This is a genomic window from Imperialibacter sp., from assembly GCF_040222385.1.
GTDB lineage: Bacteria > Bacteroidota > Bacteroidia > Cytophagales > Cyclobacteriaceae > Imperialibacter.
This window is the reverse complement of the sequence record NZ_JAVKDF010000020.1, coordinates 1-57,671: the sequence shown is the minus strand read 5'-3', so window position 1 is coordinate 57,671 and position 57,671 is coordinate 1. Positions and strand designations below refer to the sequence as shown.

Below are 57,671 nucleotides of genomic sequence, written 5' to 3'. Positions count from 1 at the left end.
CGGACTTCCGGTAGTTAGCACTTTGCATGGTGGAATCAAGGACGCCGTGGTTGAAGGCGAGACAGGCTATTTGGTGGCAGAGCATGATATTGAGGGAATGGCCAGACAAATGCTGAGGCTCGCACAAGATTCAGATTTGGCCGCTGAGATGGGGAGAAAGGCCCGTCTGCGCATAGAACAGGACTACAATATTCACACTCAGGCTGATAAGCTCTTCCATCTCCTACAGACTGTGGCCCGGCATCCAAATTAGTTTCTATCTATTCTGCTTCCACTGCCTTCAGGAAATATTTTAGCGAAAGTCCGGGCAACGTGAGGAGTTAGTAGCGTGAGGTTGGTAAATTTGAAGCCTTTGTTACATTTTTACCCCATTAACATTGAGCTCATGAAGGCTTCGGTCATCTTCAGTACGTACAACTCAACGGCATGGCTCGAAAAGGTGTTGTGGGGCTTTAGCAAGCAAACAACCAAAGACTTCGAGATACTCATTGCCGATGATGGTTCGGGAAAAGAAACCAAAGAGTTGATCGAAAGGCTGAGACCAGAAATGGGTGTCCCGGTCAAACATATATGGCAAGAAGACGATGGCTTTCAGAAGTCACGGATCCTCAACAAGGCTATTGTGGCGGCTGAAGCCGACTATCTTATTTTCACTGATGGAGACTGCATTCCCAGAAACGATTTTGTTGAGATCCATTTGAAAAGGAGAAAGCCAGGTCATTTTTTGAGCGGAGGCTATTTTTTGCTTCCTATGCAAACAAGTCTTGCTATTGGGAAAGAAGATATCTTGAGCCAACGGTGCTTTAAAGTAAGCTGGCTTAAAGCACACGGCTTGAAGGGGAGTATCAAAACGCTGAAGCTGTCGGCAAGAGGAGTTTTTCGATACTTGCTGAATGGGCTTACAAGAACCAAACCTACCTGGAATGGCCATAATTCGTCTGGCTGGAAGAATGACATTCTGGAAGCTAATGGGTTCGACGAAAGGATGCAGTACGGCGGCCAGGATCGGGAGCTTGGAGAAAGGCTTGTAAACATGGGGATAAGTGGTGTTCAAATAAGGTACAGTGCTATTGTTGTCCACCTTGATCATAAAAGAGGCTACAGAACTCAGGAGTCGGTGCTCAAGAACAGAGCGATACGAAAAAACACCAGGGAATCGGGCAAGAAGAGGACTGAATTTGGGATAGAAAAAAGCGATCAGTCGGTATGCAATCGTCCCTGATTATTTCGGTGTATAAAAACACAGCGGACCTGAAAGTAGTGCTCGACTGTCTTTCCTTTCAAACTGATCAGGGTTTTGAAATAATTGTTTCTGAGGACGGAGAGAGCCCGGAAATGAAGGAATTTGTAGCCAACTACCCTTTTAATAATGACTATCAGCATTTGACTCAGCCAGATGTTGGGTGGAGAAAAAATCAGGCGTTGAATAACGCAATAAGGAAGGCCAAGTTTGACTACCTGATATTTATTGACGGCGACTGTGTGCTCCACCATAAGTTTGTTGAGAATCACCACAGGTATGCGTCGAAGGAAAGGATACTTGCCGGCAAACGGGTGAAGCTGGGGCCTGAGTATTCAGCTATTCTTCGTCAGAATACTGCTCATCTGCCTGGCTTCGAAAAGCAAGTGCAGAGCGAACTTTCGAAGGCGAAAAAGGATGGAGCAAAGTTTACCGAGGAGGCTTATTACATCAACCCGGATGGCCTGTTGGGCTTCGTGCCCAAACTTAGAAAAATGCATCAGCTTAAAGGGTGTAATATGTCTTTTTACAGAGAAGCCATAGTGAAGATCAATGGCTTTGACGAAGACTATATTTTGCCTGCCATCGGGGAAGACATTGATTTGACGTGGCGGTTTTTGGGTATGGGCTTCAAACTGTATTCGTTGCGGAACCTGGCAGTACAATATCATTTGTATCATAAAGAGAATTGGACGGATCAGTCGGAAAATGAAGGGCTGATGAAAGACAAGCAGGAACAAAAACAATTTGTTTGTCGAAACGGGATTGAAAAATGAGATAGCTACAGAACTGGTGAGGGACTGTTAGCAGAATGAAGGCTCTCTTTTGTATAGATTCTAACTTTAGATTTATGTTACTAGAAAGTTGTCGGATATGTAATTCCAGGGATAATCATGACAGATATTTCCCGAAGGAAATGATGCAAGGACTTAAGGAGGAGTTCGCCTATTTTCAATGTAAGTCATGTCATTGTCTTCAGATCGAAACTATCCCAGCTAATTTATCCAAATACTATCAGGGAGGGTATTACAGTTTTTCGCCGCACAAAACAGGTCAATACAGGGGAGTGAAGGGTTGGGTAAACAGGAGATCGGTTACACATTCGATATTTAAAGATAGCTTCGCAAACCTTTTAGTTTCTTATCTATCTCCCCATGGAAAGTATAGAATCTTTGACAAATTAGGAGTTGGTAGAGAAAGTAAGATTCTTGATGTGGGCTGTGGGAATGGAAGGAAATTTCTATATCCATTGGCTGAGATAGGCTTTCAAAATCTTCTTGGCTGTGATCCCTTTCTGGAAAAATCGATAGCCTATGAAAACGGTTTGAACATATTAAAAAGCGACATATTTAACGTTGTGGGAAAATGGGATATTATCACATTTCATCACTCTTTTGAACATGTAACCAACCCACACGAGACTTTTGAAAAAGTAAGAGAGCTCCTTGCACCAAATGGTATTTGCATTATCAGAGTTCCGACTGTTTCTAGCTATGCTTGGGAAAAGTATAAGGCTAACTGGGTGCAGCTAGATGCTCCTCGGCACATTTTTATCCACTCGACACAATCTATTGCGCAGCTGGCCACCGGCATTGGCCTCGAGCTTTTTAATACGGTTTTTGATTCAACTCATTTCCAGTTTGTAGGCAGTGAGAAGTATTTGAGGGGAATCCCATTGCGAACCAATGAGAAGAGATCTCTTTTTGCGTATATGAGATACAAGAGAAAAAAGCTCTATTGGGTAAAGTTGGCAAAGAAACTAAATAAAGAGGGGAGAGGTGATCAAGCCGTGTTTTATTTTAGAAAGAAGGCTGCTTGAGGGTGAATTACTTCCACTCCACCTCCATCACCAGTTCGTGATCAACCACTACCGAGGTGAACTTTGAATTTTCAAACTGCTTCACCTGAAGGCTGTTTGCCTCTGAGCTAAAGAACTCCTGTTTTATCACGTTGAACCTGTCCTTTTTATGATAAAGTACTATGCTCTTTTTGCCTTCGCTCTCTAGCGTAATTGACTTCTTCTTATTGGCTGATATTGGAGCGACGAACTGAGGTTCGGTCATCGCCGTCAGGCCCTGGGTAATTTTCGAGAACAGCCAGTTTGCACTGGGCACACCAAAGCCAATATAATTGTTTGGAGCCCCGGCGAGGTGGCCAGATTGTAAAATAAGTGCTTTGAGGGCAGTATTTGTCAGAGCCGGAGACTTCTCCCACAAGCAGGCAGCCAGGCCGGTGATCACTGGTGCAGAAAACGACGTGCCGGATGAGGCAAAGCAGCTTATGTCGGGTTTTAAAAACTGGGTAAAGTCAGTACCCGTTGAGCTGAAGGGCATTTTCCTCCAAAACTTTAGGTCAGTCGAGCCAACCGACAGTACACCTGGGGCATCTGCTGGCACGTCTATCACCTTCCAGTCGTTGCCGCCGTCGTTTCCGGCCGCCACCACAATGAGCATTCCTTTTTCTTCGGTGGCCTTTTGGCAGGCAAGGCTTGCCAATGCGGTTTTTCCGTCCATCATTGCAGGATTGTAGTTTTCTGACGGATTGTCGTAGTCGGTGCTATAGCCCAAGGAGATATTGACCAGCTTTACTTCCAGGCTGTCCATCCACTCCAGGGCTGCGATGAGAAAGTCTTCTTCTTGCCGCTGCTCCCGGGCGCCATGGTCTGTTCGGGCCAGGTAGTAGTCAGCACCTGTGGCCAGGCCAAATTGAATTTGCTTTTGCGCATGGTATCCGCCCGTCAGCTCCCACACCTCAGTGCCATGCTGATCATCCAAACTTCGGGAGCCACTGAACGGAATGGTATCTGACGGCTGTAGGTAGTTGCGAAATGCTTTCAGCCTGCCGTCTGCAATAATCGATGCCAGAGATGCAGTCTCGTCGGCACCCAAAAACCCCCCATCGATGATGCCTATTTTAACACCTTTTCCAGTCAGTCCATCTTCGATAATCGCTTTGGCTCCAATTTGTTCCAGGGCAAAGCCCAGCGCAGGCTCGTCAAATGAACTTCGCAGCAGTTTCAGCGGAGTCACGATTCTGCTGCTGTCTACGCCGTCCACCACGTGATCAAAAGCTCCATGGGCCGACCATGCGTGAAACCATTTGCTCCAGGTCACCGGTTCCAGTTGGTGGTTTTCAAGTATTTTTCGGCTTTCAGTTTTCGAAATATCTTCGCTAAAGAAATACCAATACTTGTCTTGCGCACGAACAGGCAGGAATTCGAGCAGAAAAAGGCAGATGAACGAGACTTTTAACAGGCCGTACCGTCTTCTGAAATGTTTCCGATATGCTATCTTTGAGTCAGACATTGTCCAATTATGAATTAAATCTAACTAATCGAATGAGATATCGCCCGGCAGGTAAGGAGCTTTTTACTTACAACAGAGAAAAGCTACAGAAAAGATTGAAGCCCAACAGTGTGGCTATTGTAAGAGCCAACGATATTATGCCAACCAATGCTGATGGTACCATGGGCTTCAGGCAAAACGCCGACCTTTTCTATCTTACAGGAATCGATCAGGAGGACACCATCGTGCTGCTGGCACCAGATTTCCCGGATGAGAGCCTCAGAGAGGTGCTCTTTCTGCGGGAGACGAGCGAAGAGATAGCGATTTGGGAGGGGCACAAGTTTACAAAAGAGGAAGGCCGTGAGATAAGTGGCATCAGAACCGTGAAATGGTCGCACGAATTTCATAAAGTGTTATACACCATTCTGGCGGAGAGCACCAACATCTACCTGGAATCGAATGAGCATGTAAGAGCAGCTTCGGAAGTAACCACCAGCAATCAGCGGTTTGTAAAATGGTGTATGGAGCAATATCCCTTGTACAACTACGAAAGGCTTGCTCCAATACTATATGATCTGCGATGCATAAAATCAGAGAAGGAGATCGAAATCATCAAACACGCCTGTGATATCACCGCTAACACCTTTCGAAAAATGCTGGGACTGATCAAACCAGGTGTGTGGGAATACGAGGTGGAGGCGGAATATATATATGAGTTTGTTTTGCACCGTTCCAGAGGCTTTGCCTACACCCCAATTATAGGAGGGGGAGCCAATTCATGCGTGTTGCACTACATCGAAAACAACCAGCAACTTAAGTCAGGTGATGTGCTGTTGATGGACGTTGGCGCTGAATACGGCAACTATAATGCTGATCTTACCCGCACTGTGCCTGTAAGTGGTAAGTTTACTAAACGGCAAAGGGCGGTGTATGATGCGGTGCTGCGTGTCAAGAACGAGGCCATTGATATGTTGACGCCCGGTGGCGTGATACCTGAGTTCCATAAGGAGGTTGGGAAAATTATGGAGGGCGAACTTTTGGGGCTTGGTCTGCTCGACAAGACAGATATTAAGAACCAGAACCCTGAGTGGCCTGCTTATAAGAAATACTTTATGCATGGTACAAGCCACCATCTGGGTATCGATGTACATGATGTAGCCAGTATTTACAAGGTATTTGAACCGGGAATGGTTTTCACAGTTGAGCCGGGGATTTATATCCGTGAAGAAGGGCTTGGAATCAGAATTGAAGACAATATTGTGATCACCGGAGAGGGCCATATCAACTTGCTGGCGGGTGCGCCCTGCCATGCAGAGGAGATCGAGGATTTGATGAACAGGTCGTGAAAAATGCTTTCAACGCAGAAGGAGCTCCCGAACCGGTGGGGCTTTATCCGCATGCCCGCAGGGTGGGAAACCTACTTTTTCTTTCCGGTGTGGGGCCCAGGAAAAAGGGAGCGAAGGATATTCCGGGCGTCGAATTGGACGAGGCCGGACATATAGTCTCCTACGACATTGAAGCGCAGTGCCGTTCTGTTTTTAACAATGTTAAACTAATTCTTGAATCATCGGGCAGCAAATGGGAAAACCTGGTGGATGTGACTGTATTTCTCACCAACATGAAAGACGACTTTGCTGCCTACAACCGCCTTTACGCAGAATATTTCAAAGACAACCAGCCCTGCCGAACCACGGTGGAAGTAACTGCTTTGCCCACGCCTATTGCAATTGAGCTAAAGTGCATAGCCACTGTTGAATGAAAAAAGCCAGCACAATGGCTGGCCTTTTGTCGAGGTGAGAAGATTCGAACTTCCGACCCCCACGTCCCTAACGTGGTGCGCTAACCGGGCTGCGCTACACCTCGATTCCCCAAAGGGATTGCAATATTAGTAAAACACCTGTACATTCTAAAAGTCGACTCTCATTAAATTCGATAAAGCGTCACGTTTTTTCTCCAGCTTTTGCATGATGTCTTGCGGTGAGCCGACGCTTCTGTTGTTTTGACTGTAAGAAGTATAGTTTTTTTAGCAGGCAACCTTTTCAACTAGTTACCATGTACTGTTTATAAAGACCTCAACCACCGTCATTGAAAGATTCTGATCATAGCGAGCTGAAGCGAATTATTAAAGGCTGCATGAATGGAAGAAGGGCTCAGCAAAAAGAGCTCTATCAGTCATTCTACAGCTACGCTATGAATATTTGTGTACTCTACGCAGAAAGCAGGGAAGATGCGGTGGAAATTATGAATGACGGCTTTATGAAAATATTTAAGTACATCGGCAAGTTTGACCTTTCCAGGCCGTTCGTTCCCTGGCTGCGGAGGATCATGATCAATGCAGCCATCGACCGAACACGGAAGAATCTTCGATTTAATGAGATGATGGACCTCGAAGAAGCGGAGTCGGCGGAAAGCGCTGACACGGTAATATCAGGTATTTCGCATGAAGAGATACTTGGGATATTGAAAAATCTCTCACCAGCGTATCGGACGGTGTTTAATTTATATGCCATTGAGGGCTACAAGCATGAGGAAATAGCCAGGCAGCTGGGGATATCTGTTGGAACGTCAAAATCTAACTATGCTAAAGCCAGAAAGAGACTTCAGGAACAATTGAAAAACTTCTTTGAATCGGAAAATGTCTGATAAGGAGCAAAATATCGAAAACTTTTTCAAGAAGAGACTTGGCCAAAAGGACTTTCCTTTCAGGGAAGAAGATTGGCTGCTGATGGAGGCCCGACTCGATGCATCTGCTGTTTCTACCGGAGGAGGAGGGAGTTCTTTTGTAGGGATGAAGGCTGTTGCGGCAGTAATAGTGCTTACCGTCATCGCTTTCTTATCAGGGTGGTTTCTTAAAGAGTATTTTGATAACCGGGAGAGCAAAAATGGGGAGATCGGAAGAGTGATCCAACCAAAAAATAGTGACGCATCAACTCTTCAAATGGATAGCCAGGCAACAGAGGAAAGCGAAAGCAAGCCGAAAATTTTAAACGAGAATCAGCCAACGGAAACCGACTCCAAATTACCCGGCAGAGAGGAGCTGTCAGATAGAAACGGAGAAGTTTCAACATCAAACACAGCGGGCATTGCTAGGGAAGGTGGGACGGAGCAAAGAGAGCCCTCGCCTCAGCAAGGAAGGGCAAATGCGGCAGCCAAAGTCAGCTTTGACGCCGACGAATCAAAAGCATCAATTGGAAACAAAGAGGTGCCCCAAACACAGCAATCAGCTGGTCACCCGGGTGCGGGAAACGTAGATGACTTTTCAGACGCAGGTTTCAAAGATGAACGGCCTCCAGAGGTAATCACCCACCTGAGCAGCAAGCCATTGGCACATTCCCCGCTGGTCGGTTACAACGCAGCCCTTAACCTGGCACCGCTGTATGCGCCCAATCCACCAGAGACAATTCCTGACAAAGGTTTTTACCGGTTTGCGGTTGGGCTGGCCGCCTCTCCTGATGCAAGTAGTATCGGGTTTCATCCCAACTTGAAGGAAATGGGAGCAGGATTTGGCTTTTTAACTGAGTACCGTTTTGCTCGAAGGTGGAAGCTGTCAGGCGGTGTTTATAAGTTCGACAAGGTATATGCCGCCGGTGCAGGCGACTACAACCCACCGTTTGGGTCGGGCTGGCCCGGTGGGGTAGAACCGATCCGCACAGATGCTTCTTGTAGTGTGCTGGACGTACCCATAACTGTCAGCTTGCAGGTAGTTAATATTGGCAGAACCCGGATTTGGGTTAGCACAGGCATGTCATCTTACTGGATGTTGTCAGAAAACTATAGCTACGTCTACGAGGACGGCGTGGAGGGGCGCTACAAAGGTTGGTCCGGCGAAAATTGGAGCAACCATCCCCTCAGCGTGGTTTCAGCTTCATTCAGCATCGAGACCTATCTGACCAGGCATTTTTCAGTGCAGCTAGAGCCTTTTGTAAAAGCCCCGCTGGGTGGAGTTGGTTACGGTGATGTGCGTTTGTTTACCACAGGAACCCTGGTCACAGCCAAATATCATTTTTTAAAAAAAACCATAAACTAAGACTATGAGAAGAAATTTACTTTTACTAACAGGACTCGCCGTATTTCTTTCCTCTTGCGGCGGAGGCGACGAAGAGGCCACCCCAGACTGCACTGTCAGCGACCTGGCAGTGTCTATAGAAGGCTCGTCAAACGATGTTTGCGGGCAAGGAATAGGTGAAATAGAAGCAGCGGCAACTGATGGAGCCGGGAGCTATGAATTTTCTATCGACGGGCAATCATTTCAAAGTAGTGGGCTTTTCACGGGGTTGGAAGAAGGTGACTACACAGTAACCGTGAAGGACGCCAATGACTGTATGAAGACTGTGTCTGCAAGTCTCTCTGACGAAGGCGGCCTTACCATTGAAGCCACTTCGACTTCCTCAACCTGCGGATCCTCGACTGGAGCAATTGCCGTTGAAGCCACGGGTGACGGTGGAAGCTTCCAATACAGGCTGGATGATGGTGCCTTCGGCAGCGCAAGTGAGTTCACCGGGGTTTCAAGCGGGCTTCATACTGTGACTGTTAAGGATGAAGCAGGTTGCGAAGAGGACAAAGAGGTTTTGGTGCTGTCGGGTGTGAGTTTCAAAGATCAGGTCTCTTCAATTATCTCCACCAATTGCGCCGTCGCCACATGCCATAATGGAACCGCCGGCATACCAAACTTCACTTCATTTGGAGCTATTCAGGAAAATGCTGCCACTATAAAGGTGAAAACGGGCAACAAAACAATGCCAAAGGTGGGTTCATTAACTGATTTGGAAATTCAAACAATAGCTTGCTGGGTCGACGACGGTGCCAAAGACAATTAAAATGGTGTTTTGCATTTTGATTTGCGACTGAAGCGTGTGTATTACTAAAAAAGGGGCCATTTGGCCCCCTTTTTTCTTCCATACTTTTCAGTGGCAGCGCTATTTTAATATATAGTACACATTTGTCAGCCATTTGCTGGTGTCTGCCTCGGTAGTTGGATCAGTTACATACTCTTCAATCACCATGATGTCTTCAGTCATTTCAAGCCCTTTCGCTGTGAAGTAGTCGTCCATTGCGTAGTGTGCCTCGCCACTACCCTCATATGCACCGTAGTAGGCAATTTTGTAGCCACTGCCACCAGCCGGAAATGCTTCAAATCCGTCGAGAGAGTATTCACCCTCAACAGGAATGGCGGCTGCCATTACAGTTTGCTCATTGGCTTCGTCCCAAACAAAGTAGATGCTGCTGGGAGCTCCTGCCATCGGTGCTTTTTTCTTCGTCAACTCGCCGTAGGCAGCACCAAAGCTGCTGGCCATGAATGTCTGCATGTCGGCCCATTTCACAGTATCTTTTATGCCTATATAGGTTCTGGAAGACATCTCAATTGGTTCAATTTTGAAGCTCCTAAACGTATCGGACGAGGCTACTTTTTCACTCAATACTTTTAACTCAGCCAGCCCGCTTTCAAAGTCAGGGCCCATCATTCCATCCATCATGGGATTCATCAGGTTCATAGGCCTTGGCGATTCGCTGTCCATTGCCCATGTTACCTTTGTTCCATCCGAAGTAGTCTCAAAGGTTAGCGAAACTTTTGCCCGGCTTTCAAAAGGCTTTAAGAAGATCAGATCTTCTTCAATCTTGTTTTCGGAAACTGAGGTAATTTCCATAGACCCTTCACCCACCTGATCATTTCCAACCCAGGAATATCTGGAGCCTACCTCGCCGTCAGTCCCCTCAATAGTGTAGGTCATGTTGGGATCCAGTTTGTTCCATGGGCTCCATTTCACAAAGTTCTCAAATTTTCCAGCGTGTTGCATTATCAGCTTCTGAGGTGCGTTAATGGTGGTGCTCCTTTCGACATGGTATTCTGTGGGAATCATAAACACCGCCGCAGCGCCTAATAATACAATCGCCAAAACTATGTATAGGATGACCTTAAGTGCTTTCATAGTATGGTAAGTTTGGTAAACATCTAAATTAAGAATTTTCCAAACTTAAAGTCCTGGAATATAGGCAATTAATTTTGTTACGAATCTAGCCGTGCATTAACGAATTAAAAAAGTTTCCGTTTTACCATCTTCTTTGCAGAGGTAAAAGGCGTTGTAGAGGTCGTAGTGGATGTCATCGTAGATAGAAGGGATCACATCAACGCCTTTTTCATTGATAAGGCCCTTCTGCCCCCTTTTTTCGACAACAAAAAGGCCGTTGGGTAGTAGCTCCAGCTGATTGAAACGAGGGAGCATGATGTAGCCTGACTTACGGTGGTAAAAGCCGTATTGATTTCCTTGCCTTAAAATATAGGTGTTCTTATCAACGGACTTGATCTCGTCAAAGTCCAGGCCAACCACTTCAGCACCGCTCCTGTCAATGATACCAGACTTGCCATTTCTCGACACAACCGAGATGCCATTCGAAAAAGGAGTAACTGAGTCGTAAACGGGCTGAATAACCAGTCGCTCTATTTTGTCAACAAATCCCCAGTGCCCACGGAGTTTTATCGCCGCCATTCCTTCCTGGAAAAAAGCCGCACTGTCGTACCTGTTCGCAATTCTAAGTTTATTATCGAGGTCAACAAAGCCGAATTTCTCGTCTTTCACAATGCCAAAAAATGCTTCACTCAGCCCGGACACTCCCTGATATTTACTTGTGCCGTCGCTAATCTTATTGCCGTCTTTGCCATAAGACCACCAGTAATCCCCTTGCCTTAGAAATACAACCGAATCCATATCGGGAATCATTACTTCGTCGAATTCAGACGCTGTCACTTTTTGTCCTTTTGAGGTCAGCAGACCAAAGCTTCCGGATTCAGTTTCTTCGATCAGCCACGACTTTTTAGCAGATATCGAATGATGGCTTGTGTATAGCCATCCACGCCCAGGCGTTATGAGGTCGGTCGACCCACCATTTTTGGTTAGAATTACGGCTTCATTAATCACCTCACAATAGTCGTGCTTAGGTTCGACCACCCAATCGCCGTTGATGTCTATAACGCCCCATTTTCCTACATACTCAACTGCGGACAGGCCTTCGATGAAACTATGAGCCCGTTCAAATTTGTGGTCGATAACCATTCCGCCATTAAAGTCAAGAAACCCCCAGTAGGCATCCCGCCTGGCCATGATCAATTTGGATCCTTCCGGCTTTACCTGGTCGTAAGAATGCCTTGTAACTTTCCGGCCATAAGTGTTATATACATCCCACAGCTCTTTGTTGTTTTTTACTACCTGCGTGTAAAAATACTTTCCATCGAAATAGAGGGAATCGTAATACTGTTCAAGAAAGGGTTCGCCCGACTTGTTGTACACCCTGAATTTGTTTTGCTCTTTGCTTACGACAAAATTCTCATCTGTGCGCACAACACTCCAGTTACTTTTGTTGCTCAGTTGTTCCCCCGAAATATTGATGATGGCTTCGCCCTGGTAAGTCTGAACCCTGTACAAACTGGGCCCGATAGTTTCGATATCGTCGAAAGAGAATGTTTTCAGTCTTTTGTTCTTTCCATCGGTCAGGTGCCACGACGGGTAGGTGGTCAGGCGCAGCACCGAGTCGTTTTCAGGAACAATTTCTTTGTAAAACGGTTCAAGTATCATGCTGCCATCATTGCGCATGGCACCCAGCTTGCCCTCCTTGGAAATTATAAGGAGGTTGGAGTTGACACGGAACATGCTATCAAGGTTTTCTACCGGCAACTTCAAGCCGCCCACAGTCCATACCGATAGCTTGTCTCTTGCATCGACAGCCTGGTAAATGCCATTGCCAACGTACTGGATGGATTTGAATTGGAAGGGGATTAAGGTTGCCTCAACTCCTGAAATAAGGCCGTAGGAAGTCTTTTGATTTTCATAGCGTGACGCAATGTAGTTGTCGCCGGATGGGACAATGTCGTAGTATTGGAAGCCTACCAGGGCCGTGCCTTTGGTGTCAAGGACGCCGAAGTAAAGAAAATGTTCGAAGCTGTCGGTTCGGGACGCTCTCAGGAAACCGTTACTCATGGGGGAGAGGTCACGGTAAACAGCTTTGGTAATCTGCTGATCATTTAGCGAGCTTAACCCCCAAAAGCCATTCGATTTATAGCCGATAGTGGAGGACAGTGGGTCGACACTCCCATTGCTCCATCCAATGTCTTCATATTTGGCGGGGATGAGGATTTTGCCCTGGTCGTCCTTTAAGCCTTTCCGGTTATTTAGCTCGAAGACTTCTAATACCCGTTCACTGGCTTTTTTGCCATGCGAGAGAATTGGTGCTAAAAAAATAAGTACCAATGAGAACAGGAACCTAACTACAGAAAGCTTCATACGCCGCTAAATTAAGCAAACAGTTAGGAAAAGCGGCAAGAAATTAAACGATCGGGTATTTTGTGCTTACGAATTGGTCGTTTCCGACTGCTTTTCGAGGTCAAACAGGTCGTTCAACACGTCGATAAGCGTTTCAGCCTCACCTCTTTTGCAGGCGGCTTTTAGCTGAAGCACAGGCAGCTTAATGATTTTCTGCATCATGCTCCTCGTTACCTTCTCCACTAATTTGCTATCATCCATGCTTGCTCCCTTGAGATACCTGGCAACTTCCTCCTGTCTGATCTGCTCAAGGGCGTTCTTCAGCTTGTTGATAGTGGGCGACACCTCCATTTCCTTCGACCAGTCGAGCAGTTCAGCCATTGATCCGGAAATGATGGCCTTTACCTGTGGTATTGCAGCCAGCCTTTTTTCCAGTGCCTCACTTGTTTTGCTATGGATGTCATCAATGTTGTAGAGCAGGGTTCCGTGCACTTCTTCTACTTCTTTTTCAATGCTTCTCGGTACCGAAAGGTCAAGCATGTATTTGAAGGAAAGCGATTCACCGTTTTGAAGGTGCTCTTTTCTGATCAGCGGCTCTTTATTAGCTACAGACGAAATAACAACATCAGCCTCCTTCATGGCTGCATAAACTGTGTCGAACGGTATGGCCTGAAAGCCACACTCAAGGGCTATTGCTTCAGCTTTCTCAAATGTTCTGTTGGCAATGAAAACCTCTTTGCTCTTGATGTACTCAAGATTGCGGCAAACATCTTCTCCTATTTCACCCAGTCCGACGATCAAAATTTTTGGTGTAGGGATGGCGGCAGTGAGCTCCCCAATCAACTCAACGGCGGCATAACTCACCGAGGCTGCGCCGTCTCTGAAAGAGGTTTCCTGAACTACCTTTTTATTGGTGAAGAAAATCGTGTGCATTAGTCGGTGCAAAAATGGGCCCGCCATGTCCTCATCAGCCGACCACTGATATGATCGCTTGACCTGATTGGCTATTTGCAAATCGCCAACTACCTGTGCTTCCAATCCCATGCTCACATCGAAAAGGTGCTGAAGGGCGTCTTTATGGTTGCTGATAACAACGAAAAAATCTTTGTAGTCGCCGATATCACTGATTGATCTTTCAAGGGCAATCAGTTTGATGATGTCTTCGGAAAGGTCTGCTTCTGAAGAATAGTATACTTCGGTTCGGTTGCAGGTGGAAAGCACTAGCGCCTCAGTGATGGGCGTAAATTCTTTGAAATACTTCAGCAAGCGCTTGCAGGCCTCCTCATCGAAGGACACAAGCTCTCTGATATTGAGCGGGGCGCTTTTGTACGATAGACTTACTGCTTTGAAAAGCTTATGCATTTTCCACTTTAATTCGGGTTCAAAAATAGCTCCGTATTGATTTTAAAGGAAATGACATTTGTCAGATAACTCAATTTAGAATGAGTTTAAATTAGAGATAAATGCTCGCTACTGATAAATGAACAGTTTTTTGCCTTGAAATTGTTTACTGGAAGCCAAAAATATCTAACTTAATATTCAATAAATGCTTCTTACGGTCTATGAGCCAAATAAATAAATGGCTAAGAGAGAATTTTGGCTACAGTAAAAAGGAAATTAATGGTAGCATCATTCTTCTCTTTATCATTAGTGTAGTATTCCTTGGAGTCTACGCACTTGACTACTACAGGTATGCTAGTAACGAGTATTCGTCTGAAAAAGATTTGGAACTTTTAGACAAATGGGCAGCCGAGCTCCAATGGGCTGAAGACGTCGGGGAGAATAAGGAAAGCGCCTGGCAAATGTTGGCCCTTAGCAATTTGGGAAAATTTGATCCCAACCAGATTTCGGAGGCACAATTGAGAGAAATGAACATACCAGCCTATCTGGCATCCAATTGGAGTAAGTATACAAGCCGGGGAGGTAGGTTTTACGATAAGGATGACCTGCTCAAGCTTTATGGAATGGATTCTTCTATTTTTGAGCAGCTTGCCCCGTACTTATCAATAGCTAATACAAAGCCCAATTCGGACAATACCAGGCCAATAGCTGAAGGAAAGTCAAAAGTCGTCAAGGAAACAGTTAGGTTAATCGATATCAATCTGGCAACAGCAGAGGAGTTGCAAGCGGTACGGGGCATAGGCCCAGCTTATTCTGCCAGGATCATCAAATACAGGAATGCTCTTGGTGGGTTTCACGAACGTGGGCAGCTGGCGGAAGTGTATGGGCTCAAGCAGGAAACGGTATCTGCCTTGTGGGAGAAGTTTGATCTCAACCCTGCTAATTGCTGCATAAAACTGTCGGTCAACACCATCCATTTAGATTCGTTAAAACTGCAACCCTATATTAACTACAACCAGGCAAGAGCTTTGGTAGCCTACCGGGATCAGCATGGAAAGTTTGCTAGCTGGAACGATGTAGCAGAAATAAAAATCATCCCGGATTCAACCATCCAAAAGTTAAAGCCGTATTTTGAATTCTAGTGAATAATGAACAATTAGGTTTATCGTTTACCTGATAGTTATCGAAAGGCCGCAAGCCGTCTTATGCGAAAAATTCTGCAATCCTACCTTCGTAAGCTTACCAATCTCACTGCCAACAATAGGTCGCTGCTTTTGTTGCGCCTGGCTTCCGAACAGTTTCTCGATTTGCATGATTTCGATTTCACCCTTGGGCAGCCTTCGTTTCATATCATCAGCGACCTGATTGCACAAAAAGCTAAGATTCCGCTGTGTCAGATCATGGACAGCAGGGACTACAATAACAACAACCTGAGCGTTGGCCTTAAAAAGCTGCACAGGCTTGATCAGTTTGTTTTTCAGGAGAGGGGCGGAAAGGATTTGTACGTGGGCTGGCCATTTGTACATGGCAAATTCAGCGATGGCACGCTGGTAAGGTGCCCTCTGCTTTTTTTTCCTGTGTCTCTCGAAATGGATCAGAAAAATTGGGTGATGGTGCCCCGAAAGGATGTCAACGTCACTCTCAATAAGACCTTTCTGCTGGGCTACGCCTACTATAACAAGATTTCCCTCGACGAAGACCTGATAGAGCGGGTTTTTGACGATTTTGACAAGGACAGTCGGGTCTTTCGCACGGCACTTTACGAACTTCTGCGAGACAGCAAAGTAGAAGTCAATTTCAATCCCGAAAATTTTACTGATCAGCTAACAGGGTTCACCCCTTTTCTCAAAGACAAGTTTGAGCTCGGGCACGACACAGGGAAACTGAAGTTGATGACTGAAGCAGTGCTGGGCATCTTCCCTCAAAATGGGTCCTATATGGTGCCCGACTATCTCAAACTTATTGAGGAAAACACGTTGGAAAGCCTGGAAGACTTCTTCGTTGGTAAAACCAACCTGGAAGATGTGGTGGACAAAGTAGAGTACTCCTATGTCAGCAAAATAAAGGAAGAACAGACTTTTACGCCATTTTCCATTGATGCCTTTCAGGAAAATGCTTTAAAAACGGTAAAGAATGGCCATTCACTTGTAATTCAGGGGCCGCCTGGCACAGGCAAGTCACAGCTTATCTGCAACCTCGTTTCGGACTTTATTGCACGTGGCAAAAAAGTGCTGGTGGTTTGCCAGAAGAGGGCAGCGCTTGACGTGGTGCATCAGCGATTGAGCGAGAAAGACCTGGGAGCATTTGTAGCGCTCGTGCACGATTTCAAAAATGACAGAAAGGAAATTTACGGGCAGCTAGCCTCCCAAATTGAACGACTTGATGAGTATAAGCTTAAAAACAACTCTCTGGACGCTATTCAGCTGGAACGAGAGTTTACCCAGGTAAGCAGAAAAATAGATCAGATTTCGGAAGAGCTCAATGAGTTTAAGCAAGCTTTGTTTGATGATAAAGAGTCAGGCAAATCTGTGAAAGAACTTTATCTCTCATCTGACCTCAAAGGGAAAACCATAACCCTCAAGCAGGAATATAAATATTTCACCTACGAGAAATTGGAGGCCTTCCAGCGCAAAATTGGCTATTATGTTAAGTATTCTTCAGTCTTCCGTACGGAGGAGCACCCCTGGATAGACCGGGTGTCTTTTAGCCATTTTGGGGTGGCGGAGCTTGGGCGGGTAAAGGAGTTGGTAGCTGAAATTCTCAAGTTCAATCAAGCCTTAGCCACAAGGTCTAAAGAGGCCCTGGGTGAGGCATTGAGCTTCGATGAGTGCCAGGACATGCTGGAGCGCCGGGGGCAGGTAAAAGAGATGTTTTCTCTCATCAATGACAAGACTGTGTACGAAACTTTTGTGCACATGTCGGCTTACCCCGATAGCGAAACAGACGCTCTTTGGCTGGCCAATAACGAGCGGATATTGATGGAGTGCTACAAGGGGCTGGGCCCTGAATTGTCAACCCCGGGCAACGAGTTAGGCAGGCTACAGGAAGCCCTTGAAAGGGGAAGAAAGGCGAGAAAGGGACTTTTTAGCTGGTTCAGGTGGAAATTCTTTTCTAAGGACAAAGTGTTTATTTCCCGGGTGCTTGTAGCCAATAACCTGGAGAGCAATAAAAAGGGGTTTGAAGAGCTGATGATCATGGTAGACAGCCGCCTGAACCTGGAACACAACCTCACCAAGTTAAGAACCAGTGAATGGATATTGAATCCGCCGAATGCCATGTCGAAGATAGATCTGCAAAACTGGTTTTTCTTTGTAAGAAGGGCAATCAACGCAAAGATGATTTTCAGTTCGCTGAGGCCGGTTGCAAAAGTAGTCAACCCAAAAAACTACACTTTCGAAGAACTGAAGGAGCTCACCGATCGATCATTTGAAGCTTTGGAGGAGATTCCATTGAAATGGGAGCAGTGGCAGGGATACTTCACGCCGAAGCAGGTCAAAATGATTATCGGAAAGAAAGGGTATGCAGAGGAGTTGCTCAAGCGGCTCGACAAGGATTTCGATAGCCTGGTGGAATACGATAAGCTGCTGGATAGCGTACTACCCTATGAAAACCAGATTTTTGAGAAGCTCGAGGAAATTTCGCCTGACTGGGACGAAAAGGAGTGGAATGAGATTTTTGAGAATAGCCTCAATCTTCAGTGGATCGACCACATTGAAACCAAATATCCCATTTTGAGAGCAGTGTCTTCTCTGAAATTGGACACTTTGACGAAAGAACTTCAGGAGGCGGTGTTGAAGAAGAACCAGCTGAGCGGCGATATACTTTTATTGAGGATTAGGGAAAAGACGTACAGCGAAGTGGAGTATAACAGGCTCAACAACCCTATAACTTACCGTGATCTGCAACATCAGGTCACCAAAAAGAAGCGAGTTTGGCCTATCAGGAGGCTTTTGGCTCACATGTCGGCTGAGGCGTTCAGGTTGGTGCCCTGCTGGCTTACATCTCCTGAGGCAGCTTCAGCTATTTTTCAGCTAGATGAGATATTTGACCTTGTCATTTTTGATGAGGCTTCGCAGTGTTTTGTGGAAAATGGTCTGGCTGCTATGTACCGGGGCAAGCAAGTGGTAGTGTCTGGAGACGATAAGCAGTTGCAGCCCAATGATCTCTATAAAATAAGGTGGGAGCAAAGCGAAGAGGAGGAGGAAATGGCCCTTGAGGCAGATTCTTTGCTGACACTTGCGAGGCAGCACCTGAACCAGGTTTCTTTGCAGGGGCACTATCGCAGCCGTTCGCTCGACCTGATCGACTTCAGTAACCACTATTTTTACAAAGGCAAGCTACAACTAGTGCCACATTTTGAGGTAATCAACGAGGCTAAGCCTGCCATTTCCTACGAAAAAGTGGATGGGATATGGGAAAGCAGCCGAAACGAGGAAGAGGCTGCAAGAGTCGTGGACTTGATTGTTAGTTGCCTTAAAAAGTCCCCGGACAAAAGCATTGGCGTGGTTACTTTCAACGCCGCTCAACAGTCGCATATTTTGGACTTGCTGGACACATATCAGGCAGATCATAAAAAGCTGCTGCCTGACTCGCTGTTTGTGAAGAACATTGAAAATGTGCAGGGCGATGAAAGAGACATTATTATTTTCACCATTGGCTATGCACCCGATGCCAAAGGGAAGCTTCAGATGAAGTTTGGCTCGCTCAACCTTGAGGGCGGCGAAAACCGGCTGAATGTGGCCGTGACCAGGGCGAAAGAACAGATTTTCGTCGTTAGCAGCATTTTGCCTCATCAGCTAAATGTGGATGGCTTAAGGAATGAGGGCCCTAAGATGCTGAGAAAGTACCTGGAGTATGCATTTACTGTTTCAAACGGGGAGTTCAGGCCGTATGCGCCTAAAGAGCCTACCTACTCGCAGCATTGGTACCTCAAATCGAGAATGACAAAGTGGTTGGAGACTGTGCCTCAAATGCGAAATATATCCATGACCGAGGACCTGAATTTTGCTGACCTCACAGTCAAGAAAAGGGAAGAATTTCTGGGTCTCGTTTTTACGGATGACGACACTTACTTCAACAGTATTTCAGCAAAAGATGCCTATGTATACCGGTACACTTTGTTGATGGATAAAAAATGGAGATCTACTCAGTTTTATTCCAGGGAGTTTTGGATTGACCCAGAAGGTGCCGAAGAGCGACTCTACAAGTTTATCGGGCAAATCGAGTAACCAGTTATTCTTGTTCAACTCTTTCAACTTTCAATCCAAGAGACTGAATGCCCGCCAGGCTTTCCACCCTCATGTATTGCTGAACTGAAAAGGTGAACTTCCCTTTGTAAGGAAATGTGAAGCCACCGATGGCAGGAAACTCATGAGAAAATAAATCTCCCAGCCCACTGCCGTAGGGCTTCCCGGTTTTAGGGTCGAACAAAATAACCTCCTGCATCTGACTTTCGATCACTTGATGAAGGGAGTCTTCAAGGGTGAACTTGAGATAGAGGTTGTAGTACGAGTAGTCTGCTGTGTTTCTGACCAGATAAGAAAGCTGAAACTGGTCTGCTGTCGTATCTACAGTAAAAGTAAATTTCTCTGTAGAATCCATGTGCCACACGTTTTCATCAAAGTCGTGGTACTCATCATAAATCCTTGAATCACTGCATGATGACAAGAGGAATATCAAACCTGCTGACAGGCAAATGAGGCCGCCAAGGTTGTTTCCCGATAATGATGTCCTCATCTATTGTTGTGGTTGATTGTTTTGACCCCGGTTACGATTCTTGAATCGCTTTTTGTTCTTTTTCTTCTTTTTGCCGCTGCCTTGCCCACCAAATTTCTTGTCCAGGTTCACCAGGTCGCTGTTGAGAGCCTGGTTGGCATCTCTTCCAGTGTCTTCTTTGTCTATAGCCAGCGTGTCGGGCTTTTGCCCTTTCTTGTTCATTTCCAGAATAACCTTTACCCTCTCGACGTCTAAAGGATACCAGGTGTTTTCATCTCTATAGCCGAACCACATGGTTTTTCGGAAAATATCCGTCTTCTGCAATGAGGCTTCACCACGGGCAGTGAGCAGTGGGGCTTCAATTTCTGGAATACCTTCAAGCGCTTCCATGTAGGTGTCGAGCTCGTAATTAAGGCAGCACTTCAGCCTGCCGCATTGCCCGGAAAGTTTGCTTGGGTTGAGCGACAAATTCTGGTAGCGAGCTGCAGAGGTGGACACGCTCTTGAATTCAGAGAGCCAGGTGGAGCAGCATAGCTCTCTGCCACAAACACCTATTCCACCGAGTCGGCCGGCTTCCTGTCTCAAGCTAATCTGGCGCATTTCTACCCGAATTTTAAACTCGGCGGCTAATAGCTTGATTAACTCACGGAAATCGACCCTGTCGTCAGCCGAATAATAAAATGTCGCTTTGGTATTATCAGCCTGATATTCAATATCGGTCAGCTTCATTTCCAATTTGAGCTCTCTGATGATCTCTCTTGTGCGAAAGAGGGTTGGGAGATCCCTGGCCTGAACCTGTTCGAATTTTTCCAGGTCTTTTTGAGTGGCAATTCGGTAGATATTCTTTACCTCACTGTCATTAGCCACTTTTTTCTTCTGCATTTGAAGCCGAACCAGCTCTCCCTGGAGAGAAACGTAGCCAATATGGTGACCGTTCGGAACATCTACCACAATGGCATCGCCGGTAACGATAGGCAGGTTTTCATTATTTCGAAAAAAGTCCTTTCTGCCGTTCTTAAATCGTACTTCAACAATGTCAAATTTATCTAAAGCTGGCATGTCCATATTGGAAAGCCAGTCAAAAACGTTCATTTTATTGCAACCACCTGTTGAGCAGCCACCATTGCTTTTGCAACCAGCCACTTTACCATCTGCGGTAGTTACACTACTGCATGTGCTACATCCCATCTCTAAGCAATTTTATGTTAGCTCTTCTCAAATATAAAAATAATTTCAAAACCATCAGGTGCTAACAATGCCTGCTATCCATTGTACTTTACCAGATCCTGACCGATATCCTTTCTGAAATTGGCCTGATCCCATGTAATACTATCTATCGTTTTATAACTTTTGCTAACTGCTTCCTGAATCGAGCTCCCAAAGCTGGTAATGGCCAACACCCTGCCGCCATTGGTAACAACGTCGTCGCCGGAGACTTTTGTGCCGGCATGGAACACTTCCGAGTCGTATTTACCAGTCAAGCCAGTAATCGGCTTTCCTTTCACATATCCTGAAGGATAACCTCCTGCCACCATCACCACCGTCGTTGCAAAATCAGGTCTGACTTCAAACGATTGGCCTTTTAGCTTGCCCTGTCCTGTGGCCAACAGCAAGTCAACAAGATCTGATTTGATCCGCGGAATAACCACCTGGGTCTCGGGGTCGCCCATTCTCACGTTGTATTCGATCACATACGGGTCACCGCCTACGTTCATCAAACCAATGAAAATAAAGCCCCTGTAGTCAATTTTGTCTTTCCTCAGCCCGTCAACAGTTGGCTTCACTACCTTTTCCTCCACCTTTTTCAAAAACTCGCCTGGAGCAAACGGCACTGGGGAAACGGCTCCCATACCACCTGTGTTTGGGCCGGTATCGCCATCACCAATTCTTTTATAGTCCTTAGCCTCAGGCAGAATGATATAGTCTTTTCCGTCGGTCAGCACAAAAACCGAAAGCTCGATACCATCCAGAAACTCTTCTATCAGCACTTTTCTGCTGGCTTCGCCAAATTCGGCCTCTTCAATCATGAACCTGAGCCTGTCTTTCGCTTCCGCCAGGTTGCTTGTGATGATTACACCCTTGCCTGCGGCCAGTCCGTCTGCTTTTAGTACATAGGGAGGTTGAAGGGAATCGAGAAACTGGAAGCCCTCGGAAAGGTTGTCGGCGATAATGGTTTTCGCTCTGGCGGTGGGAATGCCGTGTTTCAGCATAAACTGCTTGGAAACATCCTTGCTGCCTTCAAGCGCTGCGCCAGCAGCTCCTGGGCCCACAATGGCTATGTGAGCAAGGTCTTTTCTTATTTCGAAGTAATCCCGAAAGCCTTTTACAAGGGGTTCTTCAGGGCCAACGATGATCAGTTCTATTTTCTCCTTCAGTGCCCATTCGGCTATCGCAGGAAAGTCGGTGGTGGAAAGCGAGACATTGGTGCCAACCGATAAAGTGCCGGCGTTGCCTGGTACGATAAAGAGATTATCACACTTCGGGCTTTGAGAAATTTTCCATGAAAGTGCGTGTTCTCTTCCTCCTGAACCAATGACGGCTATGTTCATAGTGATGAATTGTTTAGCCGACAAACTTAAGAAGGAGGAGGCGATGCACCAATTAATTGGCGTATTCTGAAAGGAATTTTATACGGACAAGTCTTAGCTCTTCCTCTGAATAGTCGTCGCCCAGCTCTTCCAGCGCAACGGCTATGCTGTCTGTTTCAGCGCTCATAAAATAGTCGATGATGTCGTCTTGCCTGTCTTCGTCCAGTACCTGGTCGATATAATACTCAAGGTTGAGCTTGGTGCCTGAATAGCAGATGTGTTCAATTTCGTTGATGATCTCCTCCATGGCCATGCTCTTGGCTTCGGCAATCTCTTCCAAATCTACCTTGCGGTCAATTTGCTGTATGATGAAGATTTTTATTTTCGACTTCTGTCCCGCTGATTTAACTACTACATCCGAAGCAGTTTCAATATCGTTTTCTTCAACATATTTGGCTATTGTTTCGAGAAAAGGCTTGCCAAACTTTGCCACCTTGCCCATACCAACTCCGTTGATCTGGGCAAGCTCGTCTTTGGTGGTGGGGTAGATAGTGGCCATTTCCTCAAGGGAAGGATCCTGAAAAACGACATATGGTGGCAGGTCCATTTGCTTCGCAACCTTCTTCCGAAGATTTCTAAGCATTTCGAAGAGCGCCTCGTCATAGGCCTTGGTTGTGGTAGGCACTTTTTCTGCATCCTCTTCTTCCTCGGTCACTTCCACGTCGTATTCGTGGTCTTTTGAGAGCTTGATAGCAAATGGGTCAACAATAAAGTCCTTGCCCTTGGCGGTTACTTTCAACACGCCAATATTTTCGATGTCTTTCTCAAGAAACTCCAGTAACAAAGACTGGCGAACCACAGATTTGATGAGGCTTTCTTCCAGTTCTTTTCCTTTGCCAAAAATGGACAACGCATCATGGCCGTAGCTCTTTACATATTGTGAAGGTGTACCTTTCACCACGTCGACCAGGTGTGCCAGGTTGAATCTTTCGCCGGTTTCCATCGCCGCTCTCAGCACCCATTGAACGTACTCCTCACCTTCGAACTTTTCCCTCGGCTTAAGGCAGTTGTCGCAAAAACCACAATCATGGTCGTAGCTTTCGCCAAAGTAGTGAAGCAGTTGCTTTCTTCTGCAAAGTGACGACTCAGCATAGGACACCATTTCATCAAGCAGCACTCTGGCGTTGTCTCTTTCAGTAACGGTTTTGTCCTTATTGAATTTTTCAAGCTTAATGATGTCGTTGTAACTGTAGAACATGATACAGTTACCCTCAAGGCCATCTCTTCCGGCACGGCCAGTTTCCTGATAGTATCCCTCCAATGATTTTGGAGTGTCATAATGCACGACAAAGCGAACATCCGGCTTGTCGATGCCCATGCCAAAGGCAATGGTAGCCACAATAACATCTACTTCTTCGTTCAGGAAGTCGTCCTGATTCTTTATTCGTACTGCAGCATCAAGGCCGGCGTGATAAGGAGCAGCTTTCACATCATTCACCTGAAGCAAGTTGGCTATTTCTTCAACTTTCTTTCGGCTCAGGCAGTACACGATGCCAGATTTGCCTTTCTGCGACTTTACAAACTTTACCAGTTGCTTTTTGGTGTGCTGCTTCGGGCGAACCTCGTAGTATAGATTTTCTCTGTTGAAAGAAGACTTAAAAATATCGGCCTCTTCCATTTGAAGGTTCTTCTGAATATCAATTTGCACCTTCGGAGTAGCGGTGGCAGTCAGTGCAATCACAGGCATGTTGCTGATCTGAGCCAGAATCTGCTTGATTCTTCGGTACTCAGGCCTGAAGTCATGGCCCCACTCCGAGATACAATGAGCCTCGTCAATTGCGGCAAAAGAAATGTTTGCCTTTTTGAGAAACTCAATGTTTTCCTCTTTGGTAAGAGACTCAGGTGCCACATAAAGTAGTTGCACCTCTCCGCTCAGGGTTTCTCTCTTTACCCTGTTCATTTCCGTCTTGGTCAACGTAGAGTTGAGAAACTGGGCATTGACGCCCACCGCATTCAGCTGATCGACCTGATTTTTCATCAGGGCAATAAGAGGTGAGATAACAATGGCTGCACCATCAAGAATCAGGGCTGGCAGCTGGTAACAAAGTGATTTGCCAGCACCGGTTGGCATGATGACGAAGGTATTCCGTCCGTCAAGTATATTTTTGATGATCGCTTCCTGGGTGCCTCGAAAACTGCTGTACCCAAAAACTTCTTTTAACTTATCTTTTAATTGTTCCTCCAGGCTCGCAATCATATGGCTCTGCAATTTCTTTTTCAGCTTTTACACACAGTTAGCTGAGCAATTGAATATACTAATTTTAATTCAAATGACACTCTCACTTTCCAAATATCAGTTATAAGATGTGATGGGCGTCACTCACAGTCGTTTTATGACAACGTCATCATGCTCTTTAATGATTCCACGACCTTTGCTGACCGTATTTAAAGCCTATATTTGCAACGAAATACGTTTTAGCTAAGCAATGGACAGAAACAGCAGTCAAACTTTTGTAATAATTATGGCCGGTGGCGTAGGGAGTAGGTTTTGGCCCTATAGCAGAAACAAGCGCCCAAAACAATTTCTTGACATATTTGGTACTGGTCAGTCACTTTTACAAATGACCTACAACCGGTTCCTGCAAACGGCGGGCAAAGATAACATATTGATCGTCACTAATCAACAATACGCTGAATTAGTAAAGGAACAATTGCCTGACCTCCAGCAGGATCAAATACTGCTTGAGCCGGCCCGAAGAAATACCGCTCCGTGCGTGGCGTATGCGTGCTATAAAATCCACAAGAAAAACCCTGATGCAACAGTGGTAATCACGCCGGCAGACCACGCAATTTTTAATGAAGACAAGTTCATCGCTACGGTAGAAGACGGGATAGCCGCTGCTCAGAAAGAAGGCAACCTGGTTACAATAGGCATTAAGCCAACAAAGCCGGAAACCGGCTATGGCTATATTCAATATTCGGAGGAGAAATTTGGCGCAGCCAGGAAGGTTAAAACATTCACGGAAAAGCCTGAATTGGAATGGGCGAAGAAGTTTCTGGAAAGTGGCGATTTTGTCTGGAATGCGGGGATTTTTATTTGGAAAACGTCTACTATCATCAAGGAATATGAGAATAGCTTGCCCGAAATGGCTGAGGCCTTTGATGATGGTATGGAGCATTATTACACCGACACCGAGCAGCAGTACATCGACAAGGCCTACACGCAATGCAGAAACATATCCATTGACTATGGCATCATGGAAAAGGCGCAGGATGTCTATGTGGTGCTCGGTGATTTTGCATGGTCGGACCTTGGCTCATGGGGCTCTTTGTACGACAACCTAAAAAAGGAAGACAAGGAGAATATTGTGATGGGAGCAGAGCTACTTTCTTACGATAGTCACAGCAATATTGTCAAAACAGACAAGAGCAAGCTGGTTATTCTACAAGACCTCGAAGGCTACCTCGTTGCAGATTTTGAGGATGTGCTCATGATTGTTAAAAAAGACCAGGAAGCAAAATTCAGAGAGTTTGTAAACGATGTGAAAAACAAAAAAGGAGAGGAGCTCCTCTGAGGGCCCAGCCGACGACAGTTTCTTGGAAATTTTTGGGATGGCAGTCTACTTCAAGGCTGCCATTCTTTGTCTTACCACCTCGAAAAGAAAAATACCGGCAGCCACCGAAACATTCAGCGATTCAATTTTGCCCTGCATAGGTATTTTCACTTTCGTATCAGCCATTTCAAGCACGCTGTCAGAAATGCCATCCTCTTCAGAACCCATAATGAGCGCCACAGGACCGGTAAGGTCGGCCTCTGAGTATAGCTGGTCGGTTTTCTCTGTGCACGCCACCACATGGAAGCCCGACTCTTTGAGGTATTTGACCGACTCTTCGAAGTCGTTGACTTTGCAAATGGGAAGGTGGTTAAGAGCCCCGGCCGATGTTTTCACAGCATCGCTGCCGATTTGAGCGCTGCCTTTGGAAGGGATAACAATCGTGTCGGCCCCGGCGGATTCGGCAGTTCGTACGATGGCGCCAAAGTTTCTTACGTCCGTCACCCGGTCAATCAGCACGATCAAGCCATCCTTTCCCTGGTCGAAGATGAACGATACAACCCTGTGCAGGTCGGCAAACTCGATGGGCGAGACAAAGGCGATGACGCCTTGGTGGTTTTTGCCGGTTAGGCGGTCAAGCCTCTCTCCGGGTACGTTCTGAAAAACAATCCCGTTTTCAATCAGTAGCTTGATGAGCTCATTGGTGAGCTCATTTTTAACATTTTTCTGGATGAAAATTTTGTCGATTTGTTTGTCGGCCTTGATGGCTTCTATCACCGCCCTGGTGCCATAGATCATGTCGGAAGGGTTCGGTCTTCGCTGTTGAGGGTATTTTCTTATCACCTGATGCTTGTTAGTTCTGCGACCCCGCAGGCCGAAGAACAGTTTAAATTCTTCCTTTGCGCCACAAATCTACGAAGCGAAACCAATATCTGTCATAATCGTCCTTACGAATTAAAGTAAGGTAGCCAGGGGTGAAAATATTTTTGACCCTCATAAACTCAAACTTAAGGTCAGATTTGTCTTCCATTTTGAGGTAGGTCCAAACTTCTCCCACGTCATTCTTTTCAACCACATCGGGATGGCCAAAGATAATGTAGATCATGCCAGCATCAGTTTTCCAGCCTTCTTTGAACCCTGTAAACAACAAGTTCGCTTCAGCCACTCGGGTGAAATAGTTCTGCATGATCCGTTTTGCCCGATCCTGACTGCCTGAAATATCGAGCAAGAAATTGTCAAGCGCCTTCTTTCTGGTTTTGGATGAAACCAGCTTGTTATACTCTTCTTTGGAGCTTATGTAGCGAAGCGTGCCGATGATTTCGTCTACTGAAACAAACTTCGGGTAGTAAAAAGGTGCTAATCGCAAAGACAAGGCTGAACCTGAACTGGAATCGGTTTGAAACAGGTAGAGACCCGGCTTGGTTGCGGAGAAGTAACCCGCTCTCATCATAAATGAGCTATCAATTTCCATTGTTTTGCCTCCTGAAATAGTGTCAATAACCATGGGTGGCTTTGCTTCTTCAAAATCCATGTTATAGTAAAACCCATAAAGCTGAGCCGTGTCTTCGGCCGTCAAAGAGATCGAATCTCTTGGACTGAAAAAAGACTTTAAGACCGGCATGCCATTTTTATCAACAGGGGTTATCCCATCGGGAGTAAACATGTTGTCGCCCTCCAGCGCTACATCGAAAAAGAACGACTTCTGCGTACTTGGCCTTTTGACGTGAAAGACAATTACATTTTGACCTTCTGAGGGCAGGAAAGCCAGCTTTCCTGCAAGCTGCGGATAGGCTGAAACGTCGGTAAGGTCAGCCCAATTGTGGGTTGTCTCATTGAAGGCAGAGGAGTCCGAATACGAGCTTCGGTAAAAAGTTTTTAACTCGTAATTGCCAATGGTGTCGTAGGCCGGAAGATTCAGTTGAAAGTAAACTTTGTAGCCCGGGTCGGATTTAACCAAACGATATTTGAATTGAATAGGCCCGGAAGGGTTGTAGGTATAGGAAAGGTTGAAACTATTGATTGACTGACTGTGTACGTCAGGCCCTGCTAACGATAGGGAAATGACAAATAAACAAAATAGGGTGCTTTGAACCTTGTTCATACTGAAATGCGTGGGAATGTTTAGCATATAACAACCAAGTAACTAAAAAACTTGAACCGAAAGTATAATTTTATCTTACTTTGAAGCCGAAAAGCAATCCGAACTGAATCTTCATGGCAGTTTATACTACGGAAATTACCTCAGCAGAGATACTTTCAGACAATCCGATACACCAGCGACTTTTGAAACCCTACATAGTTGCCAAAGACTATGTGAAGGGGAACATGCTGGAATTGGGATGCGGCGAGGGACGTGGAGTGAAAGAGCTCATGCCCCTAGTGGAGAAATATACTGCCCTCGACAAAATCGGAGAGATTGTAGAGAAGCTTCAAAAAGAAAACCCTAAGGGTGATTTCAGGCAAGCTGTATTTCCTCCATTTAGCGGCCTTGAAGACAATGCATTCGACAGCATTGTAACCTTTCAGGTAATAGAGCATATAACGGATGACGAGCTGTTTTTGAAAGAAATGGCCAGGGTGCTAAAGCCCGGGGGGGTGGCGTTGCTCACTACGCCCAACATCAAGCTGACACTGACCAGAAATCCATGGCATATCCGGGAGTATACAGCACAGGAATTAACCGATTTGGCAAAAAAGTATTTTCCCAATGTAGAAATGAAGGGAATTGCCGGAAGCGAAAAGGTGATGGATTACCACGACAAAAACAGAGCCTCCGTGAAAAGGATCACAAGGTTTGATGTGCTCAATTTACAGTATCGATTGCCTGCCTGGATGCTGCGGATTCCCTATGATTTGCTGAACAGGCTTAACCGGAATAACCTGCAAAAGGCATCCGACAGCCTGGTGTCATCCATTTCCCACGATGATTACCTGGTGTCGGACAACGCCGATACGTCCCTTGATTTATTCCTGATTTTGAGGAAATAAAAAAAGCCCCATGTTCTGGGGCTTTTCATTAGTTGTTCATCATTCCGTAGTGTTTTCGGAAGAGCTCTTCGTATGTTTTTCCCAGCTCAGGATCTTCATAGGCCCGGAAAACTCTCGCTAACTCGTTGAGTACGATAAGGTTCTTTTGCACCGTAAAGGAATCGGCGATCAAATTGTCGAACATGTAGGTGAGCATTTCATCAGCTCTCACACTCATTGTTGCCGCTATCTCCTTGGCTTTTTCTTCTTCGCCTACCTCCATCAACAGGCTCACCATTCTCACAGTAAAGTGATCATAGGGAACCACTGAGTCGGGCATTACCTCAAGAGATTTCAGAAGTGCGTTTCTGGATCTTTCAGTATCGTCTACCATCAGGAGAGATTCAGCCAACGTGTTGAAACTTGCTCTATGGTTAAGAACAAAATTCCTGTAGTCTTCGGTATAGTAAATGCTCGGATCCTGAAGACCTCTCCAGTAGAAGTTATTCATCATGTTGTCGTACATAATGTCTACATCTACGAAAGTTTCCTGGTTGTCAGGGTTTTCGACAGGGAGCAATCGGTAAGCATTGCCTTCCTGCACCGCATACCGCCTGATGTCTATGTTGACGCTGGCTAACGAGGTGTTGTTGAAATAAATAGGGCGCTCCCATTTGTTGGTCAGTATGATATCCAGAATAGCCAGGTCTTTCTTTTCCAGCACTCTGTCTTTGATGTTGAATACCATTCTTGGAACCATGTAGTCTTGTAGTGTGGAAGGAATAATTCCTTTTGACATTACGTTGGCAGAATCAACGTTCAGATACACGCTTTTGGAAGGAATGGAGTTGTAGGCGCTGATGGAGGTTGCTACCCTGAGCGCAGGATTCCCTTCACGCACCAGCTTCATATACTGTTCCAGGCTAATAGCGCCTTTGATATTCTCTCTTTCCATTACGACCACAAAGTCGTTCAAGCCGCCCTGGCGGTAGTCTTTGCTGGTCAGTGAGAATGGGAATGGCTCAGATTCATAGGCCTGTCGCATCATTTGATCGATGTACCAGTCGGTGTTGAAGTAGCTTAGCACCACTACCCGCACGTCGGTACGGAAGCCTTCCACCTCCTGCACATACCAAAGCGGGAAAGTGTCGTTGTCTCCTCCTGTGAAGAGAATGGCATTGGGGGCACAGCTGGCCAGGAAATTTCTGGCAGTGTCCACAGAGAAGTAGCGATCCGATCTGTCATGGTCGTCCCAGTTTTCGCTGGCCATAATAGCCGGGCAACTTAAACAGATAACGAGAGACGTGGCAATGGCCGCTTTCTTATTGGCAATGAACCTCTGGAACAGATCGCTAATTGCGAGCACAGCAAACCCAATCCAAATCGAGAACACATAGAACGAGCCGACATAAATGTAGTCCCTTTCTCTTGGCTCAGATGGCGGGGAGTTGAGGTAAAGCACGAGTGCAGCTCCCGTCAGGAAGAACAGCAGCAGCATCACACTAAAGTTCTTTTGGTCTTTTCTGTATTGATAGAAGAAGCCTATCAGGCCGAGAATAAGCGGGACAAACAAGTAGTTATTCCGACCTTTGTTGTTTTCAAGTTCCCAGGGCACCTTCTCAAAGGCATCAGCAGGCGAGGTCCAACTGGCATCCTGCACATCGCTTTCACGTCCGGCAAAATTCCACATGAAATACCTCATGTACATGTGACCAAGCTGGTATTTGAACATGAAGTACAGGTTGTCTCCAAAGGTAGGCTTCTGTCCCGCTCTCAGGCCGGTAATTTCTCTATAGCGCTTTGCATGCTCAGCGCTGGAGCTGTACATCCTTGGAAGAATGGTCATGCCAGTCTTGTCGTAGATGGCATCTACCTTGTAGTCAATAATATCGTATTCAGTTTCTCCCTTGGCATACACAGGGGCTCCTTTTTTCTGTTCCTGAAGCTCAGTAGTAAAGTACTGACCAAAGAAAAGAGGACGATCACCATACTGTTCTCTTTTGAGGTAAGAAACGAAGGTGTTTACGTTTTCAGGGTTATTCTCGTCAATCGGTGGATTGTAATTCGACCTGATAAGAACAACGGTGTAGGAAGAATAACCAATCAAAATGAAAGCAAAGGCCAGAAGAGATGTGTTGAGTATGACCTTCTCTTTTTTCTCGGAGTAAATGATACCATAAATGAGGGCACCGAGGAAAAGAAGGACGAAAACTATGATGCCTGACTTGAATGGTAAACCAAGCGAGTTCACAAAGAAAAGCTCAAAGGAGAAGGCAAGGCTTGGCAGGCCTGGGATAACACCCGCCATGATGATAAGAATGATCGCACCACTAAGTGCTAATGTGGTCAGCACGCCTTTTGTGGTCACCTCCTTGTAATACTTGAAGTACACGATAAGTCCAAGGGCTGGAATAGCCACAAGGTTCAAAAGGTGAATGCCGATGGAAAGACCAACGGTGTAAGCAAGTAGCAGGAACCAGCGATTTCTGTGCCTGTCGTCATCAATTTGCTCCCACTTGAGGATAGCCCACACAACGAAGGCGGTAAAGAAGGATGAAATAGCGTAAACCTCAGCTTCAACAGCCGAAAACCAGAAGGAGTCCGAAAAGGTGTACGCAAGACTGCCTACAAGTCCGGCTGCAATAATCGACCAGTTTTGGTCGTCGGTGCCCTGGCCAGGCTTCAATCCCATTAGCTTGTTGGCGAGAGCTGTGATAGTCCAAAAAAGAAACAAAATGGAAAACCCGCTGCTCAGCACACTTGAGATATTGATCCAATAAGCCACTCTTTCCACATCACCCAGGGCGAACAGACTGAAGAACCGCCCTATCAACAAGAAGAGAGGTGCTCCAGGGGGATGAGGCACTTCGAGTTTATACGAAACTGCGATAAATTCTCCACAGTCCCAGAAGCTGGCGGTGGGCTCAACAGTTAGCCAATAAACGAGGGTGGCAATGGCAAAAACGAACCAACCGATAAGGTTATTCACCTTTATATAATTCATTCTATTAATTTTTTATTCGGGCGAAAATAGTAATTAATAAGCTATCTGCCTTATGGATACCTATAATATTGAGGGGGAGAAGAAAAGGCTTGCCACCTAAACAAAAGGGTAGCGAGCCTCTAAATCAAATTGGGAGATTATTATCCCTCGAAATGCGAGTAATGCTTTCTGAAAATGCCTTCGGTTTTTAATGCATCTTCATTAAAACCATAGGCTTTAAGTATCCGCTGGAGTCTATCGAGCACAAATAGGTTCTTTCTGACCTCAAAAGCATCCTGCTTCAGAGTTGAAGAATAATAGCTGAGCTCCCTGTCGGCTCTTTTTACCAGGGTTTTGCCAATGGCCAGCGCAGTGTCACTGTCGTTGAGTGCCATGAGCAGTCCGGTCGTTTCTACGGCCGAAATATCGTAAGGAATAGTGTCGTCAGGAATGGCGCTGAGGCTTTTGTAAAGTGCTTCGAGCGCCTGATCATTTTTTCCTTCCAGCATGAGGGTTTCAGCCAGCGAGTTGAAGCCCATGCGGGAGTTCATCAGTTGCTTTTGGTAGTACGATGAATAGTTGATATCAGGATTGTTGAGGTTTCGCCAGGAGTAAGTCTCCGTCATGTTGGCAAACATTACCTGGCTATTGACCAAATGGCTGTCACTCTCAGGATTTTCAACCGGAAGCAATTTGTAGGCCATCCCTTCCTGTACAACGTACTTATTGAGATCAAATGGCAGCAAGCTCAGGGCAGTATGAGTGAAATAGATGGGCCGCTCCCAGTTGTTGGAGGCGATCAGGTCGAGCAACATGATTTCACTTTTTTGAAGACCATTCCCCGTAACTTCAAAAGTGATAAAATCAGGAATATATTGGGTCATGGTGTCGGGTACCAGGTGCCTGGCCAATACATCTTCTTTGTTAACAGGTAGCCGAATCAACTTTGAAGGTATGGAAGCGAGACTTGACCCTGTTCTTGTTTCCACCATAATGGCCGGGTGCTTTTTCTTCAGCAGATTGAGGTATTGTATCAGATTAATAGCTTCGCCCTTCAGGTTAGGGTTTTCTACTACGGGCACGTAGTCGATCGGGCCTCCCTGCTTGTAGAGGGTTTTTTCAATAGAAAAGGGCAGGGGCTCCGATTCGTAGGCTTTCCTTTTCATCATGTCAATGTTCCAGTCGGCACTAAAGAGCGTGCCAACTATTACCCTCATATCAGTTCTCACGCCTTCCACATCCTGCGCATACCATAGCGGGTAAGTGTCGTTGTCGCCACCGGTAAATAGAATGCCATTTGGCTCACACCCAACCAGATAATTTTTTGCCATATCAACCGAGTAGTACCTGCCGGAGCGATCGTGGTCATCCCAGCCCTGCATAATCATAATGCCAGGCACCATGAGTGTAGCAAACCAGGCCATGGCCAGGGCCAACTTTCGTTCTGCGAAAAATTGCTGCGACTGGCGGAGGAATGCGAATGCTCCAAGGCCAATCCAAATGCAGAAAGCAAAGAACGACGCCACATAGATGTAGTCCCTTTCTCTTGGTTCTGATGGGGGGGAATTGAGGTATAAAACTAAACCCACTCCTGTGATGAAGAACAACACGCCGACAACAGAAAATGATTGCAGATTCTTCTTATAATTGAAAAATAAGCCCACAAGCCCTAGTATCAATGGCAGCATGAGAAAGCTGTTCCTGGCATGATTCCCTTCCATTGAAGGAGCCACTGAAGATGTGAGGGCGACGAAACCAGCATCTTGCTGATCGCTTTCCCTGCCGGCAAAATTCCACATAAAGTACCTCATGTACATGTGCCCCAGCTGGTAAGTAAACAGGTACTTGAGGTTGTCTGCGAAATTTGGCTTTTGCCCAGGCTGCAAGCCCAAAATTTGCTGGTAGACCTCAGGGTGCCGATCTCTTTGGCTCCAAAGCCTTGGGAGAACTGTCGTTCTGGTTGGGTCGTAGGTCAGGTTATAATCGTAGTCCTCTATTTCATAAGCAGTTTCCCCTTTTTGATAAACCGGATCACCATGCTGTTGATCAATCAGCTTTGCGTCATAGTAGTTGCCGTACAATAGAGGCCTGGTTCCGTACTGCTTCATGTCCAGATAACCTACAAAATTGGGCAGGTTCTCGGGGTTCCACATGTCGATCAGTGGGTTTTGTGACGAGCGAATAGTGAGTATCCCAAAAGAAGAATAGCCGATAATGAGAAAGCTGATACAAAGTGCAAGTGTGTTGAGCCCCACCAGCCCCTTTTTTTGCGTAAAATAGACCGCCAGCAGAATGCTTGCTGTTATAATGACCATGCCGAAGGCAGCGCCGCTGCCAAAGCCAAGCTTGAGAGAGTTGACGAAGAATATTTCGAACTTGGTGAGGAGGCTCATCACGCCGACCCGGAATCCAAACATAACGAATAGAATACCTATCCCGCTCGAAACAATTGTAACGGCAAGCCCTTTCCAGGAGAAAGTGTAATTCTTAAAGTAATAGATGAGTGCCAGAGATGGAATCGTGAGCAGGTTCATTGGGTGCACCCCAATGGAAAGGCCCATCAGGTAGGCAATGAATAGTAGCCACTTGTTGGAGAGTGATGCATTTTCTAATGCATCCCACCTGAGAATAGCCCAAAACGCTACTGCTGTAAAGAACATAGACATGGCGTACACTTCCGCTTCCACTGCCGAAAACCAAAAGGTGTCGGAGAAGGCGAAAGCGAGTGACCCTGTTACCCCGGAGCCCATCAACACAAGTGCGTCTTTGCTTTGAAGGTCAAAATGCTCAGCCTTGAGGATCTTGGAGGCCAGGAGCACGATGCTCCAGTAAAGAAACATTACTGCCAGAGCGCTGCTCACTGCACTCATCATGTTCACCCAAAATGCGATCTGCTCGGTGTCGCCTAATGCCAAAAACGTAAAAAAGCGACCGAGCAGCAGAAAAAAGGGTGGCCCGGGAGGGTGTGGAATCTGCAACTTGTAGCTGGCAGCTATAAATTCCCCACAGTCCCAGAAACTGGCCGTCGGTTCTAATGTGAGGGCATAAACTGTGAGCGCAACAAAAAATACCGCCCAACCGGTCAGGTTGTTGATCAGTTTAAAGTTCTTCATGCTCAAAAGCTGGTTTTACATATAAGCTTAAGACTCTGTTTATGAACGCAGGGTTGCCTCTATTTTGTATCTTTTCATATTATTTGAACCCTTAATAAAATGTTTGTCGTAACGAACTGCCTTTTTGCGTTTTATATAATTTTTGCACCAAAAACCCTGCTCTTTACTAATGCGTATGTGGCGTAAAGTAACCGGTATTAGATTTAAACAACTGTGAAGAATGAAATCACTACTCAACCTTGAGGAAGCAGCAATGTTTATTGCCGCCTTTTTAGGCGCTATTTATCTGGACTACGCCTGGTGGCTGTTCTTTGCCTGGCTGCTTGCACCAGATGTAAGTATGATAGGCTATTTGTTCAATACTAAAATTGGTGCTGTCTTTTACAACTTAGCACATCATAAAGGGGTAGCTGTGGCTTGCTTTGTAGCAGGCTTTGTAATTTCATCACCTGAATGGATGTTCGCAGGGCTTCTTTTATTTGGCCATAGTGCCATGGACAGGGTTTTTGGCTATGGGCTAAAGTATGCTGACGATTTCAAACATACCCACCTTGGGTGGATAGGTAAAAAATAGTTCCGACTACTTATAGATAATCAGGTAGAAGCCAATCCAAAGAAAAAACCAAAGCACATACGATGTTGCCACTATGATGATACTGTTTTTCCTCTGCTTCCCTGAGATGACATATACACCTGCGGCTAGCGCAATCCAGTAGACAACTTCAAAGAGGTTGAGTGCCTTGAGAGGATAATGCCAGCGGGGTGCCAGTGACTCAAAATCGAACAGGTTCATCAAGGAGAGCGGATAGAAAGCGCCAATTTCCTGATAGGTAGGATCGGTGTTTACTACCAGAAACCAGGCGATTTTGATAAGCTCGGGAATAAAAAAGACAAGTTCTGCTGCCAAAACCAGCCGCCACATGTCTTTAAAAGTGAGCTTGTAGCCAAACATAAAGCCGCCCACATAGAGGATAAATGCGGTGACGGTAAACTTCCAGGCGTAAACTAGCGGAACGGTGAGGTACTGCACTGCACTTAAGGCGTGGAAAAATCCCATCTCACCCCGCTCCTGTAGAATCTCGAATGCGGCTAACTCTCCTTCGATGAAACTTTTTTTGATAAAAAGCAGTATCAACGTGACAACACAGATGACAGCAAACAGCTGTCCCGTGCCAAATGAAAACCATTCGTCGAGAAGTTCTTGTCGTCTTTCTTTGGAAAGTTGCATATCAATGGAAAAATTTACAATTCAGAGAACGGGTTTGCCGTTGATTCGTTGTTATCTTAAATATTCAATTTGAAAATTGGCAGACTTTTGGCACTCCACCAAACTATGAGGTTCATCATTATCACTTTATTGTTGTCAGTCGGCCTTGCGGACCGGTCATCTTCTCAAAGCATAAATGTGGGAGAAGTGAAGGCGGATACTGTGGATGTGGCAAGTACACTGCTGATTAACGACATCAAGGTGCAGCTTGACGCCACCGAGGCGCTCAACAATATGTACAACTTTCATTTTGCGACAGCCGAGAAGCAATTCAGGTGGCTGAAGCAAAAGTATGGTTGGCATCCGCTGCCCTATTTCTTGATGGGGCTGTCCGAATGGTGGAAGATTGTGCCCAATATTGAAAATGAGCAATACGATAAAAAGTTTTATGCTTACATGGACACCGCTCTGGTGCTTTCCGAGCGGCTTTACAAGGAAGTGAATAAGGTTGAAGGCGCTTTTTTTCTGTCTGCTACCTATTCGTTTCAGGGAAGGTTACTTTCAGAACGGAAAAAGTGGACAAAGGCGGCTGTGGCAGGTAAGAACGCCCTTGCTTATCTTGAAGAATGCCGTGGGCAGGAGGACCTCAGTCCCGAAATACTTTTTGGCGACGCTTTGTACAACTACTACTCCGTTTGGGTGCCGGAGAACTATCCTCTGCTGAAGCCTATTATGTTGTTTTTCGACAAGGGGGATAAAGATGATGGCATTACACAGCTGAAAGAAGTATCCAGGAATGCTTTTTACACCCGAACCGAAGCTCAGTATTTCCTCATGCGGATTTTATCCAGCGAAGGAAAAAACATGTATGAAGCTTTGCAGGTAGCAGAATATTTGCACCAAACGTTTCCTGACAACCCATACTTTCATCGCTACTATTCCCGGCTCTTGTATGGCACTGGCGACTATCAGCTTTGCGAGAAGACGTCTCTGGAGATAATAGATAAGTATTACCAGCGGTATGACGGCTATGAGGAAAACAGTGGCCGCTACGCTGCTTTTTTTCTGGGGCAGATTTACCAAACGAGAAAAGACTACCCGAATGCCAAAAAGTTTTACAAAGAAGCGGTGAGGTTTAGTTCCAAGAATGAAACCCAGCAAATGGGCTATAACCTGTATTCTCTGCTGGCACTTGGAGAAATAGCCGAAAAGGAAAACAATCAAAAAGAGGCAAAGGAATACTACAAAGAAGTCAAGCGGCTGGCAGGCCGAAAAGACCGGGCATGGGAAGTCGCCAAAAAGAATTTGAAGGAGATGGATTAAATAAGAAAAACAGGTAAATTTAATCATGGCTCTCCCTATTTATAAAACCAAAAAAGTCACTTATGCTGATTACCTCACCTGGCCCGACGGTGAAAGGTGGGAGATTATTGATGGGATGCCTTACAATATGAGTCCTGCTCCGAGCAGGAGGCATCAAAAAATCAGCGGAACCATCCATTTCCACCTCCAAAATTTTTTGAGGAATAAAAAATGTGAGGTCTATGCGTCGCCCTTTGATGTTCGCCTATCCGAGGACTATTCTCAAGAAGAACTAGTTGAAAACGTTGTTCAACCCGATCTGTCTGTTTTTTGCGACAAAAACAAACTTGATGAGAAGGGCGCTATAGGGGCACCCGATCTGGTGGTGGAGATTCTTTCTCCTTCCACTTCAAAAAAGGACATGTCTGAGAAATTACTCCTTTATCAGAAATTTGAGGTGAAGGAGTATTGGGTAGTTGATCCTGAAGGTGAGGATGTTCGTGTGTTTGTTCTGGACGAAAACGGGAGATTTTATCTTTTGTCCATCCTTAAGAATGATGAAATCTTAGAAAGTAGATTATTTCCTGGACTGGTTATTCCACTCGAAGAGTTATTTACTGAATAGATCAAGAAAATTTTGAGTGTTTGCCTTGATGGAGTAGCGATCCTCTACCGTTTTTCTTCCCGCTTCTCCTAATTTTTTACGCAGGCCTTCATTGGTTAACGTCTCCTTCAACGATACCAACCAGTCCCCTGTGGATGCTGCTAACAAACCATTGTTACCATTTTCGATAATATCTACGTTGACTCCAACAGGTGAGGCGATGGTTGGGATCTCCAGCGCCATGTATTGCAAAGCTTTGAAACCGCATTTGCCCTGGCTCCATTTGTCGTCTGTGAGTGGCATTACGCCAATGTCGATGACTGCCAGATCGCCTATTTCTGTGTCTTTGTTCCAGGGCGTAAACTCGAGCCATGGGTAGGTTACAAGGGGTGGCTGGTTGGAGATTACCCGAAAAGAGAATTTTTGATCTTTGGCAAGTTCCTCAAGCACTGACCAAAGCATGTCGAGGTAGGGGAGAGTGGAGTGGCTGCCCGTCCAGCCAATAACGATAGGGTCGTTGGTGGGCTTTGTTTTTTTATGGATTCGGTGGTGATGCTCTGTGTCGATGGTAGTGGGGTTGATCACGACGTTGTCATTGAACTGCTTCGCATAGTTGGCCAGGTAAGAGTTTCCCACAGAAACTTTCCACGACCATTGGCAGATGTTCCCTGTTTTTGAATGCCATTTTAGCCAGCCGGCGATTTTGTTGCTTTCGCTTGTATTGGGCAGCCAAATGGCATCATCGAAGTCAAAAATGACCTGCTTCCTGAAAACTTTGGCGATGAGCCATTCGAAGATAGGCGGCCCCAGCGGTGTCAGCTCCCGGTGAATAAAAACGAAATCGGCGGACGGCAACTGACTAAGTACCTTGAAGCGTCGACCGAATCCATTGAGTAGCCCCCACACTTTTTGCAGTGTGTTGCCCTTTTTGTATAGCACCTTCCAGTAGTATTCCCCCCAAAAAGACTGGCTGTCGATAGAATACCCCGTCTTAAGCAACGCTGCAAAGTACTGTTCGAACCGAAAGCGTTGCGACGGTGCTTGCTCTAAAGGATAGGGAAAGAGAAAAAGTATTTTCACTTGGTGAAATTAGTGCAAGATTACCTTATGATAAAACCTTGCTTATCCCCAATTGACAGTTATTCATCGAAATGCTGCTTTAACAGGAGCCTGTGAAGCGCAGGTGTTCCGATATAATTAGTAATTTGCGACCTGTAATCAACTTTTATGGGCCTCCAAGACCTTATTGTCACACCTATTTACCTCATCCTCCTGTATGCTCTTGCATACTGGATCAGGCCCAAAGTGACTAATAGGGACACCCGCAAGTATTTCATTCCCGGGTTGACGGTAAAGTTTGTCGGGGCGATAGCTTTGGGGTTGGTGTATCAGTTTTATTACAACGGCGGAGATACGTTTAACTACTACTATCATTCCAAAGTAATATGGGAGGTGTTTCTGGAAAATCCAGCTGCCGGACTAGGCTTGATATTTAAACCCGATATTATGTCCGGAGAAACTGCACAATACATTTTTAGAATGTATTGGTACAGCGACAGTGCTTCTTACTTGATATGTAGAATAGCCGCTTTTTTTGGTCTGTTTTCCTTTAATACTTATACGTCAATAGCCCTTTTTTTTGCCATTTTGAGCTTCAGTGGTCTTTGGGCCCTTTTTGTGCATTTAAATAAAAAAATCAACGGCTATTCTCGGATGCTGGCTCTGGCTATATTGTTCTTTCCATCCCTGATTTTCTGGGGATCGGGCCTAATGAAAGACACCATAACTCTTGGAGCGATTTGTTGGTTTTTCGTCGCCTTTGACAGGCTGCTGAGCAAAGAGGGCAACTTTTGGAATCTTTTTATAATGTTTGTTGGCGCTTTCCTATTGGTTCAAATTAAGGTTTATATTGTAATGGCAATGCTTCCTGCTTGCGCCATTTACTATGTATCAAAAAACCTTAAAGGGGTCGAAAATAGCGTCATCAAATTTATCGCCGCTCCATTTGTAATTACAGTTGTAGGTTTAGTGTTGGTGGCAGGTGCCGGAAAGCTTGGCGAAATCGATCCAAAATATAGTCTTCAACAAATTCCGGAGACTGCTCAAATCACCGCTTATGACATCGCCTACTGGACTGGTAAAGACGCAGGTTCCACATATACTCTGGGAGAACTTGATGGCTCATGGGGTAGCATGATCAGGTTGATCCCTGCGGCTATTAACGTTACTTTATTCAGGCCGTACTTTTGGGAAGTTTCAAATCCGTTGATGCTGCTATCTGCAGTTGAGAGTTTCGTTCTTTTGTTTCTAACCGTTTACATTCTAGGGCAAAAGAGGTTCTCGGTAGCACCCCTTGTTCAACACCCACTTATTCTTTTTTGTATTTCGTTTTCTCTTATTTTCGCATTTGCTGTCGGGGTATCCACCTTCAATTTTGGGTCACTAGTGAGGTATAAGATACCGATGATTCCTTTTTATGCTACAGCCCTGATATTTTATACTTCCTTAAACAAAGAGGGTAAACTTAGATATGCATAAGATTATCATCAATGCTAGCGACAAGATTTTTTGGCCGTCATTCAAAGAATTGAAGGATTTCAGAGATTTATTCTACGTTCTTGCTTTACGGGATGTCAAGGTTAGATATGCTCAGACTTACCTCGGGTTTATATGGGCATTTATTCAACCCCTTGCTACTCTTCTCATTTTCACACTCATTTTTGGCAAGGCAATCAACGTCGATACAGGTGGCATACCCTACCCGCTTTTTGCCCTTGTTGGGATGAGTTGCTGGACATATTTTTCCTACGTTTTGAGTCAGTCAGGGGGATCGATTATTGGAGCACAGGAGATGATCAAGAAGATATATTTTCCGAGGCTGATAATTCCATTGTCAAAAGCACTGGTGGGCTTGATAGATTATGGCATAACCCTACTAATGGTTTTGTTGTTAATGCTTTGGTACGGTTACGTACCACCGTCTCAATTTGTTTTTTTTCCATTCTGTTTTTTAAGCCTTGTCATAGTGTCGCTTGGAGTAGGTGTTTGGCTGAGTGCTCTTTCAATAAGGTTCAGAGATTTTCAGCACGTGGTACCTTTTTTGGTGCAATTTGGTCTGTATGCCACACCTGTGGCATACCCTGCCCGTTTGGTACCTGAAAAATACTTTTGGATATACTATTCAAATCCGATGGCAGGCGTAATAGAATTGTTTCGGTGGTGCCTGTTAGACGGATCATCCCCTACTGTCTATTCGTATTTATCGCTTGGGCTTGCATTTATAGTTTTTGTGGCAGGCATTGTCTATTTTAAGAAAGTGGAGCGGGTGATGGCTGATCTGGTTTAGTTATTATGGAGGAGATTGCGATTAAGGTGAACGGTTTATGGAAGGGATACGCTCTTGGGAAAACTAAGTCCGCTTCAATAATAGAATCTATTAGAGGTTTTAGGTTGGGTCAGAGTCTGAAAGAAGAAGGGTTTTGGGCGCTAAGAAATGTAAACTTTGAGATAGAAAAAGGTAAAGCTGTTGGTATCATCGGAAAGAATGGAGCCGGAAAGAGCACGTTACTGAAAATCTTATCGAGGATCACATACCCGACCAGAGGCTCCATTGAAATTAACGGACGAGTGTCTTCACTGCTTGAGGTAGGCACAGGTTTCCATCCCGAGCTTACCGGTAGAGAAAACGTCTTTTTAAACGGAACGCTGCTAGGTATGAAGCGCAAAGAGGTAAAAGCAAGGTTTGATGAGATCGTTGACTTTAGCGGCGTGGAGAAATTCATTGATACTCCCGTTAAGCATTACAGTAGCGGGATGAAGGTTCGATTGGCATTTGCCGTGGCCGCACATCTTGATCCAGACATTTTGATTATCGACGAAGTACTGGCCGTGGGCGATGCTGAATTCCAAAAAAAATGTTTGGGAAAAATGGAAGATGTGACTGGGCAGGGTAGAACCGTGCTCTTTGTGAGTCACAACCTAGGAGCCGTAAAAACCTTATGTAGGGACGGTATACTGTTAGGGCAGGGGCAGGTTTTGTGTCATTCCAACGTCAATGAAGTAATGGCGCAATACAATCAGTATCTTTACGCCATTGAGGTGACAACCAAAAGGGCTAACGGGAGATTCGATTTAAAAATGCACCCGGAAAAAACTTATGATTTGGAATTTGGACTACAAGATGTAGAAGTACTGGTGAATGGAAAAAACGCAGATACAATCGAGTCGGGTAGCGAATTGGAATTTAGGGTTGGTTTTAAACTAGACTTTGACCTGGATCAGATTGTATTAGGCTTCATAGTTAGAGACGAATCAATGCAGCCAGTGATTGGCATTAACAATATCATGCAGAATGTAAAACTAGCTCTCAACGGAGCAAAAGAGGGTTATATAAGTGTTTCTTTCAAGGAGCTACTTATTTACCGCCGGGGAAAATTTAGTGTCGATTTGTTTCTTAATGATGGCGTGAAAAGTTTTGACATTGTCCGAAATGCTTTTTGGTTTCAGGTTGAGGAGGCTGATGTGTATCATTCGGGTAAACCGCCGGAAGGTGAACTTAATTTATTTTTTCAACCCGGGATTAAATTTTCAATAGGATGAGCTTAATTACTCGAATTTCTGATTTTTCGAACAATATAATTCGGAAAAGACATTATAAGGCAATCTATAGAAGATACAATACTTACTCAATGCTTTCTCAGAAAGTATACGTAGACAACTTGATTCTTTCAGAAAATGCAAAAAAGCTGAAAGGCGATATTGTTGAGTGCGGGGTTTGGAAGGGCGGCATGATTGCTGGTATTTCAGAAGTGCTTGGTGATTCACGCTCCTATCACCTTTTCGATAGCTTTGAGGGCCTGCCTCCAGCGCATGAAAAGGACGGGCAAAAGGCGGTTGCCTGGCAGAAGGATAACAATGGGCCGACCTATTTTGATAATTGCAGGGCGGAATTGGAAGATGCCGAAGCTGCTATGCGACTTTCGGGACGCACCAAGGTTAAAATTCACAAAGGCTGGTTTAAAGACACCCTGAAAGATATACCTGCATCTACCGGAATTGCATTGCTTCGCTTAGACGGCGACTGGTATGATTCTACCTATACTTGTTTGGAAAGTCTTTTTGATAAGGTGGTAGCAGGTGGAATTGTAATACTTGATGACTACTATCATTGGGAAGGTTGCTCAAAAGCTGTTCACGATTTTTTGTCAAAAAATGACAGGACAGAAAAAATCTGCATGAACTCTTCGTGGACAGCATATTTCATTAAAAATTGAGACCAAGGATGAGGGGGTATTCAAGTACTTTTTTTCAGAGGCAAAGCAAAACATCGTTAAGATCGGCAAAAGCTGTGCTGCCATTCGTTTTTGATTTACTGAAGCCAAAAAGTGCTCTCGATGTGGGATGTGGTGTAGGTGCTTGGCTGGCGGCTGCGCAAGAAACTGGCTGTAACTCGATTTTGGGAATAGACGGCGAATACGTGCTCGACCAAAATATGTTGATAAACAAAAGTGAATTTTTATCACTTGACATCTCTCAGGCATTTAACCTAAACACGAAGTATGATCTTGTCATGTCTTTAGAGGTTGGCGAACATCTGCCGGGTAAGTCTGCCGAGATTTATGTCAAAAACTTAACAGACCATGGCGACGCTATTTTGTTTTCTGCGGCTATCCCTGGCCAGGGGGGCACGCATCACATAAATGAACAATGGCCAGAATATTGGGAAAAAATGTTCCTTAAACTAAATTTTGTACCATTTGATATTATCAGGGAAGTAATTTGGAATCATAAAGAAATTGAAATTTGCTACAAGCAAAATACAATACTTTATATCAATCAAAATAATAAAAGCTTAATCGAGAGGCTGGCTGAGTTTAAGCCCACAAAAGTAAGGTCGCTGGTGCATCCAGATTTATACGATATTAAAAGACATCTAATTGAAGTTAGGAACAAAGAGCTTAAACTTAAAAACAGGAACATATTCAGGAAGATAACTGATCGCCTTGGAGTGACACAAAGAAAATAGAAATGAATATTCTGATTTTTAGCCCTCTGGGAGGTTACAACGGCGCTGAAGTCTTTCTGAAAAACCTGGTTCGGCATCTTCCGGAAGATATTGATGTAGCCTTTTACTTTGAAAAAAAGAATGGACTTTCAGAAGAGCTCTCTGGAAGTTTTAAGGTTTTCTATCCCTTGTCTGAAGTGTCTACTTTTTGGAGGCTGATTGGACGTCTTGCTGATTTGGCGCTTTCTTATAACCTTGAGAGAAGAAGAATTCTCAGAATTCATAGAAATTTTAAAGCCGATGCGTGGTATATAAATACGCTAAACCTTCCTAAAATTGCCTTTCTGGCTAAATCGAGTGGAATTCGGTACATTGTTCATTTACATGAGCTCACATCAATGTATAGCAGGATGCCCGCCAGGGAGATGGACTTAATGATTACCAATGCGCTGCTGGTGATTGGCTGCTCGGAAGAAGTAAGCAAAAACGCATCAATATTAGGAGCCAAGCAGGTTGAAACATTTTACGAGGTAATTGATTTTGAGCCAATTAAAGTAGCGGCATCACGGAAAGTTGGTAGAAAATCATTCGGGCTGCCCGAGTGGGGATTTCTTTGGGTAGCTTCGGGAGCTCCGGACTATCGCAAAGGAGTGGATTACATACCCGCTATTGCCAAAGCAGTGGGCGGGCGTGGCAGTATTCTATGGTTGGGGCATGGTAATTCAGGATTGAAGTTTTTTGTTGAAAGGCAGTTGGTGGCTATGGGGTTGAGCAACGTAGTTTTCATGGGCGAGCGACATGACGACTACTACGAAATCCTCAATCTTGCCGACGGTTTTATATTGACTTCCAGAGAAGATCCGTTTCCATTAGTGATGATTGAGGCAGCGGCTTTGGGTAAGCCAATTGTGTCGTTTAATTCCGGGGGTGTTTCGGAGTTTTTGAAAGAAGGAATGGGTATCATCGTGGCCAATCATGACATAAATGCTTTCATTTCAGCGATGAGCCAGGTAATGAATCGGTCTGTGGTTTTTACATCCAGCAAGTCGATTCAACGGGCCAGAAATTTTGATGCGAGCCTTAAGACGATGGACTGGCTTAAAATTGTTCAAAATTATCTGCGATGACTGAGCCGCTGGTTTGCATTTCTGTTCTCAATTGGAACAAACCGAAAAAGACTATGGAGTGTATAGAGTCTCTTCGAGCTTTGAAATATACCAACTACATTATTGTTGTTACTGATAATGCATCAACTGACAACTCATTCGAACTTCTTCAGCTTTCTTTTCCAGAGATTCATGTAATTAGAAATCAGACCAATACCGGATATGCCGGAGGCCACTACCAGGCGCTGAATTATGCCGAAACCATTGGAGCTGAACTGTTTTGGGTATTGAATAACGACCTTCTTGTTGAGCAAAACACGCTTTTTTGTCTGGCGAAGCATTATCTGAGACACTCAGGACACATTTATGGCAGCGTTCCTTTTTTTAATGGTTTACCCCAGTCAATTACACTTTGGTCAGTTAACAATGGGCGGGTTGATTTTGACAGCAAGTTGGCAGTTGAGGATTTTTTTGCGACCAATGGCCAACCATTGGCGACCAGTGAATACCTTGAATTAGCCAATGTGCATGGTTCCAGCATGTTGATTCCACTAAATATTGTTGAACAACATGGATTTCTTGACAAGAGCTTCTTTATGTATGCTGAAGAAATTGAGTTTTGCTTTAGATTGCTTAGTAAAGGTATTACATCGCACTTAGTGTTGTCGTCAAGAGTGGTGCACGAATCGGGAGGCTCTACCAATGACAATGCCAAAACAAAACAGATAATGAGTTATTATCAACGGCGCAATTTTCTGGTTGTTTTGAGAAGGTATAGAGGCTGGCCTTTCTATTTGGAGTTGCAGAAAACATATTTTAAAGAATTTATTGTACGTATCGTGAAAGGAAAACGTGTAGATCGATATAAAATGTTAGGCTGCCTTCATGCTCTTATTGGTCTAATGGGAAAGCGACTTTCTAATGAATCCTTATCTTAGATGAATACACCGGTATTGTTACTTGTATTCAATAGACCAGACACAACTAAGTTTGTATTTGAGGCGATAAGAGTTGCTAAGCCGGATAGGCTATTTATAGCGGCGGACGGCCCAAGGGCAGACCGGCAAGGGGAAGATTGCTTATGTCAGGAGGTGCGGGATATTGTTAGCAAAGTAGATTGGACTTGTGAAGTTAAAACGCTTTACAGAGACAGGAACCTTGGCTGTAAAGTTGCTGTAAGTGAGGCAATAGACTGGTTTTTTACACATTGTGAAAGTGGCATAATACTAGAAGACGACTGCGTACCTATCCAAAGTTTTTTTCATTTTGCCAGCCAAATGATAGCTCAGTACAAAGACGATGAGCGAGTAAAAATGATTTCGGGCACTAACTATTTGCCTGTAGGATATCAGATAGAACCAGATTATTTTTTTTCTCGACTGGCGCCTATTTGGGGTTGGGCAACATGGCGACGTGCTTGGAAAGAAGTTGACTTAGAAATGAATGAAATAGAGAAAATGAAACCATTAAAGGATCTTTATCCTGTTTTGAGGCACCGGTTGTTCTCGATCAAGCTATGGGACATGTTGCTTTTTCAGAAGCGGCACGGGAAATCGTCGTGGGCGTTGCCGTGGCAGTATAGCATATTAAAGCAGGAAGGGTTGACTATCATTCCCAGGACCAACTTGGTGGCAAACATTGGTCATGTTGGCACTCATGCGAAATCAGATTTTAGATTTAAGCATTTGAGGACTCAAGAAATAGAGTTGAAAACTGAAAAATTGGCACCTGAAGTGCCCTTGAGATTGGATCATCTCATGTTCGATAATATAATTTCAGTGGAGAAACAACGGGGAAGATTGATTTATATGTTGTTTGTGACAGTGCTTAGAAATATAATTGGTGCCAAATTTTAAGAAGATATTATTCAGGTTTTTATTGAGGTTTCAGGGTGTAAATGCGCTGCTAAACAACGTTCATTCAAAACGAAATAAAAAAAGAGTCCTTATTTCGTACATAACGTTTCCGTTTGTGTATGATGCCAAAAAAAAAGACCATACAAACAAGGTTGAGTCACTGGCGCTTGCAGAGGTATTTGACATGTTGGGCTACAATGTGGATGTTATTCAGTACACAAGCGATAGGCGAATAGATTACGAAACATACGACATAATATTTGGTTTAGGCAAACCGCTTGAGAACTATTTTCTTTACCACCAAAGAGGGCACTGCAAAGTTATTTGGTACGGGATGGGTTGCTATCCTTATTTTACGAGCCAACAATCCATATCGAGGTTAATTGAATTTCACAGTCGTCATGGTTTGTGGCTTACCGAATCGATAAGAGTTGATCCACTTCCGTATTATTTACAAATTGCTCTGGCCGATTTGATTATTGTGAAAGGCTCCTCCTTTACAAAATCCACTTACGAGCCACGTTCGGCTAGCAAAATAGAGCTGATAGAGACATCAGTATTTTTGCTGGACGGGTGTAATTTAGGAGAGAAGGATTTCTCTTCGGCAAAGACCAGATATCTGTGGTTTGGCAGTTCAGGCGCACTACACAAAGGATTAGATTTGTTAATTGAGGCTTTTGAAAGAAACAAAGATCTCGAACTCCATATTTGCGGGCTGAGTAAGCATGAGAACGAATTCCGCCGCTTCTATTCAAAATCATTTTCTAAAGGTAACATACATGATCATGGTTTTATCGATATTGAAAGTGAGTCATTTAGGCACTTGTTGGAAACGTGCTCATTTGTCATCGTACCGTCAGTGGCTGAAGGAAATTGTGCATCAGTAGTGACCGTGGCTGCCAACGGAGGCCTTATCCCGGTAGTCACTCAGGCAGCCGGTATTGATATGACGCATGCCATTGAGATTTCTGAGGTTACTGAGGCAGGGATCGAAAATTCGATAAAACGGAGTCAGGAACTATCATTGCAGGAAATCTCAAGACGATCAAAATTGATTCATGATAGCTTCAGAGAAAAACACAGCATCACGAATTACAAATCCATAATTTTTGAAAAATTGAGCAACTTCTTTTTACCGACTGTTGAATGAATTTTCCTCACTATCGAAATCTGTTGGTATCTTCAAAATACCGGAAAACGTATTTTGAAAAACGCAGGCTTTTGAAGCTGAAGAGGCGTGTTAAGGGGCTTACAAACCTGACGGGTAGGCCTATTCAGTTTGTTGATGCCTTATCATTTGTAAGTATGTATGACGAAATATTGGAAAGGAAGTCGTATTCGTTTAAGGCTAAGCCTAATGGCTTGATAATAGACTGTGGAGCAAATATTGGCTTAAGTGTTATTTTTTTTGCAGAGAACTATCCCGATCACGAAATTATTGCATTCGAGCCAGACCCTGAGGTGTTCAACACACTTCAGAAAAACATATTGACTCAGGAAGAATCTGTTATCAGAAGAATTAGGTTGATACAGGCAGCAGTTTGGAAGTCCGAAGGCAACATAGCGTTCAGCAGCGAAGGTTCGGATAGCGGATCTTTGGTGGCTGGAAACGTTAATTCCAGAGAAATTCAGATAAACTGCAAACGGCTTCGTGACCTGTTAAATCAGGAAGTAGACTTCCTGAAGATAGACATAGAAGGCGCAGAATATGAAGTTATTCTTGACTGCAAAGACAAGTTAGTTAATGTTAACAATCTTTTTTTTGAGTTTCATTCCTACGAAGGCAAACAACAGAAATTGGATAAGTTGCTCCGAGCTGTTAGCGACGCCGGGTTCCGTTATTATATTGAAGAAGGCTCCATAACTGCTGGCAGGCCCTTTATTGAGGTCAATAGTTATTTAGGAATGGACTTCCAGGTTAATGTGTTTTGCTACAGAGAGTCGGAATCTTCATGATGAGCATTCTCCATATTTGCTCTATAGCCGATGGCGGCGCTGCTCACTCAGCAATAAGACTGCACAGAGGCTTGCTAAAAGCCAATATTGATTCTAAAGTTTTGTTCATTGACAAGCCAAACGCTATGTTGTCACAGGGGGAATACTCCTTCTTCAAGGAGTTTCCGTCAAACAAACTTGAAAAATTTCTTTTGTTTGTAAAGCGTCGTTTCCTTTGGCGGATTAAGCTCATTTTTCTTTCAGGAAGGCCGAAGGGGTTTGAGTGGTTTTCTACTACCGAAACGCACTACACAATTAATAAGCTTGCAATATTTAAACAAGCGCAGGTGATTCAAATCCACATTGGAACCGACTTTGTTAACTATGAGAGCTTTTTTATTGAGCCAAAGGCATTTATTTTAACATTGCACGACATGCATGCCTTCACGGGGGGCTGTCATTACTCATCTGGGTGCGAAGAGTTTGTTGCAGGCTGTAGAAACTGCCCTCAGCTGGCGACACCCTGGAGGCATATACTACCACGAATGGCTCTTTCAAAAAAACAAAGAGGGATTGTAGCTTCCAGAACAGTCTATGTAGCGCCGTCAAAATGGTTACTTGGCCAGGCTGCAAAAAGTAAGGTCTTCGAAGGAAAGGAAGGATTCCATATTCCATATGGAATTAATGTAGGTTTGTTTAAAAACGACGAGACCGAACCGGCCGTTTTATCCGATGACCCAAGACTGATTCTATTGTTCGTGGCTCAAAACGTGGGTAACAAAAGGAAGGGCTTTGATTTATTGTTAGCAGCCCTACAGGAGATGAAGGTTGAAAAGGACAGGCTGGCAATTCATATCGTTGGCTCGTTTTCAGATGAGCTGAATCTACCCTATGAGGTTATCTCCTACGGATACGTGCATGATGAAGTTGAAAAGACAAAGATTTACAATAACGCTGATTTTTTTGTTGCACCATCAAGGGAAGACAATTTGCCCAATACGGTTTTGGAAGCATTGGCCTGCGGACTTCCGGTAGTAGGCTTCAATACTGGTGGCTTGCCTGATTTGGTTGTCAATAATTTTAACGGGATTCTTGTCGATGAAATTAATGCATCAGGTCTTTCCGATGCAATTGAACGTATTTGTGGCGATAGCAAGCTATTGAGTACGCTGAGAAACAATGCGAGTAAGCATTTTAAGGATGAATGGATCGATTCTCATGAAGTCGCTTCGTATCTGAACTTATATGCGAGAATTCACCAAAACGAGCAATCTGGTAATAAGCTACGTACCAAGAATTTGTAAGCTAAAGCAGGAGGGAGTTGCATGCTTTTATACACTAATATAGATGGAGTCAGTAAGGATCACTACACTTCGGTTCTATCATTTCTGATGGGGAGCCCGAATGCTGACACACATTCAGCATTCCTGGAATTCTTTCAGTCAGGAAGCTCGTCGATTAAACTGACAACCAAGGAGCAGGCAGATTATCTGCTTTTTCCTGTCAACTGGGAGGTGTTTTTGAAGTATTATACTTCAAATGAATCTTTGATTAAATTCCGGAAAGAGTGTCTCTACAGCAATAAATCAACAATCATTTTTTTTTGGAGTGATAGCGATGAGGAGGTAGATTTCCCGAATGCTTATGTTTTTAGGACTTCGTTGTATAAATCCAGTTTGGGAATCCGAGTCTTTTCGATGCCTTGCTGGCAAAATGATCTTACTCTTTCATATCAGGCAGGCTCAATCAAGACAATTCAAAAGACAAAAAAGCCTTTGATAGGTTTCAGGGGGCAAGCTGAACCTTTCTCCTTGCCAGTAAAAGAGCGTCTAAAAAAGGCTGCGAATAGAGTATCTCACCTTGTCGGCTCAAACTATGGGTTTCGTGAGTATTATCATAAGGGGCACCAGTTAAGATCTGCCGCTATGCACCAGATAAAGAAAAGCCCTGACATTGACACTGATTTTCAGATTCTCACAGAATTCGGAGGAGATAGCCGACTGTCAAGGAGGGAAAACACAAAGCTGTACGTTGACAATATTTTTAACAATCAATATAATTTGTGTATAAGGGGGGGCGGTAATTACTCATACAGGTTGTATGAAGTGCTCTCAGCCGGAAGGATACCAGTTATTCTTAACACAGATTTGGTTCTTCCTTATGATTTTTTGATAAGCTGGAAAGAGTTTTGCGTTTGGGTGGAAATGGATGAGCTGGCCATCATTAACGAAAAGATTTTGAAATTCCACGAACAATTAAGTGAATCTGAGTTTGTTGACCTTCAAATAAAAATAAGAAAAGTATGGCTTGAGTGGATTTCACCTTTAGGCTTTTTTAAAAACCTTGAAAAACATTTTCATAGTCAAAATATGAATACAGTGGTATGAAAAACCTTATATTGACCGTTGCGGCTAACTATAATTTTTATCATTTATTTAGGTTTGTGAAATCTCTGGAAAGAACCGGCTATACTGGTGATGTTGTAATTTTTCTTGCGTCCAATAGCGGAGCCCGGACAAAAAATGCTCTGGAAAAGAACGGTGTAAGATGTTTGTTTTTTGATCCGGTGTACCCGTATTATGCTGGATTGCGAGATCTGGGAATGGAAGGCCTTAAAAGACCGATGCACATTTTTAACTACCGGCACCTGATGTTTCATGATTTTTTGACCAGAAGTGAAAACAAGTATGAAAGGGTGATGATCGCCGATTCAAGGGATGTGTATTTTCAACGTAATCCTTTTGATTTTGAGTGGACAAACGGTCTTCATTGCGCAATTGAGTCAAAAAAAATCAAATTTCGGGAGAGCAAGGTAAATGTTGACTGGCTAATAGCTGGGTTTGGACGGCAGGCTTTGGATGTGGTGGGTGACAGCTATATAAGCTGCGCCGGCACTATTTTTGGTGATATTGAAACTATAAAAGAATATGAAACCAAGATGTTGAACCAAATAGCTCGCTTGGAGAATCCGTTTAAGTGCATCGACCAGGCTATCCATAATCTACTCATCTACTCAAAACTTGTTGAGCCAACTTTTTTTATAGAAAATGAATCGGGACACGTGTTAACTATGGCTCTGATGGATAAGGTGTCTTTAAACAAAGATGATGAGGTTATAAATGAACTTGGAATGGTTGTCAATACTTTGCATCAATACGACAGACATAAAGAAGTTGACGAAGTAATTTCTCAGAAATTGTTTGGTAGCAAATTCCAAAAGAACTGGCTTAAGCTTTCATATAAAGTTTGGAGTTAGTGATGGAATATTCTAAGATATCTATTGTTACTCCGTCTTATAATCAAGCTTCGTATCTTGAAGACACGATCGATTCAGTTTTGAGCCAGAGTTATCCAAAGCTGGAATACATAATAGTTGACGGAGGAAGTACAGATAATAGTGTCGAGATCATTGAAAAATATTCACGTCACCTAAAATTCTGGATAAGTGAAAGTGACCGTGGGCAGAGCCATGCTATCAACAAAGGGCTCGCATATGCTGAGGGAGAAATTGTAAACTGGGTCAACAGTGATGATAAATTATTAGCAGGATCGCTGGAAGTTGTTAACAACTATTTTCAGGAAACTTCCACAAACATCGTTTGTGGCCAAGCGCTTCTACGAAACGGTGCTTTAACGGGACTCAAATCATCAACTAGGCCTGGTAAGGATATCAACGAGTTTATTGCTTTAGGCCAAATTATGCAACCAGCCACTTTTTGGAGAAAGGACGTTTTCGACAAATTTATGCCATTGGAGGAGTCTCTTCACTACATGATGGATCATTATATTTGGCTTAAATACATCAACCAGAATGGCATAAATGGCATTCGATACATACCTGAAACGTTGGTAGAGGTGCTAATGCACAACGATGCTAAGTCTATAAATAGCCTTCACCTTTTTGAAAATGATAGGAGGAGGATTTACGAAGCATTTTTGACAAGAGGCGTAAAAAAGGAGAAATTGTTCAAAATTGATGAACAACAAAGACTTTCCTTTGATCCCTTAACGGATAAGATAGATATTTCTCCTTCCCGGGTTTCTTTTCTGCTGGAATATGATATGCTTTTCACAAGGGACAGATATGGAGAACGAAAAGGAGTAATAGTACAGCGATTTTTTAGGTTGATATTACTGTACCCCATTCAGTTTTTTAGACAGGTTGCTGGCAAGCTCGGTTTTGGGTAGTTCCTCCAGAAACCAGATGAGGCTTTGGCTTATAAGCGGCTTAGCTATAATATCTGCCATTTTAACAGGTGATTATTAGGTAAAAAGGGTTCACAAATGAAGGTGTTACATATTATCGATAGCATGGCAATAGGAGGAGCCGAGGAGTTAATAATTAAAACTGTTGGCTTCCTGAAAGATAGAAGTAAAATAGCTAGCGTCGTTGTTACCTTGTTTGGTGGCGGTCCTCTGGAGAAAAAGGTAATTTCTGACGCCGCTTATTTTTGTCTGAAAGATCAACCGTTGCCGGTTAAAATGTTCTCACTGAGGGAGATTATCCGGAAGGAAAATCCTGACGTAATTCATAGTCACTTATTTAGATCCGTCGTTATATCCCGCTTTGCAGCACGAAGAAAGGACTATTTGATCAATTCGTACCACACAGCTTTTCATGACCCTGCATCAATTGAATTTTCATATAAGCAGTTGATTGCAGACAAGCTAACTTTCCGCAAGCGATTTGTCAGGATGTATGTTTCAAACACAGTCGCACGGTCGATTTCAAAGGCTTTAAATCGAAATGGCAGGGAGTATGTTCTTCCGAATTTTGTAGATGAGAGATTTGTTCCAGCATATAATCCCAAACCATCGGCAGAGCTTAAGGTAGTAATGGTTGGTAACTACAGGGAGCAAAAAAATCATGCGCTCGCCATTTGGGCTCTTTCAGAAGCAAAATGCCGCACCAAAATAAGCATTGATATATATGGCTCCGGCCATCTTGAAGCCAGTCTTTTGGCTCTGATAGAAAGACTGGGGGTAAATGTAAAATTGAAGGGACTTGCCAGCATTAACTCACAATTGCTTGGAAGGTATGACTTGTTTTTAATGACGTCGCTGCATGAAGGCTTGCCTCTGGCATTAATTGAGGCTATGGCGTCAGGCTTGCCTTGTCTTCTAAATGACATTGCTGAATTGCAGGAAGCCGGAGGAAGCGCTGCTTATTATTTCGAAAAGAATAACCAAAGTGATTTGGCAAAAGCATTAGATTTACTTTCTGCCAATAGGGATGAGTTGCCTAAGAGATCGATTCTTTCCATTGAACAATCGGGAAAATATGATCAGAACACCTACTTTGCCCAACTCTTAAAAATCTATAGCAACGGATAACTTGAAATAGCCAATGTGCGGAATTGCCGGATCATTTTCAATCAACGGAAGGCTGGAGGATCGTACTGTCAGGGATGTTTTGTCAAAATTGAAACATAGAGGACCTGATGCAAATGGTTTTTTCAACAGCGACTCGAAAACGCTTACCCTGCTTCATTCGAGACTTAGTATAATCGATCTCAATGCTAGATCGAACCAGCCTTTCCATAGTTCGTGCGGGCGGTTTGTGATGGTGTACAATGGCGAGTTGTACAACTTCAACGAACTCATTCGGGAAATGAATATGCGACCGAAGACCAGCTCAGATACTGAAGTTGTATTGGAAGTTTTTCTGAGGTATGGGATAGAAGGGGTTGCTAAGTTCGATGGAATGTTCGCTTTTGCGATCTATGATAAACAAGATGAAGTGGTTTGGATGGCGAGAGATCGAATAGGAGAAAAGCCACTTTATTACAGTCGGCAGGAAGGCTTTGCATTTGCATCAGAACTTAAGGCGCTGCTTCCAATGCTTCAACAGCTGCCAAAGATCAATCATAGTGCCGTCAGGGCCTTTTTGCATGTTGGTTATGTTCCAGCAGCACAAAGCATTTATGATAATATATTTAAGTTCCCGGCTGGAAGCTATGGTGTTGCAGACTTAAAGGGAAATCTTTCGATCACACGTTATTGGAATATTTCTGAGGCTCTTAGCAGTGAAACGATAAGTGATGAAGAGGAGGCTCTCACAAAACTCGAGCAGCTGGTTACATCCTCTGTTTCAAGCAGGTTGGTTAGCGATGTACCCTACGGGGCTTTTTTGAGCGGGGGTGTTGATTCATCACTTGTGTGTGCTATTGCTTCCCGATTGTCGGATAGCAAGCTCAATACTTTCTCCATAGGTTTTGAAAACAAGACCTTTGACGAAACATACTATTCTAAGAGCGTAGCGGCCCATCTTGGCACTAATCACCATGAATTTTTACTGAAAGAAATGCAGGCAGTTGACTTGCTTGACAACCTTATGGAGGTGTATGATGAACCCTTCGCTGACTCGTCGGCTATTTCGACCCTTATGGTTGCATCGTTAGCAGCTCCACATGTCAAGATGGTGCTGTCAGGTGACGGAGGTGATGAGCTTTTTCATGGTTACGGGTCATATATGTGGGCCAATAGACTTGAGAAAAAATATATCAAGGCGGCAGGCAAGCTCATAAGGGCAACGCTGCGGTTGCATCCATCAGGAAGAGCAAAAAGAGTGTCACCACTTTTTGGGCATACTTATGATGAAGGCGAGCGGAATCACATTTTCTCGCAGGAAAGCTATTTTTTCTCGAATGAAGAAATTGATACTTTGATGATCGATAAAGTGAAAGGCGGAAATTTCATTTATTCAAATAAGTTAAAGTTACCGAGGGAGCTGTTGGGGTCGGAAAAGCAAGCCATTTTTGATTTGGAGTATTATCTTCCTGATGACCTTTTAGTTAAGGTAGACCGATCAACGATGAGTTATGGCTTGGAATGTAGAGTACCACTTCTAAGCCACCATTTGATAGAGTATGCTTTAAATATAGATCCAACCTTGAAAATCAATAAAGGAGGGCAAAAATACTTATTGAAGCAACTGGTAAACAAATACCTTCCTTCGCAGCTTTTCGATCGTCCAAAATGGGGCTTTGGCGTCCCTATTCAGCATTGGTTAAAAAATGAACTGAAGTGGCTTGCAGACGAATTTTTGAGCAAAGCGACTATTGAAAAATATGACATTATTGATTACGGCAGGGTTAATTATCTCCAAAAACGGTTTAATCGTGGGGAGAACTATTTATATAACCGGCTGTGGGCAATAATAGTCCTTCATTGGTGGCTGAAACATAATCAACAGTAAGTGAGCGGGTTTTTAAAAACTATAGTGTATATCTCCTATGATGGTTTGACTGATCCTTTGGGGCAGTCTCAGATTCTGCCGTACCTGAGACGGCTCAAAAGACTTGGCCACGACATCTCAATTATTAGCTTTGAAAAGGACATGGGAAAGTTGTCCGCATTGTCTGTAGATCTGGAAAGTGAAGGGATTGTTTGGAAGGCCTTCTCCTACAGAAATAGCCCAGCTTTGTTATCCACTTTTTGGAATCTTTGGGAGGCGAGATCTTATATGAAAACTTACTTGTTCAACAGTAAGAAATTTGACATTGTCCATTGTCGTGGCTATATCTCTTCTTTCCTCGGGGCTTATTTGAAACGAAAGTTTGGTGTCAAATTTATTTTTGACATGAGAGGATGGTGGCCAGATGAAAAAAAAGACAGTGGATCCTGGGAAAAAGGACTATACAAATTTGTCTTTTATTACTTCAAGAAGGTAGAAAGGTTTTTTTTTAGATATGCCGATTATATAATTTCACTTACCGAAGCGGGAAAAAGCAAAATACTGTTACTGGGTGTAGCAAATGAGAAAAAGATAGGAGTTACTTCTACTTGTGTTGATTTTGACTCATTTCCAGAGTTTAGTATAGAAATCCGTTCGGAAACTCGAAAGGGATTGGACATCCCTTTGGCTGCACATGTGATGGTGTATAGTGGGGCGCTTGGAGGCAACTACCCAGTGGAAATTTTGCTCCCTATTGTTGAATCATACTTGTCGTTTTCGGGCGACAACTATTTCATTATAGCCTCCCATGAAGACAGCCAACTAGCCGGATTCAAAAGCCTAAAGGAGTTTTCTAGGATTAGGCTGGTCAGTAGCACATACAAGGAAATACACAAAGTTTTAATGGCAAGTGACTTAGGCTTCATTTTTTACAAACCCGGTATTTCAAATATTGGTCGATGCCCAACCAAATTGGGTGAGTATTGGGCAAGTGGTTTATATGTTTACTATAAGGGAGACGATATCGGAGACCTGGCAAGCTTTGCAGGTAGAGACTTCCCTTTGCAACAGTACGTTGAAAACACGGTTTCATCAAAGCAAATGCCAGTCTGGTCGAAAAGTCAACTAAGAGATTCGGCAAAGGAGCTGTTTAATATCGATAATGGAGTTAAATTCTATAATTTTGTTTATAGCATACTCTAGTGTGAGATACAAAAGAGAAATATTTCTTTGGACATTTTTTTTAAACTCTTTGCTGTTTGGCATTTATCCTGCTCTGTCGCAAACAGTTGATTTTTCTTTGCCTTCGCTTGTTTGCATTGCTGGAAATGTAGAAGTGGTCAATAGTTCCACAGGTATTGATACCTATGCCTGGGATTTTTGCGATTCTGATTTGAGTGTTTTGCCTTCAGCGTCATTGGAGAGCACGATAAGTGCATCTAATTTTTTAGGGAATATAGAGGTTGTTCAGTCATCAACAGGGGCCTGGTATGGTTTTGGGGT

48 protein-coding genes and 1 tRNA gene (1 of these 49 running past the window's edge) are annotated in these 57,671 nt (G+C 44.3%); 34 read left to right on the top strand and 15 right to left on the bottom strand.

Going from position 1 to position 57,671, the window contains the following annotated elements; genetic code table 11:
- From RIG68_RS06235 to RIG68_RS06220, 4 genes are all read left to right on the top strand, one after another.
- Positions 1–253: the end of a glycosyltransferase gene (locus RIG68_RS06235; RefSeq protein WP_350119975.1), read on the top strand. It extends 875 nt beyond the left edge of the window; only the last 253 of its 1,128 coding nucleotides appear in the window; its start codon lies off the left edge, out of view; its stop codon occupies positions 251–253.
- A 132-nt stretch (positions 254–385) separates the two neighbouring features.
- Entirely contained in the window at positions 386–1,222 is an 837-nt protein-coding gene (locus RIG68_RS06230; protein WP_350119972.1) for a glycosyltransferase family 2 protein, read from the top strand.
- Positions 1,207–2,016: a glycosyltransferase gene (locus RIG68_RS06225; protein WP_350119969.1), complete on the top strand. Its 810-nt coding sequence runs from the start codon at positions 1,207–1,209 to the stop codon at positions 2,014–2,016. Before RIG68_RS06230 ends, RIG68_RS06225 begins: the two co-directional genes overlap by 16 nt.
- Before the next feature lie 74 nt (positions 2,017–2,090).
- Positions 2,091–3,059, top strand: coding sequence for a class I SAM-dependent methyltransferase (locus RIG68_RS06220; protein ID WP_350119966.1), 969 nt, complete (start codon positions 2,091–2,093; stop codon positions 3,057–3,059).
- 7 nt (positions 3,060–3,066) lie between these two features.
- On the opposite strand, the gene RIG68_RS06215 is transcribed toward RIG68_RS06220, so the two are convergent.
- Positions 3,067–4,545 carry a S8 family serine peptidase gene (locus RIG68_RS06215; protein WP_350119964.1) on the bottom strand — a complete coding sequence of 493 codons (1,479 nt, stop codon included), beginning with the start codon at positions 4,543–4,545 and terminating at the stop codon, positions 3,067–3,069.
- Positions 4,546–4,577: 32 nt separating this feature from the next.
- On the opposite strand from RIG68_RS06215, the gene RIG68_RS06210 reads away from it, so the two are divergent.
- On the top strand, positions 4,578–5,870 hold the full coding sequence (locus tag RIG68_RS06210; protein ID WP_350119961.1) for an aminopeptidase P N-terminal domain-containing protein: 1,293 nt from the start codon (positions 4,578–4,580) through the stop codon (positions 5,868–5,870).
- Complete coding sequence (locus RIG68_RS06205) at positions 5,867–6,283, top strand: RidA family protein (protein WP_350119959.1); 417 nt, start codon at positions 5,867–5,869, stop codon at positions 6,281–6,283. Before RIG68_RS06210 ends, RIG68_RS06205 begins: the two co-directional genes overlap by 4 nt.
- A gap of 29 nt (positions 6,284–6,312) precedes the next feature.
- Here the strand turns inward: RIG68_RS06205 and RIG68_RS06200 are convergent.
- Positions 6,313–6,387, bottom strand: a tRNA-Pro gene (locus tag RIG68_RS06200).
- A 222-nt stretch (positions 6,388–6,609) separates the two neighbouring features.
- Between RIG68_RS06200 and RIG68_RS06195 the strand changes: the two genes are divergently transcribed.
- Genes RIG68_RS06195 through RIG68_RS06185 form a run of 3 tightly spaced genes read left to right on the top strand, consistent with a single transcriptional unit; the run spans position 6,610 to position 9,341 of the window.
- Complete coding sequence (locus RIG68_RS06195) at positions 6,610–7,167, top strand: RNA polymerase sigma factor (RefSeq protein ID WP_350119956.1); 558 nt, start codon at positions 6,610–6,612, stop codon at positions 7,165–7,167.
- A complete protein-coding gene (locus RIG68_RS06190; RefSeq protein WP_350119954.1) occupies positions 7,160–8,551 on the top strand; it encodes a hypothetical protein in 1,392 nt (463 codons plus the stop codon). The genes RIG68_RS06195 and RIG68_RS06190 overlap by 8 nt, the downstream gene beginning before the upstream one ends.
- A 4-nt stretch (positions 8,552–8,555) precedes the next feature.
- On the top strand, positions 8,556–9,341 hold the full coding sequence (locus tag RIG68_RS06185) for a hypothetical protein (RefSeq protein ID WP_350119951.1): 786 nt from the start codon (positions 8,556–8,558) through the stop codon (positions 9,339–9,341).
- Positions 9,342–9,440: 99 nt separating this feature from the next.
- Here RIG68_RS06185 and RIG68_RS06180 read toward each other — a convergent pair whose 3' ends face one another.
- From RIG68_RS06180 to hemA, 3 genes are all read right to left on the bottom strand, one after another.
- Entirely contained in the window at positions 9,441–10,451 is a 1,011-nt protein-coding gene (locus RIG68_RS06180) for an SRPBCC family protein (protein ID WP_350119948.1), read from the bottom strand.
- Between the two features lie 96 nt (positions 10,452–10,547).
- Positions 10,548–12,797: a WG repeat-containing protein gene (locus tag RIG68_RS06175; protein WP_350119945.1), complete on the bottom strand. Its 2,250-nt coding sequence runs from the start codon at positions 12,795–12,797 to the stop codon at positions 10,548–10,550.
- Positions 12,798–12,863: 66 nt separating this feature from the next.
- Complete coding sequence (hemA, locus tag RIG68_RS06170; RefSeq protein ID WP_350096070.1) at positions 12,864–14,138, bottom strand: glutamyl-tRNA reductase; 1,275 nt, start codon at positions 14,136–14,138, stop codon at positions 12,864–12,866.
- Positions 14,139–14,338: 200 nt separating this feature from the next.
- Here hemA and RIG68_RS06165 point away from each other — a divergent pair, with 200 nt between their 5' ends.
- Both RIG68_RS06165 and RIG68_RS06160 read left to right on the top strand, forming a co-directional pair.
- Positions 14,339–15,259, top strand: a complete 921-nt coding sequence (locus tag RIG68_RS06165; protein WP_350119942.1) for a helix-hairpin-helix domain-containing protein — start codon at positions 14,339–14,341, stop codon at positions 15,257–15,259.
- A 63-nt stretch (positions 15,260–15,322) separates the two neighbouring features.
- The gene (locus RIG68_RS06160; protein ID WP_350119939.1) at positions 15,323–19,345 is read left to right on the top strand and encodes an AAA domain-containing protein; all 4,023 of its coding nucleotides are present in this window, start codon (positions 15,323–15,325) and stop codon (positions 19,343–19,345) included.
- Between the two features lie 4 nt (positions 19,346–19,349).
- Here the strand turns inward: RIG68_RS06160 and RIG68_RS06155 are convergent, their stop codons facing one another.
- The 4 genes from RIG68_RS06155 to recQ form a co-directional block, all read right to left on the bottom strand.
- On the bottom strand, positions 19,350–19,853 hold the full coding sequence (locus RIG68_RS06155; protein ID WP_350119936.1) for a gliding motility lipoprotein GldH: 504 nt from the start codon (positions 19,851–19,853) through the stop codon (positions 19,350–19,352).
- Positions 19,854–21,020: a PSP1 domain-containing protein gene (locus RIG68_RS06150; protein ID WP_152001132.1), complete on the bottom strand. Its 1,167-nt coding sequence runs from the start codon at positions 21,018–21,020 to the stop codon at positions 19,854–19,856. It lies immediately after the preceding gene.
- A 74-nt stretch (positions 21,021–21,094) separates the two neighbouring features.
- Positions 21,095–22,381, bottom strand: coding sequence for a phosphoribosylamine--glycine ligase (purD, locus tag RIG68_RS06145; protein ID WP_350119933.1), 1,287 nt, complete (start codon positions 22,379–22,381; stop codon positions 21,095–21,097).
- A 52-nt stretch (positions 22,382–22,433) separates the two neighbouring features.
- Positions 22,434–24,617, bottom strand: a complete 2,184-nt coding sequence (gene recQ / locus RIG68_RS06140; protein WP_350119930.1) for a DNA helicase RecQ — start codon at positions 24,615–24,617, stop codon at positions 22,434–22,436.
- Positions 24,618–24,846: 229 nt separating this feature from the next.
- Here recQ and RIG68_RS06135 point away from each other — a divergent pair, with 229 nt between their 5' ends.
- Positions 24,847–25,935 (top strand): mannose-1-phosphate guanylyltransferase, encoded by a 1,089-nt coding sequence (locus RIG68_RS06135; protein WP_350119927.1) that lies wholly within the window; start codon positions 24,847–24,849, stop codon positions 25,933–25,935.
- A 45-nt stretch (positions 25,936–25,980) separates the two neighbouring features.
- Here the strand turns inward: RIG68_RS06135 and rlmB are convergent, their stop codons facing one another.
- The gene (rlmB, locus tag RIG68_RS06130; RefSeq protein WP_350119925.1) at positions 25,981–26,757 is read right to left on the bottom strand and encodes a 23S rRNA (guanosine(2251)-2'-O)-methyltransferase RlmB; all 777 of its coding nucleotides are present in this window, start codon (positions 26,755–26,757) and stop codon (positions 25,981–25,983) included.
- A 43-nt stretch (positions 26,758–26,800) separates the two neighbouring features.
- Entirely contained in the window at positions 26,801–28,015 is a 1,215-nt protein-coding gene (locus RIG68_RS06125) for a GWxTD domain-containing protein (protein ID WP_350119923.1), read from the bottom strand.
- Between the two features lie 113 nt (positions 28,016–28,128).
- Here RIG68_RS06125 and RIG68_RS06120 point away from each other — a divergent pair, with 113 nt between their 5' ends.
- The gene (locus RIG68_RS06120; RefSeq protein WP_350119920.1) at positions 28,129–28,902 is read left to right on the top strand and encodes a class I SAM-dependent methyltransferase; all 774 of its coding nucleotides are present in this window, start codon (positions 28,129–28,131) and stop codon (positions 28,900–28,902) included.
- Between the two features lie 28 nt (positions 28,903–28,930).
- Here RIG68_RS06120 and RIG68_RS06115 read toward each other — a convergent pair whose 3' ends face one another.
- Positions 28,931–31,885, bottom strand: a complete 2,955-nt coding sequence (locus tag RIG68_RS06115; RefSeq protein WP_350119918.1) for a glycosyltransferase family 117 protein — start codon at positions 31,883–31,885, stop codon at positions 28,931–28,933.
- A 140-nt stretch (positions 31,886–32,025) separates the two neighbouring features.
- A complete protein-coding gene (locus RIG68_RS06110; RefSeq protein WP_350119915.1) occupies positions 32,026–34,977 on the bottom strand; it encodes a glycosyltransferase family 117 protein in 2,952 nt (983 codons plus the stop codon).
- 220 nt (positions 34,978–35,197) lie between these two features.
- Between RIG68_RS06110 and RIG68_RS06105 the strand changes: the two genes are divergently transcribed.
- On the top strand, positions 35,198–35,551 hold the full coding sequence (locus RIG68_RS06105) for a DUF4260 domain-containing protein (protein ID WP_350119912.1): 354 nt from the start codon (positions 35,198–35,200) through the stop codon (positions 35,549–35,551).
- A gap of 6 nt (positions 35,552–35,557) precedes the next feature.
- On the opposite strand, the gene RIG68_RS06100 is transcribed toward RIG68_RS06105, so the two are convergent.
- The gene (locus RIG68_RS06100) at positions 35,558–36,205 is read right to left on the bottom strand and encodes a hypothetical protein (protein ID WP_152001123.1); all 648 of its coding nucleotides are present in this window, start codon (positions 36,203–36,205) and stop codon (positions 35,558–35,560) included.
- A 105-nt stretch (positions 36,206–36,310) separates the two neighbouring features.
- Here RIG68_RS06100 and RIG68_RS06095 point away from each other — a divergent pair, with 105 nt between their 5' ends.
- Both RIG68_RS06095 and RIG68_RS06090 read left to right on the top strand, forming a co-directional pair.
- The gene (locus RIG68_RS06095; protein ID WP_350119909.1) at positions 36,311–37,507 is read left to right on the top strand and encodes a tetratricopeptide repeat protein; all 1,197 of its coding nucleotides are present in this window, start codon (positions 36,311–36,313) and stop codon (positions 37,505–37,507) included.
- A 25-nt stretch (positions 37,508–37,532) separates the two neighbouring features.
- A complete protein-coding gene (locus RIG68_RS06090; RefSeq protein ID WP_350119906.1) occupies positions 37,533–38,111 on the top strand; it encodes a Uma2 family endonuclease in 579 nt (192 codons plus the stop codon).
- Here RIG68_RS06090 and RIG68_RS06085 read toward each other — a convergent pair.
- Complete coding sequence (locus RIG68_RS06085; protein ID WP_350119904.1) at positions 38,097–39,170, bottom strand: glycosyltransferase family 4 protein; 1,074 nt, start codon at positions 39,168–39,170, stop codon at positions 38,097–38,099. The two genes, RIG68_RS06090 and RIG68_RS06085, sit on opposite strands and share 15 nt — an antisense overlap.
- 147 nt (positions 39,171–39,317) lie before the next feature.
- Between RIG68_RS06085 and RIG68_RS06080 the strand changes: the two genes are divergently transcribed.
- The 18 genes from RIG68_RS06080 to RIG68_RS05995 all read left to right on the top strand — a co-directional run.
- The gene (locus RIG68_RS06080; protein WP_350119901.1) at positions 39,318–40,628 is read left to right on the top strand and encodes a hypothetical protein; all 1,311 of its coding nucleotides are present in this window, start codon (positions 39,318–39,320) and stop codon (positions 40,626–40,628) included.
- A complete protein-coding gene (locus tag RIG68_RS06075; protein ID WP_350119898.1) occupies positions 40,621–41,436 on the top strand; it encodes an ABC transporter permease in 816 nt (271 codons plus the stop codon). The genes RIG68_RS06080 and RIG68_RS06075 overlap by 8 nt, the downstream gene beginning before the upstream one ends.
- Before the next feature lie 5 nt (positions 41,437–41,441).
- Positions 41,442–42,689 carry an ABC transporter ATP-binding protein gene (locus RIG68_RS06070; protein WP_350119895.1) on the top strand — a complete coding sequence of 416 codons (1,248 nt, stop codon included), beginning with the start codon at positions 41,442–41,444 and terminating at the stop codon, positions 42,687–42,689.
- 89 nt (positions 42,690–42,778) lie between these two features.
- Positions 42,779–43,363 (top strand): TylF/MycF/NovP-related O-methyltransferase, encoded by a 585-nt coding sequence (locus tag RIG68_RS06065; RefSeq protein WP_350119892.1) that lies wholly within the window; start codon positions 42,779–42,781, stop codon positions 43,361–43,363.
- 8 nt (positions 43,364–43,371) lie between these two features.
- Positions 43,372–44,115: a class I SAM-dependent methyltransferase gene (locus RIG68_RS06060; RefSeq protein ID WP_350119890.1), complete on the top strand. Its 744-nt coding sequence runs from the start codon at positions 43,372–43,374 to the stop codon at positions 44,113–44,115.
- Positions 44,116–44,117: 2 nt separating this feature from the next.
- Entirely contained in the window at positions 44,118–45,221 is a 1,104-nt protein-coding gene (locus tag RIG68_RS06055) for a glycosyltransferase (RefSeq protein WP_350119887.1), read from the top strand.
- Entirely contained in the window at positions 45,218–46,138 is a 921-nt protein-coding gene (locus tag RIG68_RS06050; protein ID WP_350119884.1) for a glycosyltransferase family 2 protein, read from the top strand. Before RIG68_RS06055 ends, RIG68_RS06050 begins: the two co-directional genes overlap by 4 nt.
- Positions 46,139–47,056, top strand: coding sequence for a nucleotide-diphospho-sugar transferase (locus RIG68_RS06045; RefSeq protein ID WP_350119881.1), 918 nt, complete (start codon positions 46,139–46,141; stop codon positions 47,054–47,056). It begins immediately after the preceding gene.
- A gap of 115 nt (positions 47,057–47,171) precedes the next feature.
- Positions 47,172–48,206 carry a glycosyltransferase gene (locus tag RIG68_RS06040; protein WP_350119879.1) on the top strand — a complete coding sequence of 345 codons (1,035 nt, stop codon included), beginning with the start codon at positions 47,172–47,174 and terminating at the stop codon, positions 48,204–48,206.
- A gap of 71 nt (positions 48,207–48,277) precedes the next feature.
- The gene (locus tag RIG68_RS06035) at positions 48,278–49,012 is read left to right on the top strand and encodes an FkbM family methyltransferase (RefSeq protein ID WP_350119876.1); all 735 of its coding nucleotides are present in this window, start codon (positions 48,278–48,280) and stop codon (positions 49,010–49,012) included.
- The gene (locus tag RIG68_RS06030) at positions 49,009–50,295 is read left to right on the top strand and encodes a glycosyltransferase (protein ID WP_350119874.1); all 1,287 of its coding nucleotides are present in this window, start codon (positions 49,009–49,011) and stop codon (positions 50,293–50,295) included. Before RIG68_RS06035 ends, RIG68_RS06030 begins: the two co-directional genes overlap by 4 nt.
- Before the next feature lie 216 nt (positions 50,296–50,511).
- Positions 50,512–51,378: an exostosin domain-containing protein gene (locus RIG68_RS06025; protein WP_350119871.1), complete on the top strand. Its 867-nt coding sequence runs from the start codon at positions 50,512–50,514 to the stop codon at positions 51,376–51,378.
- Positions 51,375–52,247, top strand: a complete 873-nt coding sequence (locus tag RIG68_RS06020; RefSeq protein ID WP_350119868.1) for a hypothetical protein — start codon at positions 51,375–51,377, stop codon at positions 52,245–52,247. The genes RIG68_RS06025 and RIG68_RS06020 overlap by 4 nt, the downstream gene beginning before the upstream one ends.
- Positions 52,248–52,249: 2 nt before the next feature.
- Positions 52,250–53,179: a glycosyltransferase family 2 protein gene (locus RIG68_RS06015; protein WP_350119865.1), complete on the top strand. Its 930-nt coding sequence runs from the start codon at positions 52,250–52,252 to the stop codon at positions 53,177–53,179.
- 96 nt (positions 53,180–53,275) lie between these two features.
- Positions 53,276–54,325 carry a glycosyltransferase gene (locus RIG68_RS06010; RefSeq protein WP_350119862.1) on the top strand — a complete coding sequence of 350 codons (1,050 nt, stop codon included), beginning with the start codon at positions 53,276–53,278 and terminating at the stop codon, positions 54,323–54,325.
- Positions 54,326–54,338: 13 nt separating this feature from the next.
- Entirely contained in the window at positions 54,339–56,189 is a 1,851-nt protein-coding gene (asnB, locus tag RIG68_RS06005) for an asparagine synthase (glutamine-hydrolyzing) (protein WP_350119859.1), read from the top strand.
- Positions 56,190–57,371, top strand: coding sequence for a glycosyltransferase (locus RIG68_RS06000; RefSeq protein ID WP_350119856.1), 1,182 nt, complete (start codon positions 56,190–56,192; stop codon positions 57,369–57,371).
- Positions 57,331–57,671, top strand: a 341-nt coding sequence (locus tag RIG68_RS05995) for a hypothetical protein (protein WP_350119853.1), incomplete at its 3' end; no start/stop codon positions are given. The genes RIG68_RS06000 and RIG68_RS05995, both read left to right, overlap by 41 nt.

Coding starts and splice junctions, on each gene's coding strand:
- RIG68_RS06015 (WP_350119865.1), top strand. CDS start 52,250: ATGGAATATTCTAAGATATCTATTGTTACTCCGTCTTATAATCAAGCT.
- RIG68_RS06165 (WP_350119942.1), top strand. CDS start 14,339: ATGAGCCAAATAAATAAATGGCTAAGAGAGAATTTTGGCTACAGTAAA.
- RIG68_RS06010 (WP_350119862.1), top strand. CDS start 53,276: ATGAAGGTGTTACATATTATCGATAGCATGGCAATAGGAGGAGCCGAG.
- RIG68_RS06230 (WP_350119972.1), top strand. CDS start 386: ATGAAGGCTTCGGTCATCTTCAGTACGTACAACTCAACGGCATGGCTC.
- RIG68_RS06225 (WP_350119969.1), top strand. CDS start 1,207: ATGCAATCGTCCCTGATTATTTCGGTGTATAAAAACACAGCGGACCTG.
- RIG68_RS06065 (WP_350119892.1), top strand. CDS start 42,779: ATGCTTTCTCAGAAAGTATACGTAGACAACTTGATTCTTTCAGAAAAT.
- RIG68_RS06090 (WP_350119906.1), top strand. CDS start 37,533: ATGGCTCTCCCTATTTATAAAACCAAAAAAGTCACTTATGCTGATTAC.
- RIG68_RS06160 (WP_350119939.1), top strand. CDS start 15,323: ATGCGAAAAATTCTGCAATCCTACCTTCGTAAGCTTACCAATCTCACT.
- RIG68_RS06060 (WP_350119890.1), top strand. CDS start 43,372: ATGAGGGGGTATTCAAGTACTTTTTTTCAGAGGCAAAGCAAAACATCG.
- purD (WP_350119933.1), bottom strand. CDS start 22,381: ATGAACATAGCCGTCATTGGTTCAGGAGGAAGAGAACACGCACTTTCA.
- recQ (WP_350119930.1), bottom strand. CDS start 24,617: ATGATTGCGAGCCTGGAGGAACAATTAAAAGATAAGTTAAAAGAAGTT.
- RIG68_RS06075 (WP_350119898.1), top strand. CDS start 40,621: ATGCATAAGATTATCATCAATGCTAGCGACAAGATTTTTTGGCCGTCA.
- RIG68_RS06210 (WP_350119961.1), top strand. CDS start 4,578: ATGAGATATCGCCCGGCAGGTAAGGAGCTTTTTACTTACAACAGAGAA.
- RIG68_RS06020 (WP_350119868.1), top strand. CDS start 51,375: ATGAAAAACCTTATATTGACCGTTGCGGCTAACTATAATTTTTATCAT.
- RIG68_RS06070 (WP_350119895.1), top strand. CDS start 41,442: ATGGAGGAGATTGCGATTAAGGTGAACGGTTTATGGAAGGGATACGCT.
- RIG68_RS06105 (WP_350119912.1), top strand. CDS start 35,198: ATGAAATCACTACTCAACCTTGAGGAAGCAGCAATGTTTATTGCCGCC.
- RIG68_RS06125 (WP_350119923.1), bottom strand. CDS start 28,015: ATGAACAAGGTTCAAAGCACCCTATTTTGTTTATTTGTCATTTCCCTA.
- RIG68_RS06175 (WP_350119945.1), bottom strand. CDS start 12,797: ATGAAGCTTTCTGTAGTTAGGTTCCTGTTCTCATTGGTACTTATTTTT.
- hemA (WP_350096070.1), bottom strand. CDS start 14,138: ATGCATAAGCTTTTCAAAGCAGTAAGTCTATCGTACAAAAGCGCCCCG.
- RIG68_RS06135 (WP_350119927.1), top strand. CDS start 24,847: ATGGACAGAAACAGCAGTCAAACTTTTGTAATAATTATGGCCGGTGGC.
- RIG68_RS06180 (WP_350119948.1), bottom strand. CDS start 10,451: ATGAAAGCACTTAAGGTCATCCTATACATAGTTTTGGCGATTGTATTA.
- RIG68_RS06030 (WP_350119874.1), top strand. CDS start 49,009: ATGATGAGCATTCTCCATATTTGCTCTATAGCCGATGGCGGCGCTGCT.
- RIG68_RS06110 (WP_350119915.1), bottom strand. CDS start 34,977: ATGAAGAACTTTAAACTGATCAACAACCTGACCGGTTGGGCGGTATTT.
- RIG68_RS06150 (WP_152001132.1), bottom strand. CDS start 21,020: ATGGGATGTAGCACATGCAGTAGTGTAACTACCGCAGATGGTAAAGTG.
- RIG68_RS06080 (WP_350119901.1), top strand. CDS start 39,318: ATGGGCCTCCAAGACCTTATTGTCACACCTATTTACCTCATCCTCCTG.
- RIG68_RS06050 (WP_350119884.1), top strand. CDS start 45,218: ATGACTGAGCCGCTGGTTTGCATTTCTGTTCTCAATTGGAACAAACCG.
- RIG68_RS06120 (WP_350119920.1), top strand. CDS start 28,129: ATGGCAGTTTATACTACGGAAATTACCTCAGCAGAGATACTTTCAGAC.
- asnB (WP_350119859.1), top strand. CDS start 54,339: ATGTGCGGAATTGCCGGATCATTTTCAATCAACGGAAGGCTGGAGGAT.
- RIG68_RS06115 (WP_350119918.1), bottom strand. CDS start 31,885: ATGAATTATATAAAGGTGAATAACCTTATCGGTTGGTTCGTTTTTGCC.
- RIG68_RS06100 (WP_152001123.1), bottom strand. CDS start 36,205: ATGCAACTTTCCAAAGAAAGACGACAAGAACTTCTCGACGAATGGTTT.
- RIG68_RS06220 (WP_350119966.1), top strand. CDS start 2,091: ATGTTACTAGAAAGTTGTCGGATATGTAATTCCAGGGATAATCATGAC.
- RIG68_RS06190 (WP_350119954.1), top strand. CDS start 7,160: ATGTCTGATAAGGAGCAAAATATCGAAAACTTTTTCAAGAAGAGACTT.
- RIG68_RS06055 (WP_350119887.1), top strand. CDS start 44,118: ATGAATATTCTGATTTTTAGCCCTCTGGGAGGTTACAACGGCGCTGAA.
- RIG68_RS06185 (WP_350119951.1), top strand. CDS start 8,556: ATGAGAAGAAATTTACTTTTACTAACAGGACTCGCCGTATTTCTTTCC.
- RIG68_RS06155 (WP_350119936.1), bottom strand. CDS start 19,853: ATGAGGACATCATTATCGGGAAACAACCTTGGCGGCCTCATTTGCCTG.
- RIG68_RS06045 (WP_350119881.1), top strand. CDS start 46,139: ATGAATACACCGGTATTGTTACTTGTATTCAATAGACCAGACACAACT.
- RIG68_RS06215 (WP_350119964.1), bottom strand. CDS start 4,545: ATGTCTGACTCAAAGATAGCATATCGGAAACATTTCAGAAGACGGTAC.
- RIG68_RS06095 (WP_350119909.1), top strand. CDS start 36,311: ATGAGGTTCATCATTATCACTTTATTGTTGTCAGTCGGCCTTGCGGAC.